Below are 57671 nucleotides of genomic sequence, written 5' to 3'. Positions count from 1 at the left end.
ATCAAAAGCATTTAAATTCACTTTTTATTCATGATTTACTCTCGACTAAGTGATTAGTTACATTTACGTTACTATCTTGTGTTGACTTTGTTAAGTTTTAACCTAACTTGAACAGGTACATTAGAATCCAAAAAAGTAGTAGGCGGTAATGTTGTTACCGCAGTTTGCAGTAATCATGGATTTAAAACAATAAATTAACGTTAAGGATGATCATGAAAAAAACTAACCTTTTACGCAGCGCTTGCGCTATCGCTGTATCACTATCTCTTGCACCTATCGCCTTTGTTACACAAGCTGCTGATGCAGGTGCCGATGCAAAGGTTGAACGAATTGAAGTGACCGGTTCTCGTATCAAACGCACCGATATTGAAGGACCTTCACCAGTACAATCTTTGAATAAAGACGATATTGCTAACATGGGTTTTGACAACCTACAACAATTGCTAGAGCGGATGCCTGCAAACGGTTCTGGTGCATTCTCAACGCGTGGAAATAGCCAAGACTCTACTGCCAACGGTGGAGCATCAATCAGTTTACGTGGCTTAGGCCCTGATGCGACTCTGGTACTTATTAATGGTCGCCGTGTTGGATCGAGTGCGTTTGCTGAAGGGATTTCAAATTCGTTTGTTGATATTAATAATATTCCTGTTTCGGCTATTGAGCGTATCGATATTCTTAAAGACGGTGCATCAGCTATTTATGGTTCTGATGCTATTGCCGGTGTGGTCAATATTGTCTTAAGAAAAGACATTGAAGGTATCGAACTTAACCTAGGTTATGGTGATGACAGTGGTACCGGTTATGACGAAACGACAGCCAGCTTAGTATGGGGCGTAAAAGCCGAAAAAGGCAGTGCGTCAATTATCCTTGATTACTTTACCAATGGCACCTTGTCTGCAGACGAAATGGGTCGTTTTGGCACCGCTAATCAATCAGTTTATGGCGGTGAAGATTATCGTTCATCACGTGGCTTCCCGGGTTATTTCTATGTCAATGGTGTTAAAACGATTGACCCAGATTGCCCCGCTGAGAATGCGACAGCAAGTGGCAGCTGTTTGTTTGATTACGGTCCATACAACTTAACGATCCCAACGTCTGAGCGTGTCGGTGCTATTGGCCAGTTTGATTATATGTTAGGTGAAGATTTAACCGCATTTTTAGAGTTGTCAGTACAACACAACACGTCTGAGGCTGGCGGTGCACCAACGCCATTAGATGAAGATGCAGGTTTAACCGTGCCTGGTACTCATCCTAACAATCCTTTTGGACAAGACATCGATATCGGCCGCTACCGTACGGTTGATGCTGGCCCTCGTCGTTGGGATATCGAATCAGATACCATGCGTATTGTTGCCGGCCTTCGTGGCGTCATAAACGATTGGGACTGGGAAGTATCAGCGCAACGTGGTCGCAGTGAGTCAACCCAAACCGGTGACCGTTCACAGGGTTGGGTAAGAACCGATTATTTACAAGCTGAAATAGATGCCGGTAACTACAACCCATTTGGCGCTACTATCAACTCGCCAGAGGTGATTGATCGCATCACCACTAGCCTAGTAAGACAAGGTAAGTCGAGCATCACCGCTTATGATGCCAGTATTACAGGCCAAGCATTTACGATTGCTGATCGCGATATTATGATGGCTGCCGGTGCAGAATACCGCGAAGAAAGTGTCAGTGACGTGCCAGATGAGCAGTTTCAACGAGGTCTGATTTTTGGTACTGAAGCGATATCTGCGTTTGGTTCACGAGACCAACATGCTGCCTATGTAGAATTCTCTATCCCTGTTGCAGATAACTTTGAGTTGCAGTTAGCAGGTCGTTACGATAACTACAGTGATTTTGGTTCAACCACGAATCCTAAAATCGCTTTCCAATGGGGCATTAGTGACGAGGTCACTGCTCGAGGTTCATGGTCTACTGGTTTCCGTGCCCCATCGTTAGCACAAATCGGCTTAGGCCCTTCTGAGAAGAGTGACTTTTTAATTGATAGCTATCGTTGTGAAGCTGATAACGTAGATTGTGAGTTATTGGATTACAACTTTATATTCGCTGGAAACCCTAACCTTAAAGCTGAAGAGTCTGAAACGTGGAATGTGGGCATGATTTGGGCCCCAGATCAGCAGTTTGATATTGGTGTTGATATATACAATATTCTCCAAGATAACAAGATTGACTCACTGCAAAACCAGGTTCTTTATGATGAAAATTGTAATGATCAAAACAGTACGGTCTGTTTGCGAAATGCACCGCAAGCAGGTCAGACATTTGGTCCGCTTGATGTGATTAAATCTGGATTCGTCAATATTGGTTCGCAAGAAGTACAAGGTGTGGATTTATCGACTCATTATGGCCTTGAATTAGACGGCTACGGTACGGTTAAGTTTGGTGTAGAGTACAGCTACTTAATCAGCTTTGAAAAAGAAATTGATGGCGATATTGTTGATTACACTGGTGAGTATGAGTATCCACAGCACCGTTGGTTAGCAACAACTAACTGGAACATGGATGACTTTGCTGCCAACGTTAACTTAAGTTATATCGGCGAATTTGAAGACTTCAATAAAACCCGTACCGTTGATGCCCAGTTGTTAGTGGATATGTCTGGTTCATATCGTTTTAATGACACGGTCAAGTTATCTGTAGGGGTTAATAACGTGTTTGATGAAGATCCATCATTTGCCATTGGTGACGGTGATGCCGACCTTTATGGTTATGCAATGGGCGTTCATAACCCATTAGGCCGTTATATTTATACTAAAGTTACAATGAACTTCTAATCACAACGTCATAAGATAAATTACAGCCACATTCACTCATGGTGCAATGTGGCTTTTTTTATCCTCATTAACCTCACTATATAATATGGAACCTAAATGATTACGTTATACGGAACCCAAAAAAGTCGTGCGCTACGGGTATCTTGGCTTTTAGAAGAGTTAGGTATTGCATGGCAGTTTCATGCTATCGATTTTGCTAATGGTGAACATAAAGGTGACGCATTTTTAGCCCTTAACCCTAGTGGCAAAATGCCAGTACTCACAGAGGGTGATTTCGTGTTAAGCGAATCTGCGGCCATTATGCGTTATTTAGCGGAAAAGTACGGCCAAGGTAAATGGTTGCCAAAACCAGGTACTCAAGAGTCTGGTATTCATGAACGCTGGGTGAGTTTTGTGATTAGTGAGCTTGAACAACCGCTGTGGAGTATGGGTAAGCATCGTTTTGCGTTACCAAAAGAACTGCGCGTAGACGCGATGTTTGCTGTGGCCAAATGGGAGTTTGATCAAGCGGCTGCGGTTGCTGAAACTTGGATACCAGAGTCTGGGTTTGTATGTGGCAGCGAGCCTATGGTTGCCGATATTTTACTCGCACAAACCTTAGGTTGGGCTTTGGGATTCGAGCAACATCTGTCGCCAAAGTTGTCCGCCTATCGCGATCGACTAAAGCAACGTCCTGCTTTGGCCGCTGCGCTAGCCAAAACAGTAGCACTTGCCGATGTCGCTAAATAAGCGTTATCAAAAAGGAAGCCGAAGCTTCCTTTTAGTTATTGACCGTCAAAATGGAGGTTTTTATAACTGAGTCGCCGCCCATTTAGCTCGGCTTTCTCGGCTTTCGCTCATGCCGTTATCAGCACGATAAGCTTTATAGGCTTCGGCATCGAGTGCGACTAAGCTTACATCCACTTCAAGTACGAGTTTACATTCTTTTTTAATACGCCAAGCTGCTGCATTGTACAGTTCAGTTAATGGCAAAGAGCTTAAAAATTCAGGATTGTATTGGGTATAGAGAGCCTGAGTTGGATAGACCACAAACGCTAAACGACGTTTAGGCTCTTTTTTAAATAGCTCTTCAATGCCATCAGAGGTATTGAGCACTTGCATTTCGATAATATCATCGATGTCTAACAACTTTTTCTGAGCGGGAATAGGCGCTTCTTTCTCACCAGACTCCCATGACATCACATCTTCATTACTGGCCTTAGTGATGCTAGCAACTTGTTCTGTTGTTAGGCTTAAAGACTGACGCAAACATTGGATTTCAATCGCATTTAAACCGATATTTTTCGACATGATCGTTCTCATCATTAGTGTTTATTTATTTGTTTATTTAACCGTAACTTAAGGTTAACAGATAGGGTTAACAGATAGGGTTAACAGATTAGCTTATCGATTAAGCCACACATCTTCGGCCCAATGCCAAAATGATTCCCAGACTTTGTCGCTAAATCGGCCTTTTTTCCAAAACTTCACTTGGCCTTCTTCATCAATACAATAAAAGCTATCGCCGATTTGGCAGATGGCAATTTGTTCACGGGGCAATCCAATAGACCAAGCATAACAGGCGACTTCTGGTAGATACGTGTGCGAGTAAGGATCCGCAGCGGTAACGGGTTCAAGCGTGCCATAAATAACATCACTGCCATACAATAAGAATTCTTTTAGATCGTTGGGCAAACCAATTAAGATCTGTTCTTCAACCTCTACAAGTTGCTCAAAGGTGGGCAATTCGAGTGGCACGGGTACAGTTTCACTTAACTCTTGTAGCAGTTCGATAATGTCATTCATAGCATTGTCCAGCAGATCGTATCGTAATGGGCGCGAGTATAGCAGATGTGATTGTAGTGGATCTTATTTGGCAAAAAAAAAGCGCTCATATGAGCGCTAAAAGGGTGGAAACTTGTCATGATTAGAAAAGGCTTAGGCGGTGTGAGTTGTTCATCATAAGGATAGTTATCAGTGTTTATGCAACTTGTTGTTGTGAACTATATAAACTTTGACGTTTATAACTTAACCAGGCTTTATGATATTGCTTGTGCGAGTCTTGACGAAGCTTGGCTATCATGGCTTGTTCTATATCATTTAACCGTCTAGAGGTTGCTTTGGCTTGTGACTCTATCTGTTGAATATGCTCATAAATATGATGTTCTGGACCACTTTTAATGTCGGCAATATCATTTAAATGAAACTGTACTTCAACCACCATTTGGCTTGCGGGCAATTTTACTAATACATTTAAGTCACGATAGCCTGACATTTTGGGGCGAGAAAAGCGGTTTTTTAATTGCACTATTTCGGTGTGTTGACGCAGTTGATGGTAACTTGATAATAAGCTTTTAACGTCATTGGCCACCACACTGGCTCGCGCTATATCGGTCAGCTGACTGGCGTCGCCATTGAATTTTGCTTGCACTTTTTGAGCCGCACGCTGATAACTTTTAATGGCAGGAATAATGGTTGTAGTGTTACTTGACTGGCTAATAACGTGCAGTAGGTCAATGAGTTCTTGCTGCGCTAATGGTGCTCGTGTCATCAGAGCATGTAAGTTATCGGTATCTTGTACGACAATGTCAGCGTCGTGCTCATATAGCGCCAATAGCTGCTCAATATCATTAGTTGATTTTTGGCTGAAGTCTGAAGGCTGGGTTAACTTGTTATATTTAACCTCGTTAGGTTGAGCAATAGCACCACGGGTAGACAGTAAAATTAAGAAGATAAAAAAGGTACGAAATAACTTATTCATTGAATAGCTCCAGCGTAATGTCTGTAACTCAATGTACCGCTTTTTGGCTGAATAGGGGCTGAATGAACAAGGTTTAATAAAAAAGGGCATCAAATGATGCCCTTTTATGAGGAATTGTGACGTTAATCAGTTTTCACTGCGTCTGAATTACCAAATTTTTACACGTTTAGCAGGTTCAATATACATCTTGTCGCCTTCTTTCAGGTCATAAGTGCTGTAGAACTCAGGCATGTTCGATAGCGCACCAAGAGCACGGAAGTGGCCAGGTGAATGCGGATCAGTTGCAACGCGGTTACGCAGTGATTCTTCTTTCATCTTTACCCGCCAAATTTGGGTGAAGCCCATGAAGAAACGTTGATCGCCGGTTAAACCATCAATGACCGGTGCTTCTTTGCCATTAAGTGACATTTTGTAAGCTTTATAGGCGATAGTGACACCTGATAAATCGCCAATGTTTTCACCTAATGTTAGGCTACCATTGACGTTTAGGTCGTCAAATACTTGATAGCCATTATACTGAGCGATTAACGCATTACCTTTTGCCCCAAATGCTGTTAAGTCAGCTTCGGTCCACCAGTCACGCATGTTACCTTCACCGTCAAATTTCGCACCTTGATCATCAAAACCATGGCCCATTTCGTGGCCGATAACCGCACCAATACCACCATAGTTTACCGCGTCATCAGCTTCAAGATTGAAGAACGGAGGCTGTAAAATTGCCGCTGGAAAAACGATTTCGTTCATGGTTGGGTTGTAGTAAGCATTAACCGTTTGTGGGGTCATGTGCCACTCGTCTTTATCGATTGGTTGACCTAGCTTGGCGATGTCTTTGTTATGCTGAACCACTGCGGCACGCTTAGCATTACCGATTAAATCGTCTGCTTGAATGGTTAATTTAGTGTAATCAGCCCATTTATTTGGATAACCAATTTTAGGATTAAATTTAGCCAGTTTTTCTTTTGCTGCCACTTTAGTGCCTGCACTCATCCAATCTAATGAATCAATGCTTGAGCTATAAGCGCCGCTTAGGTTGCTAACTAACTTTTCCATACGGGTTTTGGCTTCTGGCGCAAAATGACGTTTCACATACACTTTACCGACAACTTCGCCTAACGTGTCGCTAACGGTGCTAACGCCACGCTTCCAACGCGGTTCTTGCTCTTCTTGACCGTTTAGAGTCTTAGAGAAAAACGCAAAGTTTTCGTTATCTAATGCTTCAGATAAATTGTTGGCATTGTGAGTCAATGTCATCCAAGTCATGTAGTTTTTCCAAGTCGCAAGGTCGTTGTTTTTAAGGACCTCGTTTAAGCCTTGGATATAGCTTGGTTGGTTGATAATGATATCAGTTTGCTTGTCGCCGCCTAACGCTGCTAAATAGCCATCCCAGTTAATTTCTGAGGCCAATTCTGGCAGATTGCTCACTTGGTATAGGTTGTAGGTTTTGGTGCTGTCGCGATTTTCAACGACGTCCCAATGCTTTTCTGCAATTTGGGTTTCTAGCGCTAAAATAGCTTCAGCATTGGCTTTTGCGTCTGGCAAGCCAGCTAAGCTGTACATTTTTTCCACATGTTCAACAAAAGCTTTACGGATATTAACGAAACGCTCTGAGTCGTTAAAGTAATAATCTTTCTCAGGCAGGCTTAAGCCATACTGATAAATGTGTGTGGCATAACGGCTTGAATCTTTAGCATCGATGTCAACATAAAAGGCTAAAGGTGTACCACCACCATTAGCTTGGTTTTCACCAAAAAAAGCGGTTAATTCTTGTTTGTCTTTCAGGGCGGCGATGTGATCTAATTCAGCTTGAATTGGTGCAATACCCAATTTATTTAGGGTGTCAACGTCCATAAATGAGCGATATAAATCAGCTACTTTTTGCTCGTCAGTACCATCGGCTAAGTTAGGTGTTGCACTCAAGTCTTCGATAATTGCTTTAACGTCATCACGGGCGTTTTCGCGTAAGTCGTAAAAAGCGCCGATGCTGGTACGGTCACTTGGAATGTCAGATTTGTTCAACCACGCGCCGTTAACATACATGTAGAAATCGTCTTGAGGGCGAACAGACTTGTCGATGTTGTCAAAGTTGATGCCTGAAGTGAGGGCTTGTGCTACCGCAGTGGCAGTGGCTGTTTTAGCCACGTCTGCTGCAGGTGCAACTATTGCCTTTTCATTATTACAAGCGCTTAAGCCTGCAATTAACGAGGCACATAGACCTCCAATAACCAGTTTTCTCATGTTGTTTCCTTTGCTTTATTTAAAGAACCCTTCAATGGGGTATTGCAGACTGTGTTGCATAATTGAGTAATAACTCCTTTATCCAAAGGGAAAAGCTATTACTTTTATTGTGAATTGTATGTTAAGGCCTTAACCGTCTATAAAACAAGCCAAACAGAGTGATTTTTACAGGGTTTTTTGTGAGTATGTGTAACTGAAAATTACCGTGGAGGTGAAAAATATCGGCGATTGATTTCTATTTAAGTGCGTAAGCAGCATAATAGTGTCAATATTTTTTGATTGAGTAATCATTGTGCGTTTAGACAAATTTATCTGTGAAAGTACCGAACTGACTCGGTCGCTCGCCAAGAGAGCCCTGCATCGTGGTGACGTTACCTGCGATGGTGTGGTGGTGAAAAATTCTGGTTTTAAGGTACTTCCGCAAATGGCGGTGCATTTAGACGGTACCTTAATTAGCGTGATTGGCGAGCGTTACATCATGTTAAACAAACCAATAGACACCATTTGTTCAACCATTGATGAACAATATCCATCGGTATTGAGTTTGATTGATATTGAAAAAATGGACACGTTACACATTGCAGGTCGATTAGATGTTGATACTACCGGGTTAGTATTAATAACCAGCGATGGTCAATGGTCTCATAAAATCACTTCACCGAAGAAAGATTGTGGCAAACGCTATTTAGTGGAATTAGCCGATCCCATTGATGACAGTTTGATAAAAATATTTGCCGATGGTGTTGAGTTGCGCAATGAAGATGGACTCACTAAGCCTGCCTTGCTCGATATTATTGATCCCACCCATGTGAGATTGACGATTAGCGAAGGTAAGTACCATCAAGTTAAACGCATGTTTGCCGCCGTCGGTAATAACGTGGTTAATTTACACCGTGAAGCTGTGGGTAGTATCGATTTAAACGCTGACTTAGCGGCAGGTGAATGGCGTCATTTAACCGCAGCCGAAGTAAAATCCGTGTAGCGGTATTTTTTGAATCTATTAGTTTATATCTATAAAAATGCCGGTTGTCTTTATTGCGCCAGTTTGCTGCATTAATGCCGTATTTGCGGTTGTTGCCACAATCACACGGCCATCAGAGTCAGGGTTGCAATACTTGCCGCTATAAGCCAAAGCCCAAGAGATAATTTTTGTTGTTGAGGTTTAGCGCTTAATTGCGATGCAATACCTGGCTATCAATCTGTTACAGGCTTCATCTGTGATGACATCGATTTGACTAAGCTTTCAAGGTCTTGCTGTGAATGACTTATTCAAGCATCTCTTGTAATAATTGTTTAGCATTATGGTACTGCGCTTTACTCGTGCCTTCGGCAATATTGAGCAATGCGGCGACTTCATTATGCTGATAGCCTTCGATGGCACACAGAACAAAGACAATGCGAGTGCGTTGGGGCAACTTAGCTATGTACTTATCGAGCTGATGATAGTCATCAAAATCCACCGTAGGTGCGTCCAGTGGGTCAAGTTGTTCCATGGGTAAAAATCGTTGCCACCATGATTGTTGCACTTTTAATTCGTTAATGGCTTGGCGGACACATAAGCGATGTAACCAGGTGGTGAATCGACTGTCGCCTCTAAAGTGATCCAGTTTGAACCATAAACGAATAAAACACGCTTGCGTCATATCATCTGCCAATCTAGCTTGTCCGCTTAATCGAAAACAGATGGCATACACTCGCTGGTGATGGCGCCGAAACAGTTGTGCGAAGGCCTGTTCGCAACCGGTTTTTGCCATGGCGACTAACTGATTATCGTCAAGGGCTGCGGCGGCTAGCTGGGTTAACGGCCCTGTGATTAGCGGCTTAATGGGGAGCATCCTTATTGTCACAACACATACAATATAATTGACTAATATTTGACATTCTCAAGTAGGCAAAAGGTGTATATTGGCTTTTAAATAAGTTTATGCCAGTCGCGTTGATGTTAAACAATGAGTTAAACAATGAGGTTGTTTTTGATTAGTCTGTAGGGTTTGAACGCGTGAACCAATAACATAAAACGGCCTAGCATTGAAGTTAGGCCGTTTTATGTTTTGACTATTGTGCTATACCAAGCTGATTAAATATCTGATCAGTTCGGGGTCGCTAAGGGGTTTGATTTAAGGCGCATTGATGCCGAAATGATTATCCCATTTAAATCAATGCAACGCGGAAGTGGAACGACTGAGTGACTCTATTCTGGCGGGTTTCAAAGTACGTTATGCTTCGTTAGATGCTTTCGAAATGGAATCACTATTCGCTTCAATCATCTGCCTTGCTTACAGCACTTTGAACTCCCGCTGAACGATCACATATTCAATAGGATTGGTATTGCTTAAGTGGCAACACAAAAAGTCACCACTGTCGGTTATGACAAGGTTACTGTGTTAACGCCATCAGGGGTGCCAACTAGCAATACATCGGCGCCGCGGTTAGCAAATAAGCCGTTGGTTACCACGCCTACAATCGCGTTAATTTTAGTTTCCATCACTTTAGGGTCTAAAATTTTCATGTTGTACACATCTAAAATCACATTGCCGTTATCGGTCACCACGCCTTGACGGTAAACCGGATCGCCACCTAATTTGACTAATTCTCGTGCCACATAAGATCGTGCCATTGGGATCACTTCAACCGGCAATGGAAACTCACCTAAAATAGGTACTTGCTTGGTATTATCCACAATACAAATAAACCGTTTTGCTACCGCTGCGACAATCTTCTCGCGCGTTAATGCGGCTCCACCACCTTTAATCATGTCCATGCGGTCGTTAATTTCATCCGCGCCATCAACATAGACATCAATCAAATCAACACTGTTTAAGTCAAACACTTCAATGCCAAGTCCGATGAGTTTTTTAGTCGATGCTTCAGAGCTTGATACTGCACCTTCAATATCATCTTTCATTGTTGCCAATGCATCAATGAAGTGATTAACCGTTGAACCAGTTCCGACGCCTACGATGGTGTCTTTTTTGACATACTGTAGTGCAGCCCAACCTGCTGCTTTTTTCATTTCATCTTGTGTCATAGTCATATTCTCCATTTTAACAATTGGGTCTATTATAGCGTAAATCACTGAAGAACCGTTTGTTATGTATCATAAAATTTAGCATTTTTAAACGCTGAAAGTACTCGTATATTGATGACACTCATAAACTTTTTTTCTAACCTCACGTCCATCACATACGCTTTAACGGTAATGGTGTGTAAAAAACTGCCCAAAGCCGTGCTCGTTACCCAAATTGACGACAATAGGTTTATTTAAAAAGGTATAAGGTGAGCATTGAGTGGCTTCCCTGGCCAAAGCAATGGTTTTTTGGTGATCTGCATTTATCGGAATCGTAAAACTCACGACAACCATTTCATCTAAAGCACCGCTATTAGCGTTACATATTGCGGTTTTTAATGCCTCGGCATTGGGCACCATCACGGAATTATTATCGCGGAATTATCGTCAAAGGTGCGCAGCCACGTCACGCTCCATTCCAGTTTAATGACTTCACCATAATAGCCAGATAATGTCACTTAAGTCATAGGGTCTCGACAAGCTTTAAGCGGATATTGGTTTGCTATGGTCTTGAGCGAAATCCGAGCGAAGCGATGTCGCGGGGTCGTTCACGTACCGCGAAACGATGACAAATGCTTAACTAGTATATTGTTGATATACCTCATCTGGCGAGTACAGTATTGCTCGATAGTGTGTATCTTGGCTTGTGTGAACATAACTCAGTACTCGCTATTATTTATGTTTTTTGCTGGAGCGGCAACAAATGCACTAACATTCACTAAAAACCGACTAACATTCACTACAAACCCACTAATAGTGATTATTTATCTATTGTCGGACTAATCCTTTATCGTATACTCAAGGGACTTATTAGGTTTATTTTTCAAGTGAGAATAATGAAACTCCGTTTCTTTTTTGCCTGCGCTTTATTATGTTCAAATACCGTTATTAGCTCCTCGGTAGTTGCTGAACCCGTGTCTCAAAAACAATCATTACAAGAGTTAGCATCAAGCAGTGCGATGTTAGTCGACTTAACAACCAATGAAGTGCTGTATTCCAGTAATCCACACCAAGCGGTCCCCATTGCTTCAGTGACTAAGCTCATGACCGCCATGGTGACCCTTGACGCCAAATTATCGTTAAATGAAAAAATATCGGTTAAAATTACTGACTCACCCGTGATGCGTAATGTCTATTCACGTGTACGATTAGGCAGTGAAGTTAGCCGTGAAACCATGTTGTTAATGACACTCATGTCTTCTGAAAATCGTGCTGCAACCTCGCTTGCTCATCATCATCCTGGAGGGTTTAAGGCATTTGTTCGAGCGATGAACGATAAAGCAATCGCATTAGGAATGACCCAAACGCATTATGTCGAACCTACCGGCTTATCACCTGAAAACGTATCGAGTGCGAATGACCTTATTTTATTACTTAAAGCCAGCCAGCAATATCCGCTTTTAGGTAAGCTCAGTTCAACCAATAAAAAACACGTTATTTTTAAACGCCCACGCTATGCACTGGATTTTCAAAATACCAATAAACTGGTCTTTAAAGATAATTGGAACATTGCGTTAACCAAAACCGGTTATACCAGCAAAGCAGGGCATTGCTTAGTGATGTTAACGGAAATGGATAAACGTAAAGTGGCGGTTGTGGTGTTAGATTCGTTTGGCAAATATACGCATATGGCCGATGCTAATCGACTTAAGAAATGGTTGGAAACTGGCAGAACGACGCCCATTCCTGCCTCGGCTAAAGCGTATAAAAAACAACGCCAAATGGCAGCCAATAATTCAGCAAGTTAACCAATTCAAGCATTCGTTCATCATTAAACCTGTAAATTGTATTTGCAGGTTTTTTTATAGAAAATTTCTTCTTATTAATCAATAAAAAGCACCTTAAAGTACCTATTAAACCATTTGGTACTCGCTGTTCATTGAGTTGATTTCGCTCTAAGCTATTAGCAATCATGGTTGTAAAGGTATCAATATGTTAAACATGGATTTTAGCCAGCGAGTTGTGATCAATAGCGCTGAACTTGCATGGCAAAACAGTCCTGCTGCAGGGGTCTTACGTAAACGCTTAGCGCGCGAAGAAGCCGAGCGCGGACATGCCACCAGTATTGTTAAATATCAAGCAGGTGCTCAATTTAACTCACATCCTCATCCATTAGGTGAAGAGATTTTAGTGCTCGAAGGTGTATTCTCTGATGAAACCGGTGATTATCCCGCCGGCACGTATTTGCGTAATCCTGAAGGTTTTGTTCATGCGCCATTTAGCGTACAAGGCTGCACGCTATTGGTTAAGCTGCACCAGTTTCAAGAGAGTGACTCTGAGCAAGTGGCTATTAATACCAACAACGCTGATTGGTTGCCGGGTCAAGGCCAATTACGGGTTATGCCGCTACATCAACATGGCACCGAATCTACGGCATTAGTCATGTGGCCAGCAGGGACTCATTTTCAACCCCATCGTCATTTTGGCGGTGAAGAGATTTACGTGATTAGCGGAGAGTTTATCGATGAGCTTGGCCGTTATCCTGCTGGTACGTGGATCCGCAGCCCGCATTTAAGTCAGCACAATCCCTATGTGGAACAAGACACGGTGATTTTAGTTAAAGTCGGCCATTTGTAACCATCTGCAATTTCAATATTGACTAAAAGTCATCTCTGCTTCAAAGATGATATTGGCATCAAGGTTGATGGCTGAGTAGCCAAATACTTTGATGCTTTTTTGATTAATCCTATTAACCTCGAAGGTAAATCAGCAATCATTAAATAACGAGTGGCCCAATAACCTTAATACCTATACGATTGGTTATTAAAAATTCAATCAATTCAGTCTGTCACATTCAATTACAGCATCACTCTTTAAGGATAAAAAGTGCATAGCGATGTTTCTTTAGCGCGGTTTAAGCAATTTCCACGATTAATGTGGATATTATTGTTTGGGTCATTTATTACCCGTGGCAGTTATTACATGGTGTGGCCCTTTTTGGCTGTTATCTTGTATGAAAAATTTGCCTTAACCGCCACTGAAGTAGGCTTAGTACTGTCGAGTGCAGCGATTATTTCGGTATTTACCAGTTTTATGGGGAGTGCATTGTCTGACCGGATCGGTCGCCACAAGCTCATGTATCTTACGGGTGTGCTTTATATCATCTCGTTTTCATTGCTGGCACAAGTTGATTCAGTCAAAGGCTATGTGGTGGTGATGACACTGTGTTCGATTGCCACCTCGTTATGGCGACCACTCACCTCTGCTACTATTGGTGACATCATTGATGACCCTAAAACTCGAGAACTGGCGATGCAGTCATTGTATTTCGTCGTTAACGTAGGCTGCGCCGTCGGCCCTATGTTAGGTGTTTGGTTAGGCTTAACGGGAAAACAATCGAGCTTTTATATTACTGCCGCCGCTTTTGCCGCATTGCTGGGATTGTTATTTTGGGGCTTTAGGCACCAAGCTTGTCAAACCATCCCATCGACAACAGAACAGGTGCCCGATGAGCTTATCCCTGCCATGGGTGATGCAACGTCTGCGGTTAAGCGTAAACCTGCGTTCATCAGTCGGCAGCAAATAATAACGATTTTACAGCAAGATAAATTGCTCCAATGTCTTATCGTTGCCAATATTTTGTGTATGTTCATTTATGCGCAAATGGACAGTTCGCTTATCCAATACCTCACCCGCGCCAATGCACCTAATTTACTGACATTGATTTCAGCGATGATTTTTACTAACGCATTGGTGATCATCTCAACCCAATTTTTACTATTAAGATTAATGGCCGGCTATAGTTTGGTTCATCGTATTCAGTTTGGACTGATACTATTGGTGTGCTCACAAGTTTGGTTAGCGTATAACCCTATCGATTTATTTTGGGGCTGGATTGGCGCCGTTATTGTCATGAGCCTAGCCGAAACCATTTTGTTCCCGACTATGAATGTGCACATTGACAGGCTAGCCCCTAAGCATTTGCGTGGTGCGTATTTTGGCGCGGCATCATTTTATGAAATTGGCTTTGCGTTTGCGCCATTGGGTGGCGGGATTATTTTGGATCATCTCGGTGGATATTGGTTATTTATTATCGGTGCTATATTGTCCTTGGTGGTGATGTATTTATACAGTATTTTGGATAAGCTACCCAGGCCAGATTTTGCTGCAATGAAGTTAAGTTAACAGTTAGGGTTCTCTTTTATGGCTATTGCCTCTGTACTCTATGTACTCTACATAATTATAGAAGAACTGACCCAGCCGCACATCATTTTCCTAAGCGCTATCAAAACGACAAGGTCGCCAAGGGGGTCGCTGCCGCTTTTTTTCATTAGCCGTTTTGAGCCAATATCGCAATCGTCTCGTTATTTTGTTATTCCATTAATATTTAGCTTTGCTGTGTTCAAGTGAATTAACTTTAAATCAACGGTTTGACTTGTTTTTAGGCGCTCATGCTTCTAGATTAAGGCTTATTCACTATAGTAAGTGCCGCTATTTTGTTATTGTTTTGTGGAATATGATTTGGATGAGTAAGGGATGATATAACGCTAAAACAGAGGTGGTTTTTGTTGCCGCCGATGCGGGTTTTAACACTGATATCGATAATATAAATTAGTGTCGACAATTGCGCTGAATACGACTACATTTGCACCTATAGTAACCGTATCACTAATCGTATTTGGTTTTTTTTATCGGTAAGGCATTATCGCTCGTTAAGCATTATGACAAGCGCCTATTTAATCGCAAAGGAATCAATTTTATGAATCGTCATGTAATACCACTTATCATTTTTAGCACGTTAATGGTGTTTTCTACAGGTCAAAGTGTTGCTAAAGACCACGAGTCACACGGTAATAGCGGCAAGCACAAATCTGAAAAACATCAAAAAAAGCATGAACATCACAATGATAGTAACTACGAGGTCTATTTTAGTAATGATCGCCAAGTCGTGATTAAAAATTACTATTATACCACTCGTGATGCTAAGCATTGTCCTCCAGGGTTAGCCAAGAAACACAATGGTTGCCAACCACCGGGTAATGTTAAGCAATGGCATAAAGGTCAACATCTGCCTGCGGATGTTGTGTACTACGATGTGCCTCCAGCACTGACTCTTCAGCTAGGGCGCACACCAGAAGGACAGAAGATTGTCCGTGTGGGTACTGATTTGCTGTTGATTAGCATAGGTACTGGTATGGTGATCGATGCAATACAAGATCTTAACGATGTGTTGTAATCTTTTTGGCTAATATTTTGTTAGGCGAAAGCCATGACAAGGTCAATCGGGCTTAGTATAGATTCATGGCTTTAGCCAAAATGAATTTTTGCCCTTTGCCGATAACTGCTCAAGAGTTTGCTTACCGCTATCGCTATTAAAATAAAAAGCCGACTTGATGTCGGCTTTTGTGTAAACACCTACTTTTCACATGATTCAAAACCAATGATTCAAACGCTTAACCATGCTCGAATATCACGTCTTTCAAATCATTGATAGTGTTCATATCTAGATCCCCTGGCTGAGTACTCCATGTCACTCGCAGATAGTTGGCTAAATCTCTTAGCTGCTCGTCGCTTAACTTATCAGCATAAGCTGGCATGGCATAAAAGCTGGTGGTGGTGTTGTAATGTTGACTCTTTATCCCTTTTAGCATCACAGCAACGATATTGTGTGGGCTGGCTTTACCTAATGTGGCGTTACCGGCCATTGCCGGAGCAACATTAGGTCGACCCTCACCTTTTTGACCATGACAACCGGCGCAGTATCCCTTGTACAGCTTATACCCTGGCAGTTCACGCTGGTGGCCGTTAAAGGTAAGCGCTTTCGCTTCGATCTTTTCGTCGGTATCGAGCAGGTAACTGCTAACGGCAAACATGTCTGTATCGGTTAAATGACTAAAGCTGTGATACACCACGGGATACATGCCACCAAAGACGGTGCCCTTGCGAGAATAACCCTCAGTAAACAAAGACTTTAAATCGTCATGAGTCCAATTTTGTCGATTAAGCTCGGCTGGCGTAATGTCCGATGCCTCTAGCCCTTCAATGACAGCACCTTGAAAGTGTTTGTCTTGCTCCATGGCAAATAGGCTGTCTCTTGGCGTGTGACATTCAGCACAATGGCCTAAAGCATTGACTAAGTAATTACCGCGGTTCCAAGATTCACTCTTGTCTTGCTTAGGGGCAAATACCTCGGCATCGTGGGCGACTAAATTCCATGCCTTGAGGCCAAATCGTACGTTAAAGGGGAAAGAGACATCATTGTCGAGATTAGCTTGCTTGATGGGTTTAGTGCTCATCAAATAGGCGTAAATCGCTTTAGTATCTTCATTCGTTAACAGACTATAAGAAGTGTAGGGCATCGCAGGATACAGATTGCCGTTAATGCCGACACCATGATGCATGGCATCAAAAAAGTCATCATAGCTGTATTGACCAATACCGGTATCTTTGTCTGGGGTGATATTGGTCGAATACACCGCCCCAAACGGGGTGTCGAACGGCAATCCACCGGTTAATTCACGGCCGCCAACACTCGTATGGCAGGCCACACAGTCGCCTATCTTCATCAAATAAGCGCCACGTTCTATTGCGCCTTCGCCTGTGTCATTGGCAGCACTGCAGGAAAATGCCAATAAACTCAAACCCAAGGTTAGTAATAGATCCTGACTTAGCTGATGTCGAGCCTTGTTAAAGCGAGCTAAATAACTCAAATATGATGGTTTCATGACAGGGTTAGCCCCTCAGTCTTGAGGATCAAATCTTTCATCGCCGCATAATATTTTACATAGCCAGTGCAGCGGCATACGTGTTCACTCAAGGCCTCTTCTATTACGTGTTCAACTTGATCTTTGGCGATAGGTTTACGCTCAAGTCGTTCTAGCAGTGCGGTCGATTCATTGACAAAGCCAGAGGTACACCAACCACATTGAAACGAGAAATGTTCCAAAAAGGCTTGTTGCACAGGGCTAAGCGCGGTGATCTCGCCTTGGGCGTTCTGCTTGGCATGACCTTCTACTGTGCGGATATGTTTGCCATTGAAACGCTCGACACCATTGATGCAAGTACGTACAACCTCACTCACTCCTAGGTTGTCGTCAACTATCACAGTGCAGGCATGGCATACACCTGCGCCGCAGCCAAACTTAGTGCCGGTAAGGTTTAAATATTCATGCAAGAATTCAATCATCATGACGCCATCGCCGACTTCAATCGGGCCAACGGCTTGGTTATTAATAGTTAGTTCAATTGACTGGCTCATGCCATGGCCTCCTTAATTTTTTTCGCTGTCATTGGTAATTCGTAAAAGCGCACTGCGGTAGCCTGATAAACGGCCTCAACCAGTGCGGAAACGACAGGGATCATCACCACCTCGGCAATGCCGCGATTCGGATCTGTTTCGGATAATGGCGCTAAGATGGTATGTCTCTGGCTCCAAACGCCAACATGCCTTGCTAACGGCACCTTATAACGATTGAGGTTCCAAGTACCATTACCTGCCCCAGCTTCAAATGGCGGTAATTCCTCATGCAGAGCATGGCCAATCCCCATGGCAAGACCGCCTTGAATTTGGCCTTCAACTAACTCATTCACAATCACTTTACCGGCTTCTAACCAAGTGTGAGAGCTCAGCAGTGTGACTTCACCATTACCTTCATTTACCGCCACTTCAACCAAGGTTGCGCACGGGGCATAGTAAGTCACCATGGCATTATTAAGCTCGGCCTTAGGGTAGCGCATAGCTTGACGGTCGATTAAGTGATAACCGTTGGAATTCATACTGGCTTGGCGAGCAGCATTGCCATGATATTGATTACTTTCGCCGTATTGCAGCGCCAACGCATCCAGTGCAATGCGTTCTTTGGTGCCAAGGATCTCAAAATCAGCTTCGGCCCAAGCCCAGCGATTAAAGGCATGGCCCATTACGCCAACCACTAAGCCCATGTCGTGGGCGCGTTTAGCGAGAATATCGATCGCCAGTGGCGGGAAGCCCATAGCGGTAAGTTTACCGTCGACCCAGCGGCCGTCGCGAGCGTGATTGAGATTGGTTGCGCCCATTGGGGTGTTAAAATACAACTCGTTCCAAATAGACACAGCCGCAGGCCAGAGTCCGTGGCGATAGATAATCTCGGCGGCAATGCGGGTCACATGGCTTTGGTAATAGGCCGACATAGACGCCGACGATGCCATGGCTTTTACTGGCGTCCAACGTGGATTAGCCGTCATTTCATCTTGACGTTGCTGTGAAATAATATAAGGATTGTCGGTTTGCACTAATTGCATGGCATCCCAGATGTCTATCTTGGCTAGGTTTACCTCATGGGCAAAGTTGCCTAAGGCGTCGCTGACGATCACGGCTTGAGATGTTTGGGTACCAGTGCCCATTTCGATAAAGCCGATATCCAGGGTTATTTTACCGTCTTTAGATAATCTAACCGCCGCACTTGGCGCCGCCGCACCTGTACCATAATCTTTTGTGGCAATGCCAAAGCCTACGCCATAACGCATACCAGGGTGTTTGGCCTCATAATGAGTCTTATTGGCTGCGCGGTTTTGCCACACAGGGTCTTGTTCGGCCATGTCGAGCATTTCACGATATCTTAGGGTGCCATTGGGGATAGCGCCTTGGGTATTACGCTGCCCAGACTCCATCACGTTAGCCGCGCGCAGTTTAAACGGATCAACATCTAACTCGGCTGCCATTTCGTGGATCATGCCCTCCATTGCCGTCATCGATTGCAACGTGCCATAACCGCGCATCGAGCCTGCATCTGGGTTACGTGATGCATAGGCGGTGGCGATAATATCATTGCGCGGCGTGTAGTAAATACTTTGCATCGCCGTTGCCCCAACGGAGGTCACCGACGGGCTAAAATTGACTCGACCGCCACCATCGACGGTCATCTGTGAGGTTAATGCTTGGATTTTTAGGGTCGATTTATCGACGGCTAAGCGACTCTTCATCGTGAAAGGGTGACGCTTAAGACCAGATTGAAATTGTTCAAAGCGGTCATTGGCTAAGCGCACAGGACCGGTGGCATAAATGGCTGCGAGCACGCCATAATAAGGAAATATCGAATGATCTTTGGCACCAAAACCGCCGCCAATATAAGGCGAATGCACTACCAGATGCTTTACTTTTCCCGCTAATGGCCCAGATGACAGCATGTGTACGGCCATCTCTTGAAAGTCTTGTGGTGACTGCGAGGTGATAACCGTATGGAATGTCTGACTACTGGCATCAAACCAGCCGTTAAAGGCTTCTGGTTCCATCATCATCGGGTCGATGATCTGGGTGCGATATTCGCGCTCTAATACTTGCCACTGTTGATCTGCTTTGGCACTCGCAATCTGTTTTTCTATCTCGCCAGCATAATACAGCCCGCGCTCAGAAACCGAGCCTTGAGCATTAACATCACCTGACCATACCGGTTTGTGGTGCTTAACGCTGGGGAAAAATAGTCCATCGTGTAGTGGGCTATAAGTATCTTCACGGGCACCATTTTCGCCTTCAACCCGAATAAGACGCCAGCTGGCATAAGGGTCTTTAGTGTCTGACACAAAGGGCGTTTTTTCACCAAAGCGCAATAAGGTCTTGTCGAACTGCAACAAAGACTTAGCTTGTTTAAATGCAGAAAAACTATCGAATAATAATATGGCTACCGCATGACCAAGATAATCTGCGGTTTGTCCCTCTGGCAGTAACATATTGTCACCGTAAAACTCGGGCAGCTTAACCTTGTCGTGAATAAGATCCGCCGCAGTGATCACTTTATAGGGTTTAGCCGAAGCCGGGAGGTGGTCGAGGGAAAATCCTTGATAAACATGGGATGCATCGGCGGCGCGCAAGATAAAAGCGTAACCTTGCTGTTTTGGCCAGCCTGCCATGTCCATTGCGCGGTAGTCACGGCCATAGACTTTTTGGCCGGTCACTTTGGCTATGCCATCGTTGCGAAACTTGGGTTTGGATTGACCATTAATCTGAGTTTGCCATTGGGCTGCCAGTTCAGGAGAAACGATAGACGCATTGGCCCGACTCATTTCCCACAGTAAAGGCGCTGAATAAACGGCGACTCCACCAATCACACATTGCTTAATAAAGGTCCGGCGCGACGTGTTAGATATATCCATATTTCACCTCAGTTTGTCTTAAGGGGAAAATCAGACGCCGGGTTAGTTGCCGCCCGATTTAGGCTCATTTACTTGATTGTAATAACTAATTTTTATTGACTAATTTTCTTGCGTATAGGCTAATTTAGCATTGCGCCACGGTAACATAATGATATAAACATGCATATTCTCGATTGTTATAGGACTTCTCAAATGAGAACTGTGATGTTGATCAACTTAATTTTTTGCTGATTTAATCTGCAAATATCCCTTTTAGCGGTCGGGAATGTTATAAAAAGGGTTATGTTTATCTGCAGGTTAGTCAACATTATCGCGCTTAGTTTTGTGGTGTTTAATTGAGCTTGTTGCCATTTTTCACTATTTAATTAAGCAGATAGACAGCATATCGTTATCGGTTTAACTCAGTATGACCAGCTTACTACCAAGATTGATTATTCAATTTTAGTCAGTATAAAAAATAATTGTGCTCGATAATGAATTTTTTGATCAAGGTTTTAATTAATTGTTTGATCTGTAAGGCTATAGTTACCAGTTTGTTTTGCTTGTGTCGTTATGTTGAGCGTTTAGTCATTAGTCAAGTTAATGGTTTCGCGGTGATGGGCACGGTCAATATTATGCTGAGTGATGATTTTTGATCGGTTCCAGCGACAATTTACCCGACGACATATGTGAAGTGACTTAGCCGCGCTGTTACACCTTCGCCAATAAGTTGTCATTTCTTGGTCGATAAGTTGCGCTGTCTCAGTCCATGATATTCCAGGCATCATGGAGGTTTTACTCCCTGCGTATGGGTAAATATGCGCCTAAGCCCACAGCTCGTTAGCATTACTTTCGGAGTTAATTATCTTCTATGGCCTCAATGTTATTGGGGGAGGGCATGGCTTAAGTCTGAGCTTTATTTATATTGTCATTTATGCCTTTTTTTGGTAACAGGCAAGGGTTAATTCAAAGCCGTTTATTATTCCAAACCGAGGTTATGTTGGCTAAACCATGTCATGCTTAAGTGGCAGAAATTGATTACTTAAGGTTGTCTAGAATCGTTGCCGCGGTTAACTTTTACATCTATTTATACAGTGCTAATATTCGGCTGAAGTTTGATCAAGCGCATCTCTTAGACCCCAGCCTAATCGATATCGTAACAATTAATAAACACTTCGTTTACCAAAGTGCCTAAAGTCGTAAATCTGAGTGAACACTCATGGCAAAAATCGCAGCATTTGTCTCATTTAGCTAACTGTTTAATCCAAGTTGATTCGGTACACTGCGCGCCCTTAATATGTTGCTGTTTTATAGCACTGCACAATGGCCAGTGCATTAGCAGCATGATGTAATCACTAGGTTGCTAATAACTAACCGCTACTCACTACAGGATGGCAAATCGCATGCAATTTCCAACACACCGATTTTACGAAGACATTATGGCTTTGTTTTGTGCCGGTGTAATGGTGTCTTTTGGCGTGACTCTGTTTAACAGTAATCAGCTTATTACTGGTGGTACCGCAGGTTTGGCGATTATTGGGATGCATCTGACATCGTTAAGTTTTGGGGTGTTATTTTTCTTAATCAATGTGCCTTTTTACTATATCGCTTGGACTCAGCTTTCTAAGCGTTTCACCATAAATACCTTCATTTCGGTGACAATAGTCTCGCTAATGACGGATTATATGCCGATGTTTATTCATATCGATAATGTCCATCCATTATTTGCAGCGGTAGTCGGCGGTATGTTGATCGGGGTCGGTGTGTTGATTATGTTCAGACATAAGTCGAGCTTAGGCGGTTTAGGCATTTTGGCACTTTACTTACAAAACAAGTATTCAATTCGTGCCGGTAACTTTGGCTTGCTAATTGATACGATAATTTTAAGCTCTTCGCTGTTGCTGTTTCCTTTTGAGTTGGTGTTATTGTCAGTGATGGGTGCAATTGCGTTAAATGTGTTAATTGCGGTTAATCATAAACCTGGCCGTTACCAAGCTTATGTTGAAACGAAAGCTAACACTAAACATGCCCGCGTTGGCGTATAAACACTGTGCTTAACCCTGTTTATTGGTTAATGTAAACCTCGTTTGAACGAACCTGGTTTGCATTAAGCTTGCTTAAATTAATAGGCTGGCCTTGGGCCACTGTAAATAAATATCGCAAGACTCCAACTGCGTCATGGCTCAAATGGGCTCAACAGACACCTCGCAATATTGTTTATAAATAAGTGGCCTCTGCTGTTTTGGTCATATATCTCTCAGCCCCACCTATCAGTGCCATACAGTGTCATATTGGCCTCCGGCGTATTTTTCAGTGCGACATTTACAATCACAAACCCAAAGGAGGTTATAGGGATTGCTCCAACAAAATGATCCCGCTCAATACTCTTGTTTAATACTCTTGCTTAATACTCCGACTCAATGCTCGCTGAATAAAAAATGCCCTGCAATGTCTCAATTATGCCACTCTTTTGTGTTAGATCAATGTTACAAAGGCCAATGCTATTAACGGATTAATTTAGCGCTTACACTACAAATAGCTTAATTACCTTGAGTAATATTAATGAAACCAATTATTTGTAGCAGTGCTTTAGAGGCCGTATCCTTAATTGAAAGCGGTGAAACTTTATGGACACACTCCATGGGCGCTACGCCAACATTGTTGCTCGATGCATTAGCCGAACATGCGCTAACTAAGCATGGCTTAACATTATTACAGCTGCATACCGAGGGCGCTGAATCGCTCAGTGATCCCCGTTTAAAAGAACATATTCGCCATCGTTGCTTTTTTACTGGTTCACCCACGCGGTCGCTGTTACAACAAGGTGATGCCGATTATGTTCCGATTTTTCTCTCTGAGGTGCCCAAGTTGTTTCGTTCCGGCGAACAGCATATCGACACTGCGATTATTCAAGTGTCGCCACCCGATAAACACGGTATCTGCTCTTTAGGCATATCGGTTGAGGCAACCTTAGCTGCGTGCCAAATGGCGGGGCGGATCATTGCCCATATTAACCCTATGATGCCTCGCACCCATGGTGATGGTTTTATTCATTATAATCAGCTGGCTGCTGTGTATGAACAGAGCAAGCCGTTACCACAACATCTATTAGCCCCAAGCGATGCCATTAGTTTAGCCATCGGCCAGCATGTAGCAAAACTGGTGCCTGATGGCGCTTGCTTGCAGATGGGCATAGGTGCTATCCCAGATGCGGTGCTGTCGTGCTTAACCGAGCACAAAGATTTGGGCGTACACACCGAACTATTTTCAGATGGGGTACTTAATCTGGTTGAACTTGGAGTCATCAATAACAGCCGTAAGAAAGTACATCCCGGTAAAGTTGTCACTGGTTTTGCGTTGGGCAGCCAACGACTTTACGACTATGTTGATGACAATCCGTCGGTGATATTTATGGATATTGAGCAGGTCAATGACACTGCCATTATTCGTAAAAACCCTAATGTAATGGCAATAAACTCCGCGTTACAGGTCGATATATCAGGCCAAGTGTGTGCCGATTCACTGGGCACTCAAATTTATTCAGGCGTAGGCGGGCAAATGGACTTTATCCGCGGCGCCGGACTGTCAGAAGGTGGGCGATCGGTTATTGCACTGCCAAGTACCGCTTCCAATGGCACCGTTTCGCGCATTGCCACAGTATTATCCCCAGGGGCTGGCGTGGTAACTACCCGGGCGCATGTGCATTATATTGTCACCGAATATGGAACGGCTTATTTGCGGGGTAAGTCATTGCGCGAGCGAGCTCGAGCACTTATCGACATCGCCCATCCAAAATTTAGACAGCAGCTTTGCCAAGAAGCTTTTGATATGTGGCGACTGAAGGTTTAAATACTGTGGATTTATTAATCTTGTCATTGCTGTAATAGTTGTGAGCCGAAACGGTAGTGTGTTATTTTGATCCGCTGCCTTAGATTGGTAGATTAAACAACACACTTGGCTCGAAACTATTAACATCAGCGTAAAAGTCTCTGTAATTACGGCTAAATAGAGGGTTAAAATAATCATTGGAATACAGTCAGTTAAATACAGTCAGTTAAATACAGTCAGCTAAATACAGTCAGTTAAATACAGTCAGCTAAATACAGTCAGTTAAATATGGACACTGAAACATAATCATCTTACTCAATTTATACAAACTGCGCGGTCAATGACTGTGTCAAAGGGCATTCGTTGTATGAGTACATTAACAAAAGGTTCCCGCCAATCGGGTTTCACGCTTATAGAGCTGGTGGTAGTGATTATCATTTTAGGTATTTTGGCTGTTGTTGCGGCACCTAAATTTATCAATTTAAAAAAAGATGCCCATATTGCCGCTATCAAAGGTGCAACAGGGTCGATGAAAACGGCAGTTTCGTTATTTAAAGCGAAAACGCTCACATCAGGCAAGGCCATTTCCGATACGGTTGAGTTCTCTGGTGTCAAAGGCAGTAATTATCAACCTTGGGCCGCAGCGTCCAATGCCGCTAACACCAGTTTTACTGCCAATTATATTTTAGCACCGGAAATATTTGAAGCCGCTGGGCTTGATGTGAATGACTGGGCTTATCGAATTTATGCATCAAGTGGCAGTTATGCGGTAGCTGCTGCACCAAAAGGTGTGTTGGCTGCAGCCGAGCCAACGTCGACAGAGGTTATCGCGACGAATTGTTATTTCCAATATCATTGGAAGGTTACAGGTGAACCGGTTATTTCGACGGTGATTACAGGGTGTTAATTAGTCAGTGGTCATCCACTGAGTTGCTGTTTTACTTATGGCCTGCGGCCTCTAACGGCTAACACCTTTATGGCCTACGGCGACTAACGTGGTGGCGCTTCACCCACACCAGACCAAGAGGAAACCAACGGCAGTTCCCTCTTTACTCTTTATGAAAAATTGGCCCAGCCGCCCCGCAACATTTTCGTTAATGACTTAAATAACAGATGCGAAAAGTCGCCATGGGGATTGTTCCAGCTTTTAATCGCATTTGAATCCAGCCTCGGCCAATCTTATAATAAAGAGTGAAAATGCTAACGCTTCCGATGGGGATCTGATGTGAATGGATTCACGAATGTCGTGGTGGCATGGTCAATAATGTTGCCGCCATCAAATGACATTCCCCATGTCCATATGGGTCAGATGCCAATGAGTGACCTGTACCTCGAAAGCTAAGCCCACATCTGATAAGCCGGATGCCTTGGAGTATATGGTCAATGATGTTGCCGACATCACTATGACATTTCCAATATCCATATAGATCAGATGTGCTAGAAAGGCCTGTCAGGCTCACGCATTCTTTTATAAAGAGTCTTCAACGTCCTCAAGTTCAGAGTTGAATTTGTCCATTTTTAAGTCAATAAATCTCACTCGTTTTTGGCCCATTTTGTGATTGCACTTAATCTAGCTTGCAATAAACTTGCAAGCTTTTTACCGTATAAATTCTTATCTATCACCTGCATACAAGTATTTAGCGCAAGTAGTCTTAAATGATATGATATACAGTGATATTTCATCGAAGCTAAAGCTCACCTAGTGTAGACGTGGCAATTTCGGCCTAACTATTTGCGTGATGAATGTGGTAATTCGATTTATTCATTTGATTAATGTTAGGCGTATTTTTATTCTGTCGTCCTATGTTAGGGCGCACTCCCTTATAGTTTTTCAGCATTACCGGAGACAAAACTCATGACAAACATGAATGTGGATGCCACGCAGTTAACCACTAAACCATCTCAAGATGGTTTTAGCATGCCCGCCGAATGGGCGCCGCAGCAAGCTGTGTGGATGATTTGGCCATATCGTCCTGATAACTGGCGCTCTGCAGGGGCTTATGCTCAGGCAACCTTTGCTAAAGTGGCCGATGCCATTGGTGCTGCTACCCCTGTTTATATGGGGGTACCTAAGGAATTTTTGACTCAAGCCAAGACGGTTATGCCTTCCCACGTTACGTTGGTCGAAATAGATAGCAACGATTGCTGGGCTCGCGATACAGGGCCGACTGTAGTAGTGAATGCCAAAGGCGAATGCCGTGGTGTTGATTGGGGCTTTAATGCCTGGGGCGGTCATAACGGGGGGTTGTACTCTCCATGGGATAAGGACGAGCAAGTCGCACAACAGATGCTCACGCAGCATGGTTTTGAGCGTTATCAGGCTCAGTTGATCCTCGAAGGTGGCTCAATTCATGTCGATGGTGAAGGCACCTGCATGACGACGGCTGAATGTTTGCTTAACAGCAATCGCAACCCAGATCTTAATCGTGAACAAATAGAAGCATTACTGTGTGATTATTTAAATGTGCAGCAGTTTATCTGGTTGCCAGAAGGTGTGTACATGGATGAGACCGACGGACATATTGATAATATTTGCTGTTTTGCTCGCCCAGGCGAAGTGGTTTTACACTGGACTGATGATCAAACCGATCCGCAGTATCCTCGTTCAAAAGCCGCTTTGGATATTTTACAAAATACTGTGGATGCACAAGGCCGTAAATTAACAATCCATTTATTACCACAGCCAGGTCCTTTGTATTGCACAGCAGAGGAAGCGCAAGGCGTAACTGAGGGGACTGGTGTTCCACGCACGGCGGGTGAACGCTTAGCGGGTTCTTATGCGAACTTTTTAATTACCAACAATCGTATCGTTTTTCCACTACTCGACCCTGCAACTGACGATATCGCTGCACAAAAATTGCAGGAGATTTTCCCCGAGTATGAAATTGTCGGAGTACCTGCCCGCGAGATCTTATTAGGTGGTGGTAACATCCATTGCATCACCCAACAGATCCCCTCTGGACAGTAAGTAAAAACTAAGGAGAACACAATGACCATGTATGTCACTGTTGTTTTAACACAATTGGCTTTCAATAAGAGGTCGAAACATGTTCGAAGTCACTGAGGTTTCTATTGCCGAGCTGCGTACAGCGCTCGAATCCGGTCGCACCACAGCGGTTGAACTGGTGAAGTCTTATCTCGCACGGGTTGATGCTTACGACGGCCCAGCGACAGAGACCAAGCTGAATGCGCTGGTGGTTCACAATCCAGATGCGATCAAGGAAGCTGAGGCTTCTGATGCACGCCGAGCTCAATGTGAAACACTTAGCCCACTCGATGGTATTCCCTATACCACCAAGGACAGCTATCTTGTTAAGGGGCTCACTGCGGCTTCGGGCAGCCCAGCGTTTAAGGATTTGATTGCTCAATACGATGCCTTTGCCGTTGAACGTCTGCGCGAAGCGGGTGCCATTTGTTTAGGTAAAACCAACATGCCACCTATGGCCAATGGTGGTATGCAGCGTGGTCACTACGGTCGCGCCGAAAGCCCATACAATGCTAACTACCTTACAGCTCCCTTCGCCTCTGGTTCTTCCAATGGCGCGGGTACTGGGACCGCCGCAAGCTATTCTGCTTTCGGTCTAGCCGAAGAGACATGGTCGAGCGGTCGTGGACCTGCATCAAATAACGGTCTGTGCGCCTATACCCCGTCACGGGGGGTAATTTCTGTGCGCGGCAACTGGCCGTTGACACCGACCATGGATGTAGTGGTGCCTTATACCCGTACTATTGCCGACATGCTCGAAGTTCTTGACGTTATCGTGGCAGACGACCCTATCACCCGTGGCGACCTATGGCGTCTACAACCTTGGGTCGAGATCCCAAAAGCATCAACAGTTCGTCCAGACTCTTATCTGGATCTTGCCGCCCAAGCTGACACGCTTAAAGGCAAGCGTTTCGGGGTGCCACGCATGTTCATTAACAAGGATGAATTGGCTGGCACTAGCGAAAACCCCGGTATCGGAGGCCCGACCGGTCAGCGCATCAATACTCGATCATCGGTGATCGACCTCTGGGAAGCGGCACGCAAAGCACTGGAATCTGCCGGAGCCGAAGTGATTGAAGTGGACTTCCCGCTGGTTTCTAACTGTGAAGGTGACCGGCCTGGTGCGCCGACGGTATTTAACCGTGGCTTAGTCACACCTGAGTTTCTTGATGATGAGCTATGGGTACTATCGGGGTGGGCTTTAGATGAATTCTTGCGTGCCAACAATGACCCTAAACTGAACAAATTAGCTGACGTTAATGGGCATTTGATTTTCCCGCACGATCTTGGCACCTTGCCGAACCGTGAGGGCGATCTTGCTGCTGGCATGGATGAGTACGTCAATATGGCCAAAAGAGGTCTCAAGTCGTATAACCAAATCGACAGCATACCGGATGGTCTGCGCGGCTTAGAGAAGACTCGCAAGCTGGATCTGGAAGACTGGATGGACGAACTCAAACTCGATGCAGTGCTGTTTCCAACCATGGCTGACGTGGGTCCAGCAGATGCGCATGTTAATCCAGCCTCCGCCGACATCGCTTGGAGCAACGGTATTTGGGTCGCTAACGGCAACCTTGCTATTCGCCACTTAGGTGTACCAACGGTTACTGTGCCGATGGGGGCAATGGCCGATATTGGCATGCCTGTAGGGTTAACTTTCGCGGGCCGTGCTTATGACGACAACAACCTGCTGAGGTTTGCGGGTGCATTTGAGGCTACAGGCAGCAAGCGCCTGATCCCTACACGCACGCCAGCGCTTAGCAGATAAGCACCAAGAAGTGAAAAACGGGATTGGATCTTACACGCCAATTCCGTTGTTTTAACTCCAACGTAAATACTTGTTTAACTCATTTTTCCCATATCCATATCGGTTAGATGCCAATCGACCTGTACCGCGTAAGCTAGCCTGATTCTGATAGGCAGGATGCCTGAATGCCTTGAAGGACATGATCAATGATGTTGCCGACTTTCCAATATCCATATAGGTCAGATGTGCGAGAAAGGCCTGTCAGGCTCACGCATTCTGTTATAAAGAGTCTTCAACGTTCTTAAGTTCAGAGTTGAATCAATACCTTTTAAGACAGTATTACTAACTCATTTTTGCCCCAAAGTGTTTTTAAGCTATGGCCTGCGGCCACTAACGTCGTGGCGCTTCACCCACACCAGACCAAGAGGAAATCAACGGCTATTCCCTCTTGGAACTCCCAGCCGCCCCGCAACATTTTCTGAACAGCGAAAAGGTCGCCATGGGGATTGATCCAGCTTTTAACTTCATTTGAAGCCTGCTTCGGACTTATTCGAAAATGCTAACGCTTCCGATAGGCCATCCTTGGCCAACGAAAGCTAGCCTGACATCCATGTCAGGCTCACGCTATTTTCTTCAACGTCCTCAAGTTCAGAGTTGCATCACACCAATGCAGCAAGGTATGCAAATCATTTATGCCCCATTCCTTGCTAGGGATGCCAATTCGCCGATTTCAACTTACTGAATAATTTTCAGTCTATTCGGGTAATAAAGGTTTGCTCGTCATCCACAAAAGCTACAAAGCCGCCGTGATAGATAAATACTCGACCAAGCCCCTCAACTAAGCAGGCAAGCTGTGGGTTCAAATCTTCTTCGTTACCCTGTCTTTGATATGTGCCGATATCGGTGATTACGCCTCTGAGAGTAGGCAAATATCTATAAGTTCGCTTTGCTTGATCAACCAGGTTCAATTCGCTGGCGGTAGAGAAGCAAGAGGGTATCGTACCGGCTTCTTCGATAAACATAGTTTTCAGTTCTTCAAAAGCTGTGATCACTAGCCAGTCGATGCCGTTAACATGATGGATAAACATTGAGTTTCTCGGTAATTCTGATGCGGAGATTTTAACATTATCAAGGGCAGAACGTAGTAGAGATTTAGTAATTCTGTGCAATTTACGGTCATTCACTAGGTCACCTTGAAACACGTCTTTGCCCCAAAATAAGTCATCTAATTAGATTTGAGCTTTTCCTATTTAGCTTTCATCTATAGACAACTATGCGGCTAAATCGAAGAGAGTTAAATTACAGGTGTAGATGAGTCAGCGAGTATTCAAAACAGGGATGTTTTGGTTAAGCCCACAGGGATGCTGATTTTAAAATCAAGAGCTGGCGTCTCGCTTAATCATCTGCACTAAGGTCACTCTTTCATATCCCTGTGATCGCGACATTTACTACGTCCTGTAGCTCACATGCTGCAGGCAATAAGTTCAAATGAAGCGACGTTATAAATCAAGCTAAACCAATACCAAGTAAGCTGAGTTAATTAATACCTCAAACTCACTTTTGTCCAAAAGATATTTGGAAAGTATTATAAATAATTATTCGTTAGCTTTTATACCATGCTGTTTAAATATGATTACAATCCCGAAACCTTGGTACATGTATCAACGTTCTCTGGTGTGCAAAATGTGATAGGTGTGTAAATTATTCTGTCATATTTTTGTTCTGTTACAATTTTATACAGTGTCAAAATGGCTTGTCTTCCCATTTCATATGGGGCTTGACCAATATTGATATGAACAAGATTATCTTCCAACATAGTTAATTGTTCAGAGGATGTATTAGTAATAACAATGATGACCTCGTTGTTATTAATTTTTGCCTGATACGGGGCAATCATTTTACGGTAAAGTGCTTGGTCATTTTGCGGCCAACCACCAACAGCAATAAAAGAGTCTGCTTTTACAGGCCTACCTTTCATTACAGACTCCATTTGAATAACAGATTGAGCCAGTTGATCAAAATTAAAGAAAGGTTCTCTAACTTCAGTCCATCCCAAATCGTTATTAAGCAATTCTCCAGGAGGTACATCGTATTTTTTTCCCGATAATGCGGAACGGACCCCCATCAGTCTTAAATTCAGATTGGGAGAATCTCGTCGCCCAGATTGCATTATTAGCGTTCCCCCATTGGGCCGAAGTTTTTTTAACTCTTCACCTAATGACTTACCCAATTCAATATTGTCAGTGCCTATATAGGCTAGGCGTAAACTATTAGGGTCTTCGTTGATTGAAGCATCAATATCAGAGTCATAGGTAATAATCGGGATACCTGCTTCTTTAGCTCTCTTGAGGCTATTTTTAACGAGATATTTAGATTGTGTAACGGCTACAGCGATACCATCTATACCTTCATCAATCAGTTGATTTATTACCTGATCTTGCATCCTAACATTACTTATATCTGGTCCCCGATATATGCATTCAACGCCTTTTATTTGAGCCGCAGCATCTATACAGCCAGCTTTGCTTTGATCAAAAAAAACACTATTAAATTTAGGTACCACGGCAAGTTTTAATTCTTTTCCATAGACAGAAGATATGGGTATTAGACTAAAGGCAACAAACAATAAAAGTGATCTCCTCACACTCCCTCCTGAAATAAATCATAGTGCGACTCTGCTTACAATAAAACATATCAAAGAAATTCATTTAAAGATACGAGCTGAAACGGTATTACTGAACATATCAGTGTGAGCTAATCGATATTGTTGTGTTTTGAACTCCCCCATGCGTCAGGATCGCAACACCATACAAGTAACCAATGGGTTCTAATTTTAGAATGCCTGTCTTAATTTTATTGCTTGCTTGTTTTAGCTCATTCCAAGCATCAAGCGCTTTTACAGACATTCAAATGAAACTGGGTGGGGATATTAAGGCTGCGAGGACAAATACAGGCATTACGAGGTGATTTGTAAATAGATCGTAGGCTCAACAGCACCGTAATCTAAGTTAACCGTTTACCTTGAAAACGTTACATTATCACGGTCGTTTGATGGGTTTTACTGTAAATGTCACTTGTTGAGGCTTATCTTGTAAAGACCTCATAAATACAAGTTCCGAATCTGCTGGCGTAAATGTTTATCTATTTTTTCACAATCGTCTAGATGCTTAATTAACTGCATTACTGCGTCCACATAAATTTAGTGGGTCAGAGTAAACGTTCTTGTTGAAGATGATTCATTGCCCATTTTTAGGGGCGCATAACTGATTGCGATACTTTTCTTAATCATCTCTTACGAGCTAAAAACCAAATCATTAGTTCGTTTGTGTCCATAAATTCCTTGCTTGAAAATGGATAAATTCAACTTAGCATTTTCGAATAAGGCCGAAGCCGATTACAAACGAAGTCAAAAGCTAGATCGATCCCCATGGCGACTTTTCGCTGCTGTTATTTAAGTCATTAGGAAAAATGTTGCGAGGCGGCTGGGCCAATTCTTTTATAAAGAATAAAGAGGGAACTGCCGTTGGTTTCCTCTTGGTCTGGTGTGGGGGAAGCGCCACGACGTTGGTGGCCGCAGGCCATAAATGAATTAGCCCGTGCAGGGTGGAACCTTGCGAACTTAAGCGTTAGTGGCCGCAGGCCATAATATAATAAATTAAACGATTATTCGTTTAACACACCAACTAGGTTTATGATTGAATAGTCTCAATAATGAAGTGGATAAGGACTAACCATGATCATAGCTTGCCCCCATTGCGATACCTTAAATCGCGTCCCTGAAGATCGTCTTGAGCAACAACCAACCTGTGGTAAGTGCAAACAAAACCTTTTTGTTGGTGTGCCGATTGAGCTGACAGCCGCCAATTTTAGCCACCATGCTACCAAATCAGAACTACCACTGGTGGTCGACTTTTGGGCCAGTTGGTGCGGCCCTTGTAAAAACTTTGCGCCGGTATTTACCCAAGCCGCCAAAACATGGGAGCCTAAATTCCGTTTCGGAAAACTCAACACCGAAGAGCAACAAGCTTTAGCCGCGCAGTTTAATATCCGCTCGATCCCCACCCTGATGGTATTTAAACAAGGCAAAACAATCGCCCAACAATCAGGCGCTATGCCTGCATCATCATTCAACCAATGGCTCGAATCGCTGAAATAGATTTTGGACATTTGATCGGCCAGAACTCAAGTAATAACAAACGCGGCAATGACTCGCGTTTTTTTATGGCTAGTCTAAACGCAACTCAGCATTGAAATTACAAAGTCGTTCCGGGCTTACAAGCATTACTGGGATTTCGGTCGTTTTATCTGTGCAGTAGGGGATCTTGCGCTGTTATCTGCAGTGAGTTAAGCGCCTTGAGGATAGTGGCCGTTGGTCATAATCTAGATAATCTAATGCGTTATTTTGATGAGTGTATAAATTTTTATAGCAACATCAGTTATTCATGATAATTTATTATAAACTCAACATCATGATGGAATATGAATGCGTTATTTACTTGTCGCTTTACTGCTAGCGTTAATGGGATGTGCAGCTCAGCAAGAACCTTTCAGTGTGGCTATTGACCCACTATTACCTAGCACCATTCTTTATAACGGCGAAATTACACCTGAGAATGTCGCTTCATTTGAACAACTGATTACGAACAGTCCCACAAAAATAGAATCTCTGATCATCAATAGTGGTGGCGGCGATGTATTTGCCGGAATTCGATTTGGTGAGCTAGTATTTGAGTACAAGTTAAAGGTGGTGGTAGACAAGGCCTGTGCATCGTCTTGTGCTAATTACATTGTTACAGCCAGTGATGATGTCACGGTCAGAAATGGTGGACTATTAGGCTGGCATGGTGGTGCATTACAACCGATTTATGTCCCGATCACTTCTAACAAACAACGAGCCAACAAGATGTTGCGCAAAGAAGCAGATGACTTCTTAACTCAGTGGCAGCAAGCCGAGCATGACTTTTTTCAGATGGTGAAGGTTAACCAAGCGGTGACGATTTTAGGTATGGTGCCCGGATTGGAAGAGAAAAGAGATGCGCAGCTGTTTAGTTATGATCAACAAACCTTAAAGCAGTTAGGCTTACATATTACCTATGAAGGCGAGCAAGCTACGACTTCTCGCTTTGGTGAGTATATAGTGCAAATTTTTAGCGTATCGCCTGATGTGTTGGAAACCTTGTTAACTCAGCATAATAAGATATTACAGCAACACTAAATTGAGCCGTTTATCGCTTAGTCTCACTTAAGTAAATATCACAAAGGATTTGATAACCATGAAAAAAATAGTCGTCATCTGTTTACTTGGCTTGGCATTATTTGGTTTTTTAGATAAAAAGGTTCAAACCACTCAAATTGTAAAAAACGTTTACGCTGGATATGTCGTTGACAGTGATAATGCATTACAAAACGCCATTGAGAATAAACAAAGTAATGTTCAAGTTGGTGGTTCAGGTGAGGTAATAAAAATACTGGCCGACGATCTAAAAGGCAGTCGCCACCAACGGTTTATTTTGAAAATAGCCAGTGGCAGTACCTTACTCGTCGCCCATAATATTGATTTAGCCCCGCGCATAGACGGATTAACTGTCGGCGATACGGTCGAGTTCTTTGGCGTTTATGAATTCAATAATAAAGGCGGCGTCATCCATTGGACTCACCACGACCCACGCGGACAACACCAAAGCGGCTGGCTAAAACACAATGGCAACGTTTATAAATAAACAGCTATTAGGTTTAAAAGATTAAGGCTCAATTTACATTGAGCCTTAAGGGCGGCTTATAAGGTTTATCTGCCGCTGCATAAGTATTAAGTTGCGGATGGGCCTTTAGTTATTTCTGTTAGTCTTTATTACTTGTGTACTGATTTAATCGCATCTTTAACACTGCTATGTAAGCGTGAAAGCATTTTATTGAAAATGGCTCGTATAGTGGCAAAAGTTAAGTCAACTACGGTTGTTACGACTGCTCCTGCAAAAGACAACATATGACCGAGTAGGCCTCTGACATCGTCGGCGAAAGAACTTGCTGCAGCAGCAATTTTTTCAAGGGTTTTGGCGACAAGGTCATAGAATGTCAAACCGTAAGATGCCGTTGCTTGTGCTACAATTGCGCCATAATATCCAGCCTCTTTTAAGACCGTAATTAATGCTGCGCTGAGTTTGTCACTCCACTGGTCTGAATAGCTTGCTTGATTGCGGTTTTCATAACGTAATTTTACCGGTTTTAAATATTCGCTAGCTTTAACATGTAAATGGCCCCAATGCTCAGTGTTTGCAGAGACTAAATAACCTGGTTCGGCCCCAGCTTTAGGATCCATACCATGAGCACTAACCCTCAAACCTTGGCTGTTATCTAAGCGATATTCAACGCCTTGATAAGGCGCATGAATAAAAGGCCATAAAGGCACTTTAGGCACTACATCTGCGCCGTGGGTGCAGCGGTAAATTTGATTAAGTCTATGAGTGTTAGCCGTGGCAAAACCTTGTTGTCCAACTCTTGGAGAACCAAAAGTGTATAAATTAATATTTGAAGCGTAGTTATTAACAGATGCCCAGTCCGCAGCGAGTGAAGCTATTGCACCACCTAAACTGTGGCCGACAAAATGAATTGCTTTACCGGGATTTGAAGTACGCCACTTATCTAAAAAAGTCGCAAATTGCGGTCTTAATGAAGTAAAAGCATTATTAAAACCAGCGTGCACTATTTGGCTGCCATCACCGACACTTAAACCAATTTGAGCATTAGTAGACCAGTCCGCAGCAGAGCTAAATTCAGTACCGCGGATCGCTATGATAGCATCACCTTGGTATTGTCCTTTGCCTAACCCCATAGCCGCAAAACCTGACTGGCGATTGAAAATAAACCCGCCAGTTTTGCCTATACCGACATTGTTGAATGTAAAGTGTTTTTTAATGTATGGATTAGCAAAGTTGGGTGCCAAGTCTAAATCGATTACATCGTACACTTTAGCTGCCAGCTCGGAGGCTAATTTGGGGGTTAATTGAGTCATAAACATTCCTTGTTAACTATTATTGCTATTCACCGAATTTTTTTTGCTTCTCGATTTCTAATTTTTCCAGCTCAGGCCAGCTACAAATACTGAATACCTGATATCGCACAACTCCGCTGGGGAACTCTTCATCAATGATTTCTTGACTAATGGCTTCATTAGCTAGGTCACAATCTAATTGTGCTAATCGCTCGACTAGATAAGATATGTGTTTCTCGCCTCTAGTCACTGTTGACCACAAAAAAGTGTCTGTATAGTCTCCCTCTGCGACTTTAATTGCTTGCGCAACGCGCGTTTCAGCAAAAGGTTTATTAGGGTGATTTGTTCTATAAATGATTTCAGGAAAGCTAAATTTGCCTTCATCGTCAGTAGTGGTGTAATCCCACTCTATGTCTTCCATCACACCAGAGTATTTATACCCTCTTTTTAGCTTAATACCGGCTAAAGGCTTGCTGTCATGAGCTAAACTGCCCACCACCTCAGGAAACACCTCGACATCGACTTTTTTAAACATGCTAAACATTGATTCCTCCGAGAAGCAACTAACAGCGAAGATGATAGACAGGAATGCGACAATTCCAATATATGCTCTGTAGCCCATAGATGAAGCCACTCCCTGCTTTAATTTTTATATGGTTAATTTTTAACTAGGTATTGTAGAGCGATTCAGTAAGGGGATCTATTATCATAAGTGACTATTTTTTAAGGGGTAATGATTAGATGGGGTGTGTCGATTATTAGAATATATACGGATGAATTATTTAACGCCCTTATTAATCAAATTTTTTCCGTTTCTCGATTTCTAATTTTTCCAGATCAGGCCAGCGACAAATGCTCAATACTTGATAGCGCACTACACCACTAGGAAACGCTTCATCAATGATTTCATTCCTAATGGCTTCATTAGCTAGGTCACAATCTAATCGTGCTAATCGTTCAGCTAAATAAGATATATGTTTCTCGCCTGAAGATATGGATCCCCAAAGTATTACTTCAGAATACTCATCTTTAGCTGCTTTAATGATGTCTGACTCTTCATTTTCATCGACTTTAATCGTTTGAGATATACGAGTTCCAGCAAATGGTTTATTAGGGTGACTTGTTCTGTGAATAATTTCAGGAAAGCTAAATTTGCCTTCATCGTCAGTAGTGGTGTAGTCCCATTTTTTTTCTTCCATAACACCAGAGTATTGGTAACCTCTTTTTAGCTTAATATCGGCTAGAGGTTTACCCTGAAGGGTTAGGCTACCAATCACTTCAGGAAACACTTCGACATCGACTTTTTTAAACATGCGAAATATTGCTCCCTCCAAAAAGTAGTTGGCCGTAGTGACAGACAGAACGAGAAACAAACTAATATATGCTATGTAGCTCATTGATGAGGTAACGCCTTGTTTTGATGTTGATATGATTAACTTACTGAAGTCATTGTAGAGTGATTCTTCAAGGGTATATATTATTATAAAGGACTATTTTTTATGGTGTAATGATGAAAAGGGTATGTTCGATTGGGCCAATAGGTACACATTCGTTATTGCTTATTGACTAGATATCCCATCAGCAAAAATTCATCTAGATTGGCCAGTCTGAATATCATCCGTATTTTTCTCTTTTCTGTACTTCCAATAGTTGTAGTTCTGGCCAGCGGCAAATACTAAACACCTGTAGTCGTGAAACTCCATTGCTAATTTCTTCTTCTATTATCTCTTGTCTAATCTCTTCATTGGCGAGGTTGCAATGTAATTGCGCCAATCTTTCAGCTAATAGGGAAAGATGTTTTTCACCTTTAGTTACAGCAGACCAAAGAAAAGTGTCTGTATAAACTCCCTCTGCGACTTTAATTGCTTGCGCAACGCGCGTTTCAGCAAACGGTTTATTAGGGTGACTTGTTCTGTGAATGATTTCAGGAAAGCTAAATTTGCCTTCATCATCAGTAGTGGTGTAGTCCCACTCAATTTCTTCCATAACACCAGAGTATTGGTAACCTCTTTTTAGCTTAATATCGGCTAGAGGTTCTCCCTCATTGATTAGGCTACCAATCACTTCAGGAAACACTTCGACATCGACTTTTTTAAACATGCGAAATATTGCTCCCTCCAAAAAGTAGTTGGCCGAAGTGACAGACAGAACGAGAAACAAACTAATATATGCTATGTAGCTCATTGATGAGGTAACGCCTTGTTTTGATGTTGATATGATTAACTTACTGAAGTTATTGTAGAGTGATTTGTTAAGAGGGTCTATCATCATAAATAGCTACTTTAAAGGTGTAATGATGAAAAGTGTATGTTTGATTGAGGTGTTCTGGTCTGGTCTAATTTCATCATCCAACCAATGGGTAGAGTCGTTGAAGTAAGTGTTTTTTGCGTATGGATTCAATATTGTTGGTTCTAGAGGCAAAGATAAAACTATCACAATTAATGTTTTTAGTGCCTTTTTGACACTCTTTAGGGCTATAGATAAAGAGTTTTTTTTGGCTAAAATTAGGCTGTTAATGAGTATTAAAAGCACTATGTTACGTCTCTTTTTAACCATGAATCTGTAGCTTTTATTTTTTATCTATATCAATGAGTTGGCGGAGAGGGTGTTAAATAGTATTCTTGATAAATATCGTTACCTTTTATTGCTTACGGTTTCATTATTTCTATTTGTGATTATTTTTTTTTCATATGCTTACCCCGAAGGAGATGATGCAGTGTTTGGATTTTTGAAGCGATATGAAGTTGAATTATCGGCTCCTGTACAAGGGCGAATCACCAATAATGGCATTCCAATTTCGGGGGCGGAAGTTGTTAGAGAACTGTCATATGGTGGTTATGACAAGGGTGACCCTATTATTGACTATGCATTAACCGATACAAATGGTGAGTTTTCATTTAAAGAAGTTAAAGTTAAGTCAAATGCCCCCGGTAATATTTTTGGGCAAGATGCACGTCTTAGGCAGGAAATTTATATTAAGAAAGAACCTGATGAGATAAAAGATGGTGAAGATAAGTATTACTGGCTTTGGTTGATCAGTAAGAATTGGATTTCTGTTCCTTATTTAAACAAATTTTTGCTGCAGTTAAATGCAGACTTACAAAATAAAGAATTACAATATGAAGTTGATTTAACGCAGTTTGGTTTAATACGTGATCATCCTATAATTTCAATATGTTACTGGGAAGATGAATTAATTACGACTTATTACGGTGAATCTATGGATGTTGTTACAAATTTTAATGATTTAAAAAATTAATTAGATAAAAAATATTTAAAAGTTTATTTTAAGGATGAAATAATGAGTGTTATATCCCCTAATGTTGCAGCTAGAATCGCATTGCTATCTTACCAAATTGAAAAAAAACCCAAAAGATTACCTATCCATAATAAGGTAAAACAACACTTTAAGTTCAACGCAGAAGATGTCCAACAGGGGACTTCTGGTGGTTTCTTTTGGTGCGAAACGACAGGCTTTTTGCTCATTGGCCAAGGACATAGTCAGCAACATAAGGGCGATCACGTGATTGCAATACGGGGTACAAATACTTTAGCTGATGCGGTAACCGATATTACTGCTCATTCAAAAAGTAATGATGCGGGTAGCTTAGTTCATACAGGTTTTCAAACAACATTTGAATCTTTTAGAGATGGGTTAGCTGACTATTTAGATAAACCTGAAGTGTTAAAGAGTACAGGTATTATCCATTGTGTTGGTCATAGTTTAGGTGGTGCATTAGCGACTTTAGTTGCAAATTGGGTTAAAGCTAAATATAACAAAACAGTTTACTTATAAACCTTTCGACCTATATCCAAACGAAGTTTGGACATAAAAAAGAGTAACCGCGATTACTCAAGGTTACTCTTTATTCGGGAGCACTCTCTACTCTGGGTCACTCTCTGCTCAGGATCACTCTCTATTCTGGGTCATAGTCCAATATCGGTGACAACCATCGCTCTGTCTCTGCTAAGGTCATGCCCTTACGTTTAGCATAATCTTCAACTTGATCTTTACCAATATTGGTCACGCCAAAATAGCGTGATTTTGGGTGGGCAAAGTACCAGCCAGACACTGCAGCGGTTGGGTACATGGCGAAGCTTTCGGTAATGTTTAAATCAATCGTTTCATCGGGTTTGAGTAAATCCCACAACAAACCTTTTTCAGTATGATCCGGACACGCTGGGTAACCTGGTGCTGGACGAATACCTTTATAACGTTCGCGAATTAACGCTTCGTTATCGAGTATTTCATCGGCGGCATACCCCCAAAACTCTTTACGGACGCGCTCGTGCATACGCTCGGCCAAGGCTTCGGCTAAACGGTCGGCTAAACATTTGAGCATAATCGCATTGTAGTCATCATGGTTGGCTTCAAAACGGGCTACATGTTGATCAATACCGTGACCTGTTGTCACCGCAAACCCGCCCATGTAATCGGCAACGCCGCTGTCTTTAGGGGCAACAAAGTCTGATAAACAGAAGTTGTCGTTACCCACGCGTTCAAGTTGCATGCGCAGATGATGGGTGGTCATTTCTAATGTGCTGCGGCTTTCATCAGTGTAAAGTTCAATGTCGTCGTGATTAACGGTATTGGCTGGGAATAAACCGATGACGGCTTTGGCGGTAAGCCACTTTTCAGCAATAATTTGCTTCAGCATGGCTTGGCCATCGGCGAATAATTTAACCGCTTCTTCACCGACCACTTTGTCTTTTAAAATTTCAGGGTAATGACCGTGCAGTTCCCAGCTTCTAAAGAACGGTGTCCAGTCAATACGTTCAACTAAATCATCTAGCGGGTAGTCATCAAATACTTGGCGACCTAACACGTTAGGCGTAAATGGGCGGTAGTTTTCCCAGTCATGTTGGCAACGGTTTTCACGCGCCGCTTCAATCGACACTAAGGTTTTACGCTTGGTTTGCGATAAGCGTTTTTCACGCATCATGTCGTATTCAGCATAGGCTTCGTCGATGGTGGCTTGGCGGGTGGTATTGTTAATCAGTTTCGACACCATAGGCACGGCGCGGGATGCATCGGCAATATAAATGGCGCCGTGTGGATAATGCGGCGCTATTTTCACAGCCGTATGAATTTTAGAGCAAGTCGCCCCGCCGATAATGGCCGGAATGGTTAAGCCTTCACGGTGGAAGGTTTTCACGTTGTGGACCATTTCATCAAGGCTTGGGGTAATGAGCCCTGACATGCCGATGATGTCGATATTATGCTCTTTAACGGCATCGAGAATTTTATCAACCGATACCATCACCCCAAGATCGACCACTTCGTAGCCGTTACAAGCGAGCACGACGCCGACGATATTTTTACCGATGTCGTGCACATCACCTTTTACGGTGACCATTAAAATTCGTCCGTTTGACTGACCCGCAACCTTCTCTAGTTCGATATAAGGATTAAGGTAAGCAACGGCTTTTTTCATCACTCGAGCCGATTTAACCACTTGCGGTAAGAACATTTTGCCCGCGCCAAATAAGTCACCGACTACGTTCATGCCGTCCATTAATGCCCCTTCTATCACATCAAGTGGGCGGGTGGCTTCTTGGCGTGCAGCCTCGGTGTCTTGGTCAATAAATTCAGTAATGCCTTTGACCAAGGCGTGCGACAACCGCTTGGACACCGGCCAGCTACGCCAGGCTAAATCTTCTTTTTTGGCCACTTGGGAGCCATCGCCGCGAAAGGTTTCGGCGATGTCGAGTAGCTGTTCGGTGTTGCTTGAGTCGGCAACCGGGCAAGGTAAGTTTTGTACTACGTTTTCAACCCGTTTTTTAAGCTCGGGATCTATATCATCGTATATGGTTAACTGACCCGCGTTGACAATGCCCATGTCCATGCCGGCTTGAATAGCATGGTATAAAAATACCGCATGAATCGCTTCACGTACTGGGTTGTTACCCCTAAACGAGAATGACACGTTAGACACACCACCGGAGATCATTGCATGTGGCAAGGTGGTTTTGATGTCTTTAATGGCTTCGATAAAGTCGACAGCATAGTTGTCGTGTTCATCAATACCGGTGGCAATGGCGAAGATGTTGGGGTCGAAAATAATATCTTCTGGTGGAAAGCCGACCACATCAACCAAAATACGGTAAGCACGGGTACAGATTTGGGTTTTACGTTCACGCGTGTCGGCTTGGCCGTCTTCGTCAAAGGCCATTATAATGGCGGCGGCGCCATAGCGTTTCACTAAGGTGGCTTGCTCGATAAATTTGGCTTCACCTTCTTTCATCGAAATCGAGTTAACAATGGACTTGCCTTGGACGCATTTAAGGCCCGCTTCAATCACTTCCCATTTAGACGAGTCGATCATGATCGGCACGCGGGAGATATCTGGCTCAGAGGCAATTAAGTTTAAAAACTTCGCCATGGAAGCCACGCCATCGAGCATGCCTTCGTCCATGTTGACGTCGATAATTTGGGCGCCGTTTTCGACTTGCTCGCGCACCACATCGAGGGCTTCTTCAAACTTTTCTTGCTTAATTAAGCGTAAAAACTTGGCTGAGCCTGTCACGTTGGCGCGCTCGCCGACGTTGACGAATAGCGAGTTTTTATCGATGGTCAGTGGCTCTAACCCCGACAACCGACACGCCACAGGAATGTCTGGAATGTGTCTTGGTTCATGTCTGAGTACTGCTTCACGAATGGCATTAATGTGGGCGGGGGTGCTACCGCAACAACCGCCGACAATATTGAGCATGCCTTCTTGGGCCCATTGGTTGATGACTTCAGCCATCTCTTCTGGGGTTTCATCGTAGCCGCCAAACTCGTTGGGTAAGCCCGCATTTGGATGGGCGGAAACATAACACTCGGCAATACGTGACAATTCTTCAACGTAAGGACGCAGCTCTTTTGGCCCAAGGGCGCAGTTAAGGCCAATGGATAACGGCTTAATGTGGCGCAGTGAGTTATAAAACGCTTCGGTAGTTTGGCCGGTTAAGGTGCGGCCCGATGCGTCGGTGATGGTGCCGGAGATCATAACGGGTAAGCGATCGCCAAGTTGATCAAATACTTTTTCAATCGCAAATAGGGCGGCTTTGGCGTTTAAGGTATCAAAAATGGTTTCAACCATAATGATATCGGCGCCGCCTTCGATTAAGGCGCTGGTCGATTCGACATAGGCTTCGACGAGTTGATCAAAGCTGACATTACGAAACCCTGGGTCGTTCACGTCTGGGCTGATAGAACAGGTGCGGTTAGTTGGCCCTAATACGCCGGCAACGTAACGTGGCAAGCCTGTTTGCGCAGCTACTTCGTCGGCAGCTTGGCGGGCAATTCTGGCACCGGCTAAGTTAATTTCGGCGGCCAGTGACTGCATGTCGTAGTCGGCCATAGCAATGGTGGTAGCGTTAAAGGTATTGGTTTCAATAATGTCGGCACCGTTCAATAGGTACTGAGTATGAATATCTTTAATGATTTGCGCTTGGCTGAGTACTAATAAGTCATTGTTGCCTTTAACATCGCAATGCCAATCTTTAAAGCGCTCACCACGATAATCTTCTTCTTCCAACTTATGGTCTTGGATCATGGTGCCCATGGCGCCATCTAAAATCACAATTCGCTGCGCTAACAATGCATTAAGTTGTTCAAGTGTTTGACTGTAAGAAGTCGATTTAGCCATAACAGTTACCTTTTTATCACTATGTTGCTTGATACCTTGATTGAGATAAGCATACCCTTATTTTTACAATAATAGGGCGATAACATCATTTCTGTGTACAACTGTTGATTACAATTGCTGCTTACAATGCGCATCTTCTAAATGATTACCTTTTAAGATAGCCTTTTGGACATATAAACGTATAGACGTCTATACTACGCGAGTTTTCACCGCCAGAGCAAGGCTGATTTAACTTCTACTTGGGTTAAGCGATGGGGGACGTCAGTTAGCCGCAGAAATGTTCAACCAATCAACATAATAGTAGGTGTTTTTTATTGATCTAAGCCTATGTTTAATAGAAATTTATTATCAATATATGTTTATTATCTTATTCGATTGCTTCAGGCTGCTTGTCGTCAAACAGGTTGAGGATGACAAGCCCAATGAGGCCGAACACTTGAGCATCCAAATGACAACATACTATGGCTTTAAAACCGAGTTGAGTTATAGGGCGTAACTCAAGCTGTTTCAGCAACATATTGCCAATTTTTATCACAAGCTTGGAAAGCGGCAAAGTCTACGATGTAGCCAATATTGCAGCATAGGGAGAAACGTTTAATGACAGATACCGTCTTCTGCCAGAAGGCACTAGATAAAAAACTGAGATAAAAACCCTACATGGTTATACAAAGGTTCTAAAGCATTAACCAAATCACCTCCCCGCTAAACATAAAGGGTTATACTCATGCTGTTATAGTTTTTTATTCATATTTAACAACTTGTTAATAGCTGTATTCTTCGTTATCGCTGATTTTGTGGAATTATTTCACTGCCAATTAATGTGCTCTGCTCTTAAAATAATTCTTTAACTGAGGAATTCTGTATGCCTGATAGCAAGAATAAAGTGGGACGCCCCAGTGGAGAGACCCAAAATCGCGATAAGCTTATTCAGGCGGCAAGATCTCTTTTTGTCGAACGTGACTACTCTCAGGTTACCGTTCGTGATGTCGCGGCGCTTGCAGGCACTGATCCTGGGCTTATTCGCTATTACTTTGGCTCTAAACAAAATCTGTTTATCGCGATGTTGCGAGAGACTGCGGCGCCAGTGAAACAAGAGCTCTACAAGGTGAATAAAGAAAAACAAGCCCATGGCCCGGCAAGCTTGATGCAGACCTACTATCAAGTGATGTCAGCGCATCCCCATTTCCCAAGATTAATTTTCCGTCTGGCAGGCCTAGATCAAAGTATTCCCGAAAATAAAGAGATAACCAAGGTGTTTAACGAAATTGTCAATGTGGATGACATCATGATGTTTGATAAACTCGAAGCTAAGGGACTGTTGCACGATGATGTTGATATCCATTGCGCTCAACTGAGTTTTTTTTCGATGATGATCTTTCCATTTATTGTGCCCGAAGGGTTCTTGAGTCGACTCGGTATACAAATCACCCCAGAATTTTTAATGAAACTTGCACAGCAAAATACCAATCTGCTTGCAAGAGGCTTGATGCCGACAAAGGACAAAAATAATGACCAGTAATAAGAAACGTTTTCTGCTCCCCGGTGTCCTAGGCGGAATGCTGATATTATTTTTAGCTATAGCCCTAAAACCATCACCCTCGGTTGTCCAGAGTTATGATAAAGCCAGGGCGGTTGACATTCTCACCCTGGACAAAACCTTGCTGGCCCCAAGAATACAGGGGTTTGGTCGCGTGACACCTAAGCATATATGGCAAGCCGTCGCCGAAGTGAGTGGCAAAGTTATCTACCGCCACCCTCAGCTTGAAACGGGCCGAATGTTACCAAAGGATACCTTGGTGCTAGAGATAGACCCTCTGGAATATGAGTTGAAGCTGGCACAGGCACAAGCGAGTCTCAATGCTACGTCGGCACAACTGACAAGGCTCGATCAGCAGGAGCGAAACCTCAATACCAGCCTGCAGATAGAGAACCAGAAACTGGATCTGGCTAAGCAGGAATATCAACGTAAGCTCACCCTCAAAAAGCGTAATTTGGTGTCGATTTCTGAACTTGAAAGTCAGCATCAGTCCTTGTTGGTACAAACCAAGTTGGTAGAAGATCTGCAAAACTCAATTAAGCTCCTTCCCGACGATAGAAAAGTGAGCCAAGCACAGCAAAGCGTCGATGTTGCACAGTTAGAAGATGCCCGCAGAAGACTGAAACAAACCAAGGTTGTGCTGCCTTTCGATGCCAGAGTGGCCGATATCAACATTGAGCAAGATCAGGTGGTTGCCATGGGCTCAACTATGTTGATCGCTCACCAACTCGGTACTGCGGAGATAATGGCTGAAATATCGCTGCAGGACATGCGCACTTTAGTCAGCAGTATTGAAATGATCCCTGAACAAAATAGTCTACCTTCTTTTGAGCTCTTAGCATTACAAGCCGATGTAGAGTTTCAGGTAGGAAGCAATCGTTTTACTTGGCCAGCTAAAGTCACCCGGGTGGCTGAAACGGTTAATCCGAATCAGGCTACCATCGGCTTATATCTTGAGGTTGAGCAGGATATTCGTCAGCTTAAGCCATTCAGTCGGCCTCCTTTGACCAAGGGAATGTTTGTTTCAGCGCGGATATACGGCCAGGCAAAGCCACATTTTATCGTCCCCGAGAAGGCGCTTCACGGTGACAAGCTATATCTGATGAGCTCGGATAATAAACTGATGATAAAACCGGTGACCATTTTGTTCCGTAATCAAGATCAAGTGGCGATTAAAGCAGACGTTATCGTTGGTGATAACATTGTGCTCAACGATCTTATTCCCGCTATCCCAGGCATGTCTTTAAGAGATATCTCATCAGACCTCGACGTTAATGCTGCTGAGCAATCTCAGGTGAACCGAGAGGAGGCCGGTCAGTGATCGCTTATATCACCCGTCATCCGACCTTAGCTAATTTGTTGATGCTCAGCCTACTCTTGCTCGGATTATTGAGTTTGGGATCAATAAAACGTGAGACTTTTCCAGAGTTTGCGCCTCCCTATGTTACCGCTACCGTGGTTTTTCCCGGCGCGTCGCCGATAGAAGTGGAAGAAAGTCTATGTCTGCGTATGGAAGATGCGGTCGATGGGCTAGGCAATGTCGAAGAAGTAAAATGTGACGCACAAGAAGGCGTCGCGTCCATGACTATCAAGCTGGACGGCAAAGCCGATATTGGGCGCGCTATTGTGGATGTGCAAACCCAGATCAATGGGATTAAAAACTTTCCATCACAAATTGAACCGCCGATCGTTAAAGAACTCGATTGGGCCGAACCTGTTGTCGATATCGCTATTTCGGCCGATGCCAGCTGGCCCCATCTGAAGCATTATGCCGAGGATCTCAAACGTCGCTTGAAAATCGATGCCGGAGTGAGTCTGGTATCCGTTGTTGGCTTTTCCGATCATCAACTGCGGGTTGAGCTTAATCAAATCGATATGCGCCGTTTGGGCCTGACTGCAACCGACATTGCCGATGAAGTGGGTCGGCAAAATGTGAAGATCCCTGCCGGTAATATTGAGTTAAAAGATAAAAACCTGCTGCTCAGATTCGATGAGCGCAAAGTCACGCCAGCGGCGTTAAAGCAAACCATCGTGGCCTCTACCAGCGACGGCAGCGTGGTCCGACTCGGCGATATTGCCACCGTGACTGACCGATTTGAACTCGATGAAGAGCACATCTTTTTCAACGGGCAGCACGCCGCCATACTCAAGGTGAAGAAGAACAAAGCCGATGATGCCTTAAGAATAAAACAGAAAGTAAGCCGTTTCATCGAGCAAGAGCGTTTACGTGTGCCCGATGGCGTGAATTTAACCTTGACCAACGATCTCTCGTCGCTGCTTAAAGATCGTCTGGATATGATGTTAACCAATGGCTGGCAAGGGATCATCCTAGTCTTCTTTAGCATGTGGTTATTTTTCTCTTTGCGTTACTCTTTTTGGGTATCGGCAGGTCTTCCTGTTGCCTTTTTAGGCGGCATCTATTTGATGAGTCTCTTTGGCGTCTCCATTAACATCATGAGTTTAGTCGGTTTGCTTATGGCCATCGGGATCATGATGGATGATGCCATCGTTATCGCCGAGTCTATCGCCTCCCATGTCGACCGGGGCTTAGCGCCACATGATGCCGTGGTTCAAGGGGTTAAAAAGGTTGCCCCAGGCGTGGTCTCCTCGTTTCTGACCACCATTTTAATCTTCAGTAGTTTACTTGGTCTCGATGGTCAGATGGGCGCCGTACTCTCGGCTATCCCGACGGTGCTGATTATGGTGCTCAGTATCAGTTTGATTGAGGCATTTTTAATTTTGCCCAACCATTTAAACCATTCATTAAGCCATGTCCCCAAGAAAGCGCCTAGGCCTGAGCTTAAATTTAAGCGAGATTTTTTAGCCGCATTCGAAACGTTTCGTAATACGACACTCGTCAATGCGGTTAGGTTTGTGGTGCATTGGCGCTACGCCAGCGTTGGCATAACCTTAGGTATCTTGCTCTCATCTGTGGCGCTGGTCGCAGGTGGCGTGTTGAAATTCTTGCCCTTTCCGGAGCTTGATGGTGATATCGCCGAAGTGAGAATTATCCTGCCACCTGGCAGCCCATTGAGTTCGACTCAGGAGGTTGTCGAACAAGTGATCCTCAGTGCTAAAGAGACGGCTGCTCGCTATACCCAAGACGTGGAAGAGGGCGTTGAGCTTATTGAAGATATTACCGCACAGTTTAATTTTAATGCCGATGCGGGCGAGAAAGGGCCTCATGTGGCGACGGTTAGGTTAGATCTCTTGTCGGCCGAAACTCGAAATACGCTGATAGAAGATTTTATCGAAGATTGGCGCGACGGTACGGTTGAGCTAGCAGCCCCTTTGTCTATGGTCTTTAAGCAGCCAACAATGGGGCCTGCGGGTCGTGATATCGAGGTTCGCCTGCTAGGTGATGATCTGGATATGCTAAAGCAGGCCTCGGTGTCGCTGCAATCTTATCTTGCCCAGTTTGACGGTATCAACGGTATTCTCGATGATATGCGTCCGGGGAAAGAGGAAATTAAGGTCAGTCTGAGGCCCGGAGCGGAAGTCTTCGGCATCGATGGTCAGTTGGTCGCCAATCAACTGCGCAGTGCTTTCTTTGGCCAACGGGCCGATGAGATCCAAATTGGGCCCGAGAATATCGAAATTGAAGTTAGGCTGAATAAGGAGCAAGCAGGCGATCTTCATGCATTGGCTAACTTTCCCATTATGTTAGCCAATGGGGAGCAGTTGCCTCTGTCGGCGATCGCCAAATTAGAGCATCAACGATCTTATGTCCGTATTCAGCGGATCAATAGCCAACGTTCGGTTACCGTGATGGCCGATGTTGACAACCGCAAGGGTAATTCCACCGAAACATTAGCTAAGATAAAATCCGATTGGCTGCCGCAAGCCACTGAAGATTATCCTGGGGTTAAGGTCGACTTCGAAGGCTCGGCAAAAGAGACTGCGAAGACGGGCGCCTCTCTTGGTAAGGGATTCCTTATCGGAATATTTGGACTTTTTGTCATACTCAGTTTTCAATTCAGGAGTTACCTCGAGCCTGTGGTGGTGATGTTGGCAATACCCTTGTCTTTGATAGGCGTGCTTTGGGGGCACGTGCTACTTGGCTATAACCTATCTATGCCATCGATAATGGGCTTTATCTCCCTTGCAGGCATAGTCGTCAATGACTCTATCTTGCTGGTGCAATATATACGTCATCATGTCGATGAAGGTGATAGCGTTCATGAAGCCGTTGTAAGTGCCAGTCGGGAACGATTTAGAGCGGTATTTTTAACGTCGCTGACGACGGCAGCAGGTCTGTTACCCCTATTGCTCGAAACGAGTCTTCAGGCGCAAGTAGTACAGCCCTTGGTTGTCTCAATCGTATTCGGGATCTTTGCCTCTACCTTGATGGTGTTATTTATTATTCCTTGTGCCTACGCGATTTTGGCTGACTTTGGCTTGGTGAAGAAACATCAAAAAATTTAGCGAGAGGGAGTAAATTACTGCCATTATCTTGTAATGGCAGTGGTCAGATACCCAAACGACCTCGACATGCAGGAGCCAGCATGTCGAGAAGTGACTGCGTTCAAGGTCGTTAATTACTCCTGCATAAACGAGATTGCCATCTTCTGTGGTGGTCTTGGTAACATAGCCGTACTCGTTAACCTCAGCGCAGGAGATAACGGCTTATCCAACAGTCCTTTATCCCGCTAACTGCGTTGCATTAACTTGCAATAGGCTCGCTATTGACGGGTCAATGCGCCTTGTTAGTCAAACAAATGACCCGTTTGAGATGAAATAAGCTGCTCACGTTGGCAATTGCCCCGGTGCGTTATTGGTGACTCACGGTGGCATGATGCGCTGCTTAATGTGCTGCTTAATGGAATATAGGCTTAAGGCTGGCCAATGTAGCGGATTATTCGCTAACCTAGCGATCCCCTATGCTGCTATTATGGTGCTCGATGTCTATTGGCTTGACGATATTGATAAGCTTGACTGTTTTCAATCTGTTGTAATAGATAGCAAGGTAGCTAAAGTGAGCATTACATAGGCTTAACGCGTCATATTGATAGTCATAGAATTATTACTATAACGTCATATTAATAGCGTAATAATCATATTGTTATAATCATAGTTTTATATTCATAGCGTTATAATCGACTCATCAGAACCATAGCGCCATAATCATAGTGCCTTTCAAGGTATTGGGAATTGGGATAAGCCCAAACTGTACCCGCAACTGTAGATGGACCAATTAACCATTGGTGCATAAGTCAGATACCAGCTTTGAATTGCCTCAATATCCATGCCTAAGCGGGTGACTTAGGGGAGTTTTTAAATAGATGTATGTGTTAATTAATTGGACATGGCGAGGTCATTTACATGTCTGAATCAGTATTGGATGTCAATCATCTCTTTTGGCAAGTCGATAATAAAACCATTCTAGCTGATATTGATTTCAGTTTGCCTAGAGGCCAAATGCTAGGGCTCATTGGCCCCAATGGTGCGGGTAAGTCGAGTCTGTTACGTTGCTTGTATCGTTATATTGAGCCAACTAGCGGCGATATTGAAATTTTTTCCAAACCCATCAGTGGTTTTTCCTCTAAATCGTTAGCGCAGAGTATTGCTGTGGTGCAACAAGATACCCCGCATTATTTTGATATGACTACTGAGCAGTTAGTGACAATGGGGCTAACACCGCATAAAAACTTGTTTGACCCCAACACAGCGCAAGACCGAGAACGTATTTTAAGTGCATTAACCAAAGTGGGATTGCAGCAAAAAGCGCAGCAACAGTATGAGCTATTATCTGGTGGTGAAAAACAACGTGCACTAATTGCCCGAGCCATTGTGCAACAGCCACATATTCTTATATTAGATGAACCTACCAATCATTTAGATATTCGTTATCAAATTCAAATCCTTGAACTCGTCGTATCACTAGGGATCAGTGTCATTGCTTCTATACATGACCTGAATTTAGCCAGTGCGATGTGCGATAAATTACTGCTACTCGACCAAGGGCGGTTAATTGCTAAAGGTACCCCAACAGAAGTACTCACCGAGCGGCAAATTAGTGAGGTGTTTGGCGTTTGCTGCCACGTCAATGATCATCCACAACATGGTAACCCCCTCATCAGTTATTTCTATGGTTACCAGGCAAGCAAGAAAGGATGCTCTGATCATGATTGATGCATCGCAACGTCGGTATTATGTGTGTTTCAGTTTGTTGGTATTTGCCACGCTACTTACCCCTATTTTTGCGGCCAGTTTTGGTGCAGCCAATATTGATCTTAATGACGTATTGATCATTTTCAATACTTTATGGGGGGGTGACATACCGAGTTCTATTGATGGCAGTGGGCATGCTATCGAGTTGAGCCAACGTATTGTGCTTGAATTACGCTTGCCGCGGATTTTGTTAGCCTTTGTGGCTGGTGCTGGCTTGTCTATCGCGGGCAGCGTATTGCAAACCGTGACCCGTAATCCGCTAGCCGACCCTTACTTATTTGGCATTAGCTCTGGGGCGTCATTTGGTGCTGTGTTGGTGGTGTCATTATTCAGCCAAACAGGCTTGTTTGCGGAGATATTTTCAGGCGCATTGTCGATAAAACCAAGCTTTACGGCACAACCTTGGTGGTCTTGGTCGACATTAAGCATCCCGATTGGGGCATTTATTGGCGCCAGTTTATCGGTATTGATTGTGTTTATATTGTCGGCTTCTGGTCAAAGTAGTCAAGTTGAACGTATGTTGTTGTCTGGTGTGGCGACCTCGTTTCTGTTCGGCGCACTAACTAGTTTGCTGTTGTATTTCTCTAGCCCACAGGCTGCGGCATCAGTGTTATTTTGGAGCTTAGGCAGTTTTGCCAAAGCCAGTTGGTCTAATTTACTATTACCCAGTGTGACGGTTGGTATTAGTTTGTTAATTATGTTGGCGTTTAGACGGCAAATTATGGCGCTAAAAGCGGGTGATGAAACCGCTCACACCTTAGGCATTAATGTCGCTAAATTGCGTTTAAGTATGTTGTTACTGTGTTCACTGATCACCGCGATGTTGGTGGCGACGTGTGGGGGCATTGGTTTTGTGGGGTTGATGATCCCGCACACGGTTAGGCTATTGTTTTCAGGACGTCAGCCGCTGATCTTAACCGCGATGTTGGGGGGATTATTTATGGTGTGGATTGACGTGATAGCGCGATGTATTTTATCGAACCAAGAATTGCCTGTTGGTATTATCACTGCCGCTTTGGGTAGTGTATTTTTCTTGTTTATTTTGCGTCAACGCCGTTAAAAGATCTCATTGACTGACAAGTGTCGTTAAGTCGGTTTTGAGCTTGAGATAATTGATTGCCCGATATTACAACCGCTAACTGGCCAAGCCAATGTTATCTTCAACGTTTAGGCGCAGGTACTCAGGCGATACATTTAGCGGCCGCAATGGGCTTGAAAAAGTCGCCTAATGCGTAGAGCTTACTCGTCAGCGGGTGCACGTCTTGTTGGTGCTGGTTGCAATGTTATTGCTTTGGGTAAAATGGTTATAGGCAATACTTGTGCCGCAACTGCGGTAATGTCAGCTATGCTGAATATCATTATTGCGTAATGTGCTGTGTGTTGAACAATATGTTGAGCAGTGTATTGAGTAATGTGTTAGGCAGTGTATTAAGCAATGTATTGAGCCGTGTATTGAGCAGTGTATTGGTCGATGCACGGGAATTGATGATGCAACCTTGGTCACTAAACCCCGATTAATTAACCAAGCGTTAGACTTACATCGTCATGAGTAAGTCTGTTCATGGGCCATTTTAGCCCTTTAGCTGGCGTTAGAATCGTGTCAATGATTGGGGCGATTTTAGTGGCTAGGGAACAAAAAAAATGAGTGATGATTGATGGTTTTATCGCTACTGCTGCAGCATGAGTTGCGGTAACATTATGTCCACAATCAAGAGATTATTGAGTCTTTGCTCATCAGTGGCAAGAGCAAGGACATAAGCTTCTATTACAACAGCTACAAGCTACACTATTGTTGTTGCTGGGATTAAGGTTTGGAGAGGGCACTGGCGCTGCATTGGCGTTAATTCAAGCTACACTGAAATTTCACAATAAAATGGCCAGTCTCTATGGTGCTGGTGTTAATAATGCGGTTTAAGGGTACAAGATGTCTGGCGAGATAAAGTGGTTACGGCAGTTGAATCTATTTTTTGTGGCAATGAGTTTTTTTACTCGGATCCCGGTGCCGCCTTGGGTGGTTATCGACAATGATAAGCAGAGCAAGGCAAGCCGATATTTTGGTGTGGTCGGCTTAGTGATTGGCTTAATTTGTGCGCTGTTGTTCTGGTTAGCACAACTCATTTTACCCGCGAGTATCGCTATTTTACTGGCGATGGTGGCGGGTGTGCTAGTCACTGGCGCATTTCATGAAGACGGTTTAGCCGACACCGCCGATGGGTTTGGTGGTGGTAGAACGATTGAAGATAAGCTGCGGATTATGAAAGATTCGCGCTTGGGCAGTTATGGGGCATTATCTCTGGGATTGGTGTTACTACTTAAATGGCAATTGTTGGTAGAGTTAGCTTTATACAGCCCACTGGCGGCGGTCAGCGCACTTGTCGTGGGTCACACCTTAAGTCGAGTCGTGTCGGCGAGCTTAATTTTCAGTGAACAATATGTCCGAAATGAACAGACCAGTAAGTCAATGCCTGTAGCACAAAATCAGCAGCTCAATGACTTGCTTATATTAATTGCTAGCGGTATTTTTGTGTTGTTATGGCTTAATGGCCTAGTGGCATTTGTACTGTTTATTACCTTATGGCTGGTGCGTATTTTGTTAGGCGGATTCTTCCGTAAACAGATTGGAGGCTATACTGGTGACACATTAGGCGCAGCACAGCAAATTAGCGAAGTGTGTTGTTATCTTGTCATTTTAGCGGTGGGATTAAGCTGATGATCCATTTGGTGTTGGGCGGTGCGCGCAGCGGTAAGAGTCAATTTGCAGAGCAATGTGTAGCCGAATACGCTGCTATTGGTTACCAATGCGTGTATTTAGCCACGGCAACGGCGCTAGACAATGAAATGTCGCAGCGTATTGAGCAACATCAGCAATATAGAGTGTCTAGCGCCCATGGCTGGACACTGCATGAACAAGCTTACGATATTGCACAAACCTTGGTGGCAATCGATAAACCCCAGCAAGTGATATTGCTTGATTGTTTGACGTTATTATTAACCAATCATTTATTGTTAGATGATGGTGCCTCGTGGGCTTCTCAAAAATCATTACTCATCGACAGTCTGCCCGCGTTGCAAAGTGAAGTGGTATTAGTCAGCAATGAAGTGGGCTCGGGTATTGTTCCCATGGGCGAGTTAAATCGCCGTTTTGTTGATGAAGCCGGTTGGCTTAACCAATCGATAGCGGCAATATCAGACCAAGTCACTTTGGTGGTTGCGGGCCTGCCTTTGACCTTAAAAGCATAATGTCATTGCCGCATTTTACCCTGCCAACCGCTGACCTATTGTCCGGGGCATTAATGGTGCAAGGCACCACATCTGATGCCGGTAAAAGCACTCTTGTTGCAGGGCTATGTCGCTTATTTGCCCGCCAAGGAGTCAATGTTGCGCCTTTTAAGCCACAAAATATGGCATTAAACAGTGCGGTAACCATTGATGGGGGTGAAATAGGTCGCGCTCAAGCACTGCAAGCCATCGCATGTCAATTACCCCCTCATACCGATTTTAATCCCGTGCTGTTAAAACCCAGCTCTGATACTGGCGCGCAAGTGATTATTCACGGTAAAGCGTTAACCACATTAGAAGCGAAGGCTTTTTTCGGCCCTGAGAGTCGAGGTTATAAAACCTTGGCCTTAGCGGCCGTGATGCAATCATACCGACGCTTACAGCAACAATACTCGCTGGTGGTCATAGAAGGGGCGGGCAGTCCCGCAGAAATCAATTTACGTGATGGCGATATTGCTAATATGGGTTTTGCAGAAGTGGCCGACTGCCCAGTGATTATTATTGCCGATATTGATAAAGGCGGCGTATTTGCCCATTTGGTGGGCACGTTGGCACTGTTAAGTCCGTCTGAACAAGCACGGGTAAAAGGCTTTGTGATTAACCGTTTTCGCGGTGACATCAGCTTATTGCAACCGGGTATTGATTGGCTTGAAGCCTATACCCAAAAACCCGTATTAGGCGTATTACCTTATTTACACGACCTACATTTAGACGCTGAAGATGCGTTAATTGATAGTCCCCAAAATCCGTTATCGGCAACATTGCCTACTACGCAGCGCTTGTCAGTATTGGTGTTAGTGTATCCAAGGATCAGTAATCATACCGACTTTGATCCGCTGCGTTTACACCCGCATATTGATTTTCATTATGTGACTATGCAAAGCGATGCAAGCTCGACGGTATGGCCTAACGCCGATGTCATTATTTTACCAGGCAGTAAAAATGTCCGCGCAGATTTGGCTTTTATGCGTCAACAAGGTTGGGATATTAAACTCAAAACCCATTTACGTTACGGCGGTAAAGTCATCGGGATTTGTGGCGGTTATCAAATGCTCGGTGAGCTAATTGATGACCCTTTAGGCATTGAAGACATTGCCGGTTGCAGCAAAGGATTGGGCTTATTACCTATTACTACCGTATTAACGGTTAGTAAAACCTTAACTCAAGTAAGGGGTCACTTACGCTTACAACACCAGCAGGCAGAGTTTAGTGGGTATGAGATCCATTGTGGTGAGTCTTCACTCACTCAAAGTGATGTAACGCAGCCGCTATCGATTGAACAAGATGCACAGCAGACAATGCCGATCACCAAGCTCGATGGCATGGTGAGCAATGACCAACAAATTTTAGCGACCTATGTGCATGGATTATTCGATCATCCCGCTGCATGCCAACTTATTTTGCAATGGGCAGGCTTAGCGAGTCACCATGCTATTGATATTAACCAAATTCGCGAGCAGCAACTAAATCGTCTTGCCGATGTATTAGAAGCGCATTTGGATATGAATACATTGAAAGGAATAATCTCATGACAACTGATCACCACGACAACGAACAAGCTAGCGCTATTGATGCAAGCAAAGCTGAACGTCATAAAGCCCGCCAACAGAAAGTCAAAGTGGGTGTTGACGCTAAAATTGCCGCAGCCCAAGAAGAAAAAGGTATTTTGCTGGTACTAACCGGTAACGGAAAAGGTAAATCGACATCAGGTTTTGGCTCCGTTGCTCGTGCTGTAGGCCATGGCCATAAAGCGGCGGTAGTGCAATTTATTAAAGGTTCTTGGGCTTGTGGCGAACGTAATTTATTAGCAGGCGCAGGGGTGCCGTTTCATGTGATGGGCACGGGTTTCACCTGGGACACCCAAGACAAAGCAAAAGACACCCAAGCGGCAATGGAAGCTTGGCTAGAAGCAGAAAAATTGCTTAAAGATGAATCGATTAACATGGTATTACTTGATGAGCTGACTTACATGGTCAGTTATCACTATATCGAGCTTGAGCGGGTATTAACGGCATTAAAAAATCGCCCTGCGATGCAACATGTGATTATTACTGGCCGCGCTTGTCATCGTGACATCATTGAATTAGCCGACACCGTCAGCGAAGTGCAACCGATAAAACACGCGTTTAATGATGGGATTAAAGCTCAGTTGGGTTTTGATTACTAACAACAATGTAGGTTTGTTGATGGCTATTCAAATTAGTCTTTTGATTTAGCCGCTCACTCATCGTTTAGTTAAGATTGGGCGGGATATCCATACTTGCTGTAGCACTTGAGTTAACTTTTTTGGTATCAGAGCCAGGAAACCACTTGGCAACAACATGGTTAAATTCGCCGTTTTCTTTGATGGTGTCAAACGCTTGTTGCATTTGATTAAATAACTCAATGCGGGTGTCTTTGTGAGTTGCTAGCCCTAATGAAATTTTGCTAACAATAAATGCCGGAGTAAAATCGGCATGATTAAATCCTAAGTTTTTTACTGCTTCATTAAAACCAATTTCATTGTTGTAATTTAAATCAACGCGGCCAAATTGGAGCATGTTTACCGCAGTAGTTCGGTGTTTTTCAAGGTAGTTGGCACTCTTTACTTAAATTTTAAGCTGCATTTCTTGTTTCTGTTTCAGACTTCTTA

At 43.7% G+C, this 57671-nt stretch carries 45 protein-coding genes, 1 pseudogene and 1 riboswitch; of the genes and pseudogenes, 29 read left to right on the top strand and 17 right to left on the bottom strand.

Going from position 1 to position 57671, the window contains the following annotated elements; translation table 11 throughout:
• Positions 1-212 precede the first annotated feature (212 nt).
• On the top strand, positions 213-2780 hold the full coding sequence (locus AAEZ02_RS02730; RefSeq protein ID WP_351121809.1) for a TonB-dependent receptor: 2568 nt from the start codon (positions 213-215) through the stop codon (positions 2778-2780).
• A gap of 96 nt (positions 2781-2876) precedes the next feature.
• Positions 2877-3509 carry a glutathione S-transferase family protein gene (locus tag AAEZ02_RS02725; RefSeq protein WP_124013659.1) on the top strand — a complete coding sequence of 211 codons (633 nt, stop codon included), beginning with the start codon at positions 2877-2879 and terminating at the stop codon, positions 3507-3509.
• A gap of 60 nt (positions 3510-3569) precedes the next feature.
• Here the strand turns inward: AAEZ02_RS02725 and AAEZ02_RS02720 are convergent, their stop codons facing one another.
• The 4 genes from AAEZ02_RS02720 to AAEZ02_RS02705 all read right to left on the bottom strand — a co-directional run bounded on the left by AAEZ02_RS02720 (position 3570) and on the right by AAEZ02_RS02705 (position 7755).
• Complete coding sequence (locus AAEZ02_RS02720) at positions 3570-4070, bottom strand: DUF4447 family protein (RefSeq protein ID WP_351121805.1); 501 nt, start codon at positions 4068-4070, stop codon at positions 3570-3572.
• Positions 4071-4163: 93 nt separating this feature from the next.
• On the bottom strand, positions 4164-4565 hold the full coding sequence (locus AAEZ02_RS02715; protein WP_101032647.1) for an SMI1/KNR4 family protein: 402 nt from the start codon (positions 4563-4565) through the stop codon (positions 4164-4166).
• Positions 4566-4740: 175 nt separating this feature from the next.
• Entirely contained in the window at positions 4741-5520 is a 780-nt protein-coding gene (locus tag AAEZ02_RS02710; RefSeq protein WP_351121802.1) for a RelA/SpoT-related domain-containing protein, read from the bottom strand.
• 147 nt (positions 5521-5667) lie between these two features.
• Positions 5668-7755 (bottom strand): M13 family metallopeptidase, encoded by a 2088-nt coding sequence (locus AAEZ02_RS02705; RefSeq protein WP_351121799.1) that lies wholly within the window; start codon positions 7753-7755, stop codon positions 5668-5670.
• 292 nt (positions 7756-8047) lie between these two features.
• Here AAEZ02_RS02705 and rsuA point away from each other — a divergent pair, with 292 nt between their 5' ends.
• Positions 8048-8737: a 16S rRNA pseudouridine(516) synthase RsuA gene (gene rsuA / locus AAEZ02_RS02700; protein ID WP_351075697.1), complete on the top strand. Its 690-nt coding sequence runs from the start codon at positions 8048-8050 to the stop codon at positions 8735-8737.
• A 283-nt stretch (positions 8738-9020) separates the two neighbouring features.
• Here the strand turns inward: rsuA and AAEZ02_RS02695 are convergent, their stop codons facing one another.
• The gene (locus AAEZ02_RS02695; RefSeq protein WP_502959324.1) at positions 9021-9590 is read right to left on the bottom strand and encodes an RNA polymerase sigma factor; all 570 of its coding nucleotides are present in this window, start codon (positions 9588-9590) and stop codon (positions 9021-9023) included.
• Positions 9591-10120: 530 nt separating this feature from the next.
• Positions 10121-10783, bottom strand: a complete 663-nt coding sequence (rpiA, locus tag AAEZ02_RS02690) for a ribose-5-phosphate isomerase RpiA (protein ID WP_101032643.1) — start codon at positions 10781-10783, stop codon at positions 10121-10123.
• An 875-nt stretch (positions 10784-11658) separates the two neighbouring features.
• Here rpiA and pbpG point away from each other — a divergent pair.
• The 4 genes from pbpG to AAEZ02_RS02670 all read left to right on the top strand — a co-directional run bounded on the left by pbpG (position 11659) and on the right by AAEZ02_RS02670 (position 15998).
• Entirely contained in the window at positions 11659-12570 is a 912-nt protein-coding gene (pbpG, locus tag AAEZ02_RS02685; protein ID WP_124013662.1) for a D-alanyl-D-alanine endopeptidase, read from the top strand.
• 184 nt (positions 12571-12754) lie between these two features.
• Positions 12755-13399 (top strand): cupin domain-containing protein, encoded by a 645-nt coding sequence (locus tag AAEZ02_RS02680; RefSeq protein ID WP_124013663.1) that lies wholly within the window; start codon positions 12755-12757, stop codon positions 13397-13399.
• Between the two features lie 249 nt (positions 13400-13648).
• Positions 13649-14947 carry an MFS transporter gene (locus AAEZ02_RS02675; protein WP_351075682.1) on the top strand — a complete coding sequence of 433 codons (1299 nt, stop codon included), beginning with the start codon at positions 13649-13651 and terminating at the stop codon, positions 14945-14947.
• 574 nt (positions 14948-15521) lie between these two features.
• The gene (locus AAEZ02_RS02670) at positions 15522-15998 is read left to right on the top strand and encodes a hypothetical protein (protein WP_124013665.1); all 477 of its coding nucleotides are present in this window, start codon (positions 15522-15524) and stop codon (positions 15996-15998) included.
• 217 nt (positions 15999-16215) lie between these two features.
• Here the strand turns inward: AAEZ02_RS02670 and AAEZ02_RS02665 are convergent, their stop codons facing one another.
• From AAEZ02_RS02665 to AAEZ02_RS02655, 3 genes are read right to left on the bottom strand one after another with little or no spacing between them, the layout of a single operon-like run.
• On the bottom strand, positions 16216-17487 hold the full coding sequence (locus AAEZ02_RS02665; protein WP_351121794.1) for a c-type cytochrome: 1272 nt from the start codon (positions 17485-17487) through the stop codon (positions 16216-16218).
• Positions 17484-18020, bottom strand: a complete 537-nt coding sequence (locus AAEZ02_RS02660; protein WP_101032635.1) for a (2Fe-2S)-binding protein — start codon at positions 18018-18020, stop codon at positions 17484-17486. The genes AAEZ02_RS02665 and AAEZ02_RS02660 overlap by 4 nt, the downstream gene beginning before the upstream one ends.
• On the bottom strand, positions 18017-20890 hold the full coding sequence (locus AAEZ02_RS02655) for a xanthine dehydrogenase family protein molybdopterin-binding subunit (RefSeq protein WP_351121791.1): 2874 nt from the start codon (positions 20888-20890) through the stop codon (positions 18017-18019). Before AAEZ02_RS02655 ends, AAEZ02_RS02660 begins: the two co-directional genes overlap by 4 nt.
• Before the next feature lie 1382 nt (positions 20891-22272).
• Between AAEZ02_RS02655 and AAEZ02_RS02650 the strand changes: the two genes are divergently transcribed.
• The 5 genes from AAEZ02_RS02650 to AAEZ02_RS02630 all read left to right on the top strand — a co-directional run bounded on the left by AAEZ02_RS02650 (position 22273) and on the right by AAEZ02_RS02630 (position 29451).
• Complete coding sequence (locus tag AAEZ02_RS02650; protein ID WP_101032633.1) at positions 22273-22914, top strand: YitT family protein; 642 nt, start codon at positions 22273-22275, stop codon at positions 22912-22914.
• A 517-nt stretch (positions 22915-23431) separates the two neighbouring features.
• Complete coding sequence (locus AAEZ02_RS02645; protein ID WP_124013668.1) at positions 23432-24718, top strand: acetyl-CoA hydrolase/transferase family protein; 1287 nt, start codon at positions 23432-23434, stop codon at positions 24716-24718.
• Between the two features lie 346 nt (positions 24719-25064).
• Complete coding sequence (locus tag AAEZ02_RS02640; RefSeq protein ID WP_351075669.1) at positions 25065-25604, top strand: type II secretion system protein; 540 nt, start codon at positions 25065-25067, stop codon at positions 25602-25604.
• Between the two features lie 948 nt (positions 25605-26552).
• Entirely contained in the window at positions 26553-27665 is a 1113-nt protein-coding gene (aguA, locus tag AAEZ02_RS02635) for an agmatine deiminase (protein ID WP_124013670.1), read from the top strand.
• A 79-nt stretch (positions 27666-27744) separates the two neighbouring features.
• On the top strand, positions 27745-29451 hold the full coding sequence (locus tag AAEZ02_RS02630) for an amidase (RefSeq protein WP_351121788.1): 1707 nt from the start codon (positions 27745-27747) through the stop codon (positions 29449-29451).
• A gap of 728 nt (positions 29452-30179) precedes the next feature.
• Here the strand turns inward: AAEZ02_RS02630 and AAEZ02_RS02625 are convergent.
• Positions 30180-30518: a cytosolic protein gene (locus tag AAEZ02_RS02625; protein ID WP_124013705.1), complete on the bottom strand. Its 339-nt coding sequence runs from the start codon at positions 30516-30518 to the stop codon at positions 30180-30182.
• Positions 30519-31063: 545 nt separating this feature from the next.
• Entirely contained in the window at positions 31064-32074 is a 1011-nt protein-coding gene (locus AAEZ02_RS02620) for a substrate-binding domain-containing protein (RefSeq protein WP_124013672.1), read from the bottom strand.
• A 1089-nt stretch (positions 32075-33163) separates the two neighbouring features.
• Here AAEZ02_RS02620 and trxC point away from each other — a divergent pair.
• The 3 genes from trxC to AAEZ02_RS02605 all read left to right on the top strand — a co-directional run bounded on the left by trxC (position 33164) and on the right by AAEZ02_RS02605 (position 35150).
• Positions 33164-33586: a thioredoxin TrxC gene (trxC, locus tag AAEZ02_RS02615; protein WP_124013673.1), complete on the top strand. Its 423-nt coding sequence runs from the start codon at positions 33164-33166 to the stop codon at positions 33584-33586.
• Positions 33587-33913: 327 nt separating this feature from the next.
• The gene (locus AAEZ02_RS02610; protein ID WP_124013674.1) at positions 33914-34645 is read left to right on the top strand and encodes a Clp protease/crotonase-like domain-containing protein; all 732 of its coding nucleotides are present in this window, start codon (positions 33914-33916) and stop codon (positions 34643-34645) included.
• Positions 34646-34703: 58 nt separating this feature from the next.
• Positions 34704-35150, top strand: coding sequence for a DUF3465 domain-containing protein (locus AAEZ02_RS02605; protein ID WP_124013675.1), 447 nt, complete (start codon positions 34704-34706; stop codon positions 35148-35150).
• A gap of 128 nt (positions 35151-35278) precedes the next feature.
• Here the strand turns inward: AAEZ02_RS02605 and AAEZ02_RS02600 are convergent, their stop codons facing one another.
• The 4 genes from AAEZ02_RS02600 to AAEZ02_RS02585 form a co-directional block, all read right to left on the bottom strand.
• Positions 35279-36439, bottom strand: a complete 1161-nt coding sequence (locus tag AAEZ02_RS02600) for a lipase family protein (RefSeq protein ID WP_124013676.1) — start codon at positions 36437-36439, stop codon at positions 35279-35281.
• A 25-nt stretch (positions 36440-36464) separates the two neighbouring features.
• Positions 36465-36962: a DUF6795 domain-containing protein gene (locus tag AAEZ02_RS02595; RefSeq protein WP_124013677.1), complete on the bottom strand. Its 498-nt coding sequence runs from the start codon at positions 36960-36962 to the stop codon at positions 36465-36467.
• Between the two features lie 250 nt (positions 36963-37212).
• The gene (locus tag AAEZ02_RS02590) at positions 37213-37731 is read right to left on the bottom strand and encodes a DUF6795 domain-containing protein (RefSeq protein ID WP_124013678.1); all 519 of its coding nucleotides are present in this window, start codon (positions 37729-37731) and stop codon (positions 37213-37215) included.
• 301 nt (positions 37732-38032) lie between these two features.
• Positions 38033-38518, bottom strand: a complete 486-nt coding sequence (locus tag AAEZ02_RS02585) for a DUF6795 domain-containing protein (protein WP_351121784.1) — start codon at positions 38516-38518, stop codon at positions 38033-38035.
• A 505-nt stretch (positions 38519-39023) separates the two neighbouring features.
• On the opposite strand from AAEZ02_RS02585, the gene AAEZ02_RS02580 reads away from it, so the two are divergent.
• Entirely contained in the window at positions 39024-39677 is a 654-nt protein-coding gene (locus tag AAEZ02_RS02580) for a DUF6795 domain-containing protein (protein ID WP_351121781.1), read from the top strand.
• A 42-nt stretch (positions 39678-39719) separates the two neighbouring features.
• A complete protein-coding gene (locus AAEZ02_RS02575) occupies positions 39720-40214 on the top strand; it encodes a lipase family protein (protein WP_351089178.1) in 495 nt (164 codons plus the stop codon).
• Between the two features lie 121 nt (positions 40215-40335).
• Here the strand turns inward: AAEZ02_RS02575 and metH are convergent, their stop codons facing one another.
• The gene (gene metH, locus AAEZ02_RS02570) at positions 40336-44052 is read right to left on the bottom strand and encodes a methionine synthase (RefSeq protein WP_351121778.1); all 3717 of its coding nucleotides are present in this window, start codon (positions 44050-44052) and stop codon (positions 40336-40338) included.
• Between the two features lie 862 nt (positions 44053-44914).
• Between metH and AAEZ02_RS02565 the strand changes: the two genes are divergently transcribed.
• The 12 genes and pseudogenes from AAEZ02_RS02565 (at position 44915) to cobO (ending at position 57206) form a co-directional block, all read left to right on the top strand.
• On the top strand, positions 44915-45571 hold the full coding sequence (locus AAEZ02_RS02565; protein WP_124013684.1) for a TetR/AcrR family transcriptional regulator: 657 nt from the start codon (positions 44915-44917) through the stop codon (positions 45569-45571).
• On the top strand, positions 45561-46910 hold the full coding sequence (locus AAEZ02_RS02560; RefSeq protein WP_351077990.1) for an efflux RND transporter periplasmic adaptor subunit: 1350 nt from the start codon (positions 45561-45563) through the stop codon (positions 46908-46910). Before AAEZ02_RS02565 ends, AAEZ02_RS02560 begins: the two co-directional genes overlap by 11 nt.
• Positions 46907-50014, top strand: coding sequence for an efflux RND transporter permease subunit (locus AAEZ02_RS02555; RefSeq protein WP_351121775.1), 3108 nt, complete (start codon positions 46907-46909; stop codon positions 50012-50014). The genes AAEZ02_RS02560 and AAEZ02_RS02555 overlap by 4 nt, the downstream gene beginning before the upstream one ends.
• A gap of 697 nt (positions 50015-50711) precedes the next feature.
• Positions 50712-50832, top strand: a riboswitch (cobalamin riboswitch).
• Positions 50833-50911: 79 nt separating this feature from the next.
• On the top strand, positions 50912-51721 hold the full coding sequence (locus AAEZ02_RS02550) for an ABC transporter ATP-binding protein (RefSeq protein ID WP_124013687.1): 810 nt from the start codon (positions 50912-50914) through the stop codon (positions 51719-51721).
• Positions 51714-52820 carry a FecCD family ABC transporter permease gene (locus AAEZ02_RS02545; RefSeq protein WP_124013688.1) on the top strand — a complete coding sequence of 369 codons (1107 nt, stop codon included), beginning with the start codon at positions 51714-51716 and terminating at the stop codon, positions 52818-52820. Before AAEZ02_RS02550 ends, AAEZ02_RS02545 begins: the two co-directional genes overlap by 8 nt.
• Positions 52821-52988: 168 nt before the next feature.
• Positions 52989-53129, top strand: a complete 141-nt coding sequence (locus tag AAEZ02_RS02540) for a nicotinate-nucleotide--dimethylbenzimidazole phosphoribosyltransferase (RefSeq protein ID WP_351121771.1) — start codon at positions 52989-52991, stop codon at positions 53127-53129.
• Positions 53130-53140: 11 nt separating this feature from the next.
• Positions 53141-53278 (top strand): hypothetical protein, encoded by a 138-nt coding sequence (locus AAEZ02_RS02535; RefSeq protein WP_351121768.1) that lies wholly within the window; start codon positions 53141-53143, stop codon positions 53276-53278.
• 217 nt (positions 53279-53495) lie between these two features.
• Positions 53496-53675: pseudogene (locus AAEZ02_RS02530) on the top strand (nicotinate-nucleotide--dimethylbenzimidazole phosphoribosyltransferase); the annotation flags it as partial.
• A 9-nt stretch (positions 53676-53684) separates the two neighbouring features.
• A complete protein-coding gene (locus AAEZ02_RS02525; protein WP_101032618.1) occupies positions 53685-54470 on the top strand; it encodes an adenosylcobinamide-GDP ribazoletransferase in 786 nt (261 codons plus the stop codon).
• On the top strand, positions 54470-55000 hold the full coding sequence (gene cobU / locus AAEZ02_RS02520; RefSeq protein WP_124013689.1) for a bifunctional adenosylcobinamide kinase/adenosylcobinamide-phosphate guanylyltransferase: 531 nt from the start codon (positions 54470-54472) through the stop codon (positions 54998-55000). Before AAEZ02_RS02525 ends, cobU begins: the two co-directional genes overlap by 1 nt.
• Positions 55000-56571 carry a cobyric acid synthase gene (locus tag AAEZ02_RS02515; RefSeq protein WP_124013690.1) on the top strand — a complete coding sequence of 524 codons (1572 nt, stop codon included), beginning with the start codon at positions 55000-55002 and terminating at the stop codon, positions 56569-56571. Before cobU ends, AAEZ02_RS02515 begins: the two co-directional genes overlap by 1 nt.
• On the top strand, positions 56568-57206 hold the full coding sequence (gene cobO, locus AAEZ02_RS02510; protein ID WP_124013691.1) for a cob(I)yrinic acid a,c-diamide adenosyltransferase: 639 nt from the start codon (positions 56568-56570) through the stop codon (positions 57204-57206). The genes AAEZ02_RS02515 and cobO overlap by 4 nt, the downstream gene beginning before the upstream one ends.
• A gap of 64 nt (positions 57207-57270) precedes the next feature.
• Here cobO and AAEZ02_RS02505 read toward each other — a convergent pair whose 3' ends face one another.
• Positions 57271-57579 (bottom strand): hypothetical protein, encoded by a 309-nt coding sequence (locus AAEZ02_RS02505; protein ID WP_502959584.1) that lies wholly within the window; start codon positions 57577-57579, stop codon positions 57271-57273.
• Positions 57580-57671 lie beyond the last annotated feature (92 nt).

Source organism: Shewanella sp. T24-MNA-CIBAN-0130 (assembly GCF_040310185.1).
GTDB lineage: Bacteria > Pseudomonadota > Gammaproteobacteria > Enterobacterales > Shewanellaceae > Shewanella > Shewanella psychromarinicola.
The sequence above is the reverse complement of the archived record's forward strand: the minus strand, read 5'-3'. Positions and strand labels throughout refer to the sequence as shown.

Bases quoted from the DNA above. Each gene is read 5' to 3' on its own strand.
- AAEZ02_RS02730 (WP_351121809.1), top strand. From the start codon at position 213: ATGAAAAAAACTAACCTTTTACGCAGCGCTTGCGCTATCGCTGTATCA.
- AAEZ02_RS02725 (WP_124013659.1), top strand. From the start codon at position 2,877: ATGATTACGTTATACGGAACCCAAAAAAGTCGTGCGCTACGGGTATCT.
- AAEZ02_RS02720 (WP_351121805.1), bottom strand. From the start codon at position 4,070: ATGTCGAAAAATATCGGTTTAAATGCGATTGAAATCCAATGTTTGCGT.
- AAEZ02_RS02715 (WP_101032647.1), bottom strand. From the start codon at position 4,565: ATGAATGACATTATCGAACTGCTACAAGAGTTAAGTGAAACTGTACCC.
- AAEZ02_RS02710 (WP_351121802.1), bottom strand. From the start codon at position 5,520: ATGAATAAGTTATTTCGTACCTTTTTTATCTTCTTAATTTTACTGTCT.
- AAEZ02_RS02705 (WP_351121799.1), bottom strand. From the start codon at position 7,755: ATGAGAAAACTGGTTATTGGAGGTCTATGTGCCTCGTTAATTGCAGGC.
- AAEZ02_RS02695 (WP_502959324.1), bottom strand. From the start codon at position 9,590: ATGCTCCCCATTAAGCCGCTAATCACAGGGCCGTTAACCCAGCTAGCC.
- rpiA (WP_101032643.1), bottom strand. From the start codon at position 10,783: ATGACACAAGATGAAATGAAAAAAGCAGCAGGTTGGGCTGCACTACAG.
- pbpG (WP_124013662.1), top strand. From the start codon at position 11,659: ATGAAACTCCGTTTCTTTTTTGCCTGCGCTTTATTATGTTCAAATACC.
- AAEZ02_RS02680 (WP_124013663.1), top strand. From the start codon at position 12,755: ATGTTAAACATGGATTTTAGCCAGCGAGTTGTGATCAATAGCGCTGAA.
- AAEZ02_RS02670 (WP_124013665.1), top strand. From the start codon at position 15,522: ATGAATCGTCATGTAATACCACTTATCATTTTTAGCACGTTAATGGTG.
- AAEZ02_RS02665 (WP_351121794.1), bottom strand. From the start codon at position 17,487: ATGAAACCATCATATTTGAGTTATTTAGCTCGCTTTAACAAGGCTCGA.
- AAEZ02_RS02660 (WP_101032635.1), bottom strand. From the start codon at position 18,020: ATGAGCCAGTCAATTGAACTAACTATTAATAACCAAGCCGTTGGCCCG.
- AAEZ02_RS02655 (WP_351121791.1), bottom strand. From the start codon at position 20,890: ATGGATATATCTAACACGTCGCGCCGGACCTTTATTAAGCAATGTGTG.
- AAEZ02_RS02650 (WP_101032633.1), top strand. From the start codon at position 22,273: ATGCAATTTCCAACACACCGATTTTACGAAGACATTATGGCTTTGTTT.
- AAEZ02_RS02645 (WP_124013668.1), top strand. From the start codon at position 23,432: ATGAAACCAATTATTTGTAGCAGTGCTTTAGAGGCCGTATCCTTAATT.
- AAEZ02_RS02640 (WP_351075669.1), top strand. From the start codon at position 25,065: ATGAGTACATTAACAAAAGGTTCCCGCCAATCGGGTTTCACGCTTATA.
- aguA (WP_124013670.1), top strand. From the start codon at position 26,553: ATGACAAACATGAATGTGGATGCCACGCAGTTAACCACTAAACCATCT.
- AAEZ02_RS02630 (WP_351121788.1), top strand. From the start codon at position 27,745: ATGTTCGAAGTCACTGAGGTTTCTATTGCCGAGCTGCGTACAGCGCTC.
- AAEZ02_RS02625 (WP_124013705.1), bottom strand. From the start codon at position 30,518: ATGTTTATCCATCATGTTAACGGCATCGACTGGCTAGTGATCACAGCT.
- trxC (WP_124013673.1), top strand. From the start codon at position 33,164: ATGATCATAGCTTGCCCCCATTGCGATACCTTAAATCGCGTCCCTGAA.
- AAEZ02_RS02610 (WP_124013674.1), top strand. From the start codon at position 33,914: ATGCGTTATTTACTTGTCGCTTTACTGCTAGCGTTAATGGGATGTGCA.
- AAEZ02_RS02605 (WP_124013675.1), top strand. From the start codon at position 34,704: ATGAAAAAAATAGTCGTCATCTGTTTACTTGGCTTGGCATTATTTGGT.
- AAEZ02_RS02600 (WP_124013676.1), bottom strand. From the start codon at position 36,439: ATGACTCAATTAACCCCCAAATTAGCCTCCGAGCTGGCAGCTAAAGTG.
- AAEZ02_RS02595 (WP_124013677.1), bottom strand. From the start codon at position 36,962: ATGTTTAGCATGTTTAAAAAAGTCGATGTCGAGGTGTTTCCTGAGGTG.
- AAEZ02_RS02590 (WP_124013678.1), bottom strand. From the start codon at position 37,731: ATGTTTAAAAAAGTCGATGTCGAAGTGTTTCCTGAAGTGATTGGTAGC.
- AAEZ02_RS02585 (WP_351121784.1), bottom strand. From the start codon at position 38,518: ATGTTTAAAAAAGTCGATGTCGAAGTGTTTCCTGAAGTGATTGGTAGC.
- AAEZ02_RS02575 (WP_351089178.1), top strand. From the start codon at position 39,720: ATGAGTGTTATATCCCCTAATGTTGCAGCTAGAATCGCATTGCTATCT.
- metH (WP_351121778.1), bottom strand. From the start codon at position 44,052: ATGGCTAAATCGACTTCTTACAGTCAAACACTTGAACAACTTAATGCA.
- AAEZ02_RS02565 (WP_124013684.1), top strand. From the start codon at position 44,915: ATGCCTGATAGCAAGAATAAAGTGGGACGCCCCAGTGGAGAGACCCAA.
- AAEZ02_RS02560 (WP_351077990.1), top strand. From the start codon at position 45,561: ATGACCAGTAATAAGAAACGTTTTCTGCTCCCCGGTGTCCTAGGCGGA.
- AAEZ02_RS02550 (WP_124013687.1), top strand. From the start codon at position 50,912: ATGTCTGAATCAGTATTGGATGTCAATCATCTCTTTTGGCAAGTCGAT.
- AAEZ02_RS02545 (WP_124013688.1), top strand. From the start codon at position 51,714: ATGATTGATGCATCGCAACGTCGGTATTATGTGTGTTTCAGTTTGTTG.
- AAEZ02_RS02540 (WP_351121771.1), top strand. From the start codon at position 52,989: ATGCGTAGAGCTTACTCGTCAGCGGGTGCACGTCTTGTTGGTGCTGGT.
- AAEZ02_RS02525 (WP_101032618.1), top strand. From the start codon at position 53,685: ATGTCTGGCGAGATAAAGTGGTTACGGCAGTTGAATCTATTTTTTGTG.
- cobU (WP_124013689.1), top strand. From the start codon at position 54,470: ATGATCCATTTGGTGTTGGGCGGTGCGCGCAGCGGTAAGAGTCAATTT.
- AAEZ02_RS02515 (WP_124013690.1), top strand. From the start codon at position 55,000: ATGTCATTGCCGCATTTTACCCTGCCAACCGCTGACCTATTGTCCGGG.
- cobO (WP_124013691.1), top strand. From the start codon at position 56,568: ATGACAACTGATCACCACGACAACGAACAAGCTAGCGCTATTGATGCA.
- AAEZ02_RS02505 (WP_502959584.1), bottom strand. From the start codon at position 57,579: ATGCTCCAATTTGGCCGCGTTGATTTAAATTACAACAATGAAATTGGT.